This is a genomic window from Pokkaliibacter sp. CJK22405 (assembly GCF_046614695.1).
In the GTDB taxonomy this organism is placed as follows: domain Bacteria; phylum Pseudomonadota; class Gammaproteobacteria; order Pseudomonadales; family Balneatricaceae; genus Pokkaliibacter.
Genome location: NZ_JBKKHQ010000029.1, coordinates 1 through 56721, shown reverse-complemented (window position 1 = coordinate 56721; position 56721 = coordinate 1). Strand labels below are relative to the sequence as shown.

Annotated in this window: 51 protein-coding genes and 1 tRNA gene (1 of these 52 only partly in view); 23 read left to right on the top strand and 29 right to left on the bottom strand. The window is 51.8% G+C overall.

The window, feature by feature from the left end; genetic code table 11:
- From udk to ACKC9G_RS18315, 4 genes are all read right to left on the bottom strand, one after another.
- Window positions 1-600, bottom strand: partial view of a uridine kinase gene (gene udk, locus ACKC9G_RS18330; RefSeq protein ID WP_411408123.1) — the 5' portion only. It extends 21 nt beyond the left edge of the window; 600 of the gene's 621 nt are visible here — the first part of the coding sequence; it begins with the start codon at window positions 598-600; its stop codon lies beyond the left edge, outside the window.
- A 115-nt stretch (window positions 601-715) separates the two neighbouring features.
- Window positions 716-3571 (bottom strand): DUF2339 domain-containing protein, encoded by a 2856-nt coding sequence (locus tag ACKC9G_RS18325; protein WP_411408121.1) that lies wholly within the window; start codon window positions 3569-3571, stop codon window positions 716-718.
- A gap of 136 nt (window positions 3572-3707) precedes the next feature.
- The gene (locus ACKC9G_RS18320; RefSeq protein ID WP_411408119.1) at window positions 3708-4499 is read right to left on the bottom strand and encodes an SDR family NAD(P)-dependent oxidoreductase; all 792 of its coding nucleotides are present in this window, start codon (window positions 4497-4499) and stop codon (window positions 3708-3710) included.
- Entirely contained in the window at window positions 4489-4662 is a 174-nt protein-coding gene (locus ACKC9G_RS18315; protein WP_411408117.1) for a hypothetical protein, read from the bottom strand. The genes ACKC9G_RS18320 and ACKC9G_RS18315 overlap by 11 nt, the downstream gene beginning before the upstream one ends.
- Window positions 4663-4773: 111 nt before the next feature.
- On the opposite strand from ACKC9G_RS18315, the gene ACKC9G_RS18310 reads away from it, so the two are divergent.
- The 3 genes from ACKC9G_RS18310 (at window position 4774) to ACKC9G_RS18300 (ending at window position 9752) form a co-directional block, all read left to right on the top strand.
- Window positions 4774-7182 carry a UvrD-helicase domain-containing protein gene (locus ACKC9G_RS18310; protein WP_411408115.1) on the top strand — a complete coding sequence of 803 codons (2409 nt, stop codon included), beginning with the start codon at window positions 4774-4776 and terminating at the stop codon, window positions 7180-7182.
- Window positions 7183-7539: 357 nt separating this feature from the next.
- Window positions 7540-8586: an acyltransferase family protein gene (locus ACKC9G_RS18305; protein ID WP_411408113.1), complete on the top strand. Its 1047-nt coding sequence runs from the start codon at window positions 7540-7542 to the stop codon at window positions 8584-8586.
- Window positions 8587-8615: 29 nt separating this feature from the next.
- Window positions 8616-9752, top strand: coding sequence for an acyltransferase family protein (locus ACKC9G_RS18300; RefSeq protein ID WP_411408111.1), 1137 nt, complete (start codon window positions 8616-8618; stop codon window positions 9750-9752).
- Window positions 9753-9885: 133 nt separating this feature from the next.
- Here the strand turns inward: ACKC9G_RS18300 and ACKC9G_RS18295 are convergent, their stop codons facing one another.
- The 3 genes from ACKC9G_RS18295 to ACKC9G_RS18285 all read right to left on the bottom strand — a co-directional run bounded on the left by ACKC9G_RS18295 (window position 9886) and on the right by ACKC9G_RS18285 (window position 12849).
- The gene (locus tag ACKC9G_RS18295) at window positions 9886-10335 is read right to left on the bottom strand and encodes a S24 family peptidase (RefSeq protein ID WP_411408109.1); all 450 of its coding nucleotides are present in this window, start codon (window positions 10333-10335) and stop codon (window positions 9886-9888) included.
- A gap of 251 nt (window positions 10336-10586) precedes the next feature.
- The gene (locus ACKC9G_RS18290; protein ID WP_411408107.1) at window positions 10587-11840 is read right to left on the bottom strand and encodes a YbiU family protein; all 1254 of its coding nucleotides are present in this window, start codon (window positions 11838-11840) and stop codon (window positions 10587-10589) included.
- Window positions 11827-12849 (bottom strand): substrate-binding domain-containing protein, encoded by a 1023-nt coding sequence (locus ACKC9G_RS18285; RefSeq protein WP_411408105.1) that lies wholly within the window; start codon window positions 12847-12849, stop codon window positions 11827-11829. The genes ACKC9G_RS18290 and ACKC9G_RS18285 overlap by 14 nt, the downstream gene beginning before the upstream one ends.
- Before the next feature lie 315 nt (window positions 12850-13164).
- Here ACKC9G_RS18285 and ACKC9G_RS18280 point away from each other — a divergent pair, with 315 nt between their 5' ends.
- Together ACKC9G_RS18280 and ACKC9G_RS18275 are read left to right on the top strand one after the other, a co-directional pair.
- Complete coding sequence (locus tag ACKC9G_RS18280) at window positions 13165-14127, top strand: Gfo/Idh/MocA family protein (protein ID WP_411408103.1); 963 nt, start codon at window positions 13165-13167, stop codon at window positions 14125-14127.
- A gap of 57 nt (window positions 14128-14184) precedes the next feature.
- Window positions 14185-15321 carry a glycerate kinase gene (locus tag ACKC9G_RS18275; protein WP_411408101.1) on the top strand — a complete coding sequence of 379 codons (1137 nt, stop codon included), beginning with the start codon at window positions 14185-14187 and terminating at the stop codon, window positions 15319-15321.
- A 19-nt stretch (window positions 15322-15340) separates the two neighbouring features.
- On the opposite strand, the gene ACKC9G_RS18270 is transcribed toward ACKC9G_RS18275, so the two are convergent.
- The 3 genes from ACKC9G_RS18270 to ACKC9G_RS18260 all read right to left on the bottom strand — a co-directional run bounded on the left by ACKC9G_RS18270 (window position 15341) and on the right by ACKC9G_RS18260 (window position 17474).
- A complete protein-coding gene (locus ACKC9G_RS18270) occupies window positions 15341-15868 on the bottom strand; it encodes a hypothetical protein (protein WP_411408099.1) in 528 nt (175 codons plus the stop codon).
- Window positions 15869-15983: 115 nt separating this feature from the next.
- On the bottom strand, window positions 15984-16991 hold the full coding sequence (locus tag ACKC9G_RS18265; protein WP_411408097.1) for a patatin-like phospholipase family protein: 1008 nt from the start codon (window positions 16989-16991) through the stop codon (window positions 15984-15986).
- Between the two features lie 18 nt (window positions 16992-17009).
- Window positions 17010-17474 carry a GNAT family N-acetyltransferase gene (locus ACKC9G_RS18260; RefSeq protein WP_411408095.1) on the bottom strand — a complete coding sequence of 155 codons (465 nt, stop codon included), beginning with the start codon at window positions 17472-17474 and terminating at the stop codon, window positions 17010-17012.
- A 110-nt stretch (window positions 17475-17584) separates the two neighbouring features.
- Between ACKC9G_RS18260 and ACKC9G_RS18255 the strand changes: the two genes are divergently transcribed.
- On the top strand, window positions 17585-18268 hold the full coding sequence (locus tag ACKC9G_RS18255) for a type 1 glutamine amidotransferase domain-containing protein (protein ID WP_411408093.1): 684 nt from the start codon (window positions 17585-17587) through the stop codon (window positions 18266-18268).
- 77 nt (window positions 18269-18345) lie between these two features.
- Here the strand turns inward: ACKC9G_RS18255 and ACKC9G_RS18250 are convergent, their stop codons facing one another.
- Both ACKC9G_RS18250 and ACKC9G_RS18245 read right to left on the bottom strand, forming a co-directional pair.
- Complete coding sequence (locus ACKC9G_RS18250) at window positions 18346-19686, bottom strand: sigma-54 interaction domain-containing protein (RefSeq protein WP_411408091.1); 1341 nt, start codon at window positions 19684-19686, stop codon at window positions 18346-18348.
- A 453-nt stretch (window positions 19687-20139) separates the two neighbouring features.
- Complete coding sequence (locus ACKC9G_RS18245; protein WP_411408089.1) at window positions 20140-20706, bottom strand: TetR/AcrR family transcriptional regulator; 567 nt, start codon at window positions 20704-20706, stop codon at window positions 20140-20142.
- Between the two features lie 195 nt (window positions 20707-20901).
- Here ACKC9G_RS18245 and ACKC9G_RS18240 point away from each other — a divergent pair, with 195 nt between their 5' ends.
- The gene (locus ACKC9G_RS18240) at window positions 20902-22086 is read left to right on the top strand and encodes a GTP-binding protein (protein ID WP_411408087.1); all 1185 of its coding nucleotides are present in this window, start codon (window positions 20902-20904) and stop codon (window positions 22084-22086) included.
- 74 nt (window positions 22087-22160) lie between these two features.
- Here ACKC9G_RS18240 and ACKC9G_RS18235 read toward each other — a convergent pair whose 3' ends face one another.
- From ACKC9G_RS18235 to ACKC9G_RS18225, 3 genes are read right to left on the bottom strand one after another with little or no spacing between them, the layout of a single operon-like run.
- Window positions 22161-23087: an ABC transporter permease gene (locus tag ACKC9G_RS18235; protein WP_411408085.1), complete on the bottom strand. Its 927-nt coding sequence runs from the start codon at window positions 23085-23087 to the stop codon at window positions 22161-22163.
- A gap of 9 nt (window positions 23088-23096) precedes the next feature.
- Window positions 23097-24167 carry an ABC transporter permease gene (locus ACKC9G_RS18230; RefSeq protein ID WP_411408083.1) on the bottom strand — a complete coding sequence of 357 codons (1071 nt, stop codon included), beginning with the start codon at window positions 24165-24167 and terminating at the stop codon, window positions 23097-23099.
- Entirely contained in the window at window positions 24154-25692 is a 1539-nt protein-coding gene (locus ACKC9G_RS18225) for an ABC transporter ATP-binding protein (protein ID WP_411408081.1), read from the bottom strand. Before ACKC9G_RS18225 ends, ACKC9G_RS18230 begins: the two co-directional genes overlap by 14 nt.
- A gap of 247 nt (window positions 25693-25939) precedes the next feature.
- Between ACKC9G_RS18225 and ACKC9G_RS18220 the strand changes: the two genes are divergently transcribed.
- Genes ACKC9G_RS18220 through uraH form a run of 5 tightly spaced genes read left to right on the top strand, consistent with a single transcriptional unit; the run spans window position 25940 to window position 31409 of the window.
- On the top strand, window positions 25940-27334 hold the full coding sequence (locus ACKC9G_RS18220) for a xanthine dehydrogenase small subunit (RefSeq protein WP_411408079.1): 1395 nt from the start codon (window positions 25940-25942) through the stop codon (window positions 27332-27334).
- The gene (xdhB, locus tag ACKC9G_RS18215) at window positions 27327-29675 is read left to right on the top strand and encodes a xanthine dehydrogenase molybdopterin binding subunit (RefSeq protein WP_411408077.1); all 2349 of its coding nucleotides are present in this window, start codon (window positions 27327-27329) and stop codon (window positions 29673-29675) included. Before ACKC9G_RS18220 ends, xdhB begins: the two co-directional genes overlap by 8 nt.
- Window positions 29659-30501: a xanthine dehydrogenase accessory protein XdhC gene (gene xdhC, locus ACKC9G_RS18210; RefSeq protein WP_411408075.1), complete on the top strand. Its 843-nt coding sequence runs from the start codon at window positions 29659-29661 to the stop codon at window positions 30499-30501. Before xdhB ends, xdhC begins: the two co-directional genes overlap by 17 nt.
- Window positions 30502-30543: 42 nt before the next feature.
- A complete protein-coding gene (gene uraD, locus ACKC9G_RS18205) occupies window positions 30544-31074 on the top strand; it encodes a 2-oxo-4-hydroxy-4-carboxy-5-ureidoimidazoline decarboxylase (protein WP_411408073.1) in 531 nt (176 codons plus the stop codon).
- The gene (gene uraH / locus ACKC9G_RS18200; RefSeq protein WP_411408071.1) at window positions 31071-31409 is read left to right on the top strand and encodes a hydroxyisourate hydrolase; all 339 of its coding nucleotides are present in this window, start codon (window positions 31071-31073) and stop codon (window positions 31407-31409) included. Before uraD ends, uraH begins: the two co-directional genes overlap by 4 nt.
- Here the strand turns inward: uraH and ACKC9G_RS18195 are convergent, their stop codons facing one another.
- A complete protein-coding gene (locus tag ACKC9G_RS18195) occupies window positions 31410-31649 on the bottom strand; it encodes a bacterioferritin-associated ferredoxin (protein ID WP_411408069.1) in 240 nt (79 codons plus the stop codon).
- Window positions 31650-31801: 152 nt separating this feature from the next.
- On the opposite strand from ACKC9G_RS18195, the gene bfr reads away from it, so the two are divergent.
- Entirely contained in the window at window positions 31802-32266 is a 465-nt protein-coding gene (bfr, locus tag ACKC9G_RS18190) for a bacterioferritin (protein WP_411408067.1), read from the top strand.
- Between the two features lie 76 nt (window positions 32267-32342).
- Here bfr and ACKC9G_RS18185 read toward each other — a convergent pair whose 3' ends face one another.
- Window positions 32343-33611: an HD domain-containing phosphohydrolase gene (locus ACKC9G_RS18185; protein ID WP_411408065.1), complete on the bottom strand. Its 1269-nt coding sequence runs from the start codon at window positions 33609-33611 to the stop codon at window positions 32343-32345.
- Window positions 33612-33800: 189 nt separating this feature from the next.
- On the opposite strand from ACKC9G_RS18185, the gene ACKC9G_RS18180 reads away from it, so the two are divergent.
- From ACKC9G_RS18180 to ACKC9G_RS18170, 3 genes are all read left to right on the top strand, one after another.
- The gene (locus ACKC9G_RS18180) at window positions 33801-34238 is read left to right on the top strand and encodes a carboxypeptidase-like regulatory domain-containing protein (RefSeq protein ID WP_411408063.1); all 438 of its coding nucleotides are present in this window, start codon (window positions 33801-33803) and stop codon (window positions 34236-34238) included.
- 164 nt (window positions 34239-34402) lie between these two features.
- A complete protein-coding gene (locus ACKC9G_RS18175) occupies window positions 34403-38437 on the top strand; it encodes a PAS domain-containing protein (protein WP_411408061.1) in 4035 nt (1344 codons plus the stop codon).
- 296 nt (window positions 38438-38733) lie between these two features.
- The gene (locus ACKC9G_RS18170) at window positions 38734-39327 is read left to right on the top strand and encodes a YitT family protein (RefSeq protein ID WP_411408059.1); all 594 of its coding nucleotides are present in this window, start codon (window positions 38734-38736) and stop codon (window positions 39325-39327) included.
- Between the two features lie 34 nt (window positions 39328-39361).
- Here ACKC9G_RS18170 and ACKC9G_RS18165 read toward each other — a convergent pair whose 3' ends face one another.
- A complete protein-coding gene (locus tag ACKC9G_RS18165; RefSeq protein WP_411408129.1) occupies window positions 39362-40120 on the bottom strand; it encodes a substrate-binding periplasmic protein in 759 nt (252 codons plus the stop codon).
- 214 nt (window positions 40121-40334) lie between these two features.
- A complete protein-coding gene (locus tag ACKC9G_RS18160; protein WP_411408057.1) occupies window positions 40335-40598 on the bottom strand; it encodes a DUF1289 domain-containing protein in 264 nt (87 codons plus the stop codon).
- A gap of 168 nt (window positions 40599-40766) precedes the next feature.
- Between ACKC9G_RS18160 and ACKC9G_RS18155 the strand changes: the two genes are divergently transcribed.
- On the top strand, window positions 40767-41309 hold the full coding sequence (locus tag ACKC9G_RS18155; protein ID WP_411408127.1) for a cupin domain-containing protein: 543 nt from the start codon (window positions 40767-40769) through the stop codon (window positions 41307-41309).
- Window positions 41310-41370: 61 nt separating this feature from the next.
- On the opposite strand, the gene ACKC9G_RS18150 is transcribed toward ACKC9G_RS18155, so the two are convergent.
- The 5 genes from ACKC9G_RS18150 to purM all read right to left on the bottom strand — a co-directional run bounded on the left by ACKC9G_RS18150 (window position 41371) and on the right by purM (window position 45856).
- The gene (locus ACKC9G_RS18150) at window positions 41371-42894 is read right to left on the bottom strand and encodes a diguanylate cyclase (RefSeq protein WP_411408055.1); all 1524 of its coding nucleotides are present in this window, start codon (window positions 42892-42894) and stop codon (window positions 41371-41373) included.
- A gap of 103 nt (window positions 42895-42997) precedes the next feature.
- Window positions 42998-43261, bottom strand: a complete 264-nt coding sequence (locus ACKC9G_RS18145) for a YfcL family protein (protein ID WP_411408053.1) — start codon at window positions 43259-43261, stop codon at window positions 42998-43000.
- Between the two features lie 19 nt (window positions 43262-43280).
- Complete coding sequence (locus tag ACKC9G_RS18140) at window positions 43281-43967, bottom strand: DUF3108 domain-containing protein (protein WP_411408051.1); 687 nt, start codon at window positions 43965-43967, stop codon at window positions 43281-43283.
- Between the two features lie 192 nt (window positions 43968-44159).
- Complete coding sequence (gene purN, locus ACKC9G_RS18135; protein WP_411408049.1) at window positions 44160-44807, bottom strand: phosphoribosylglycinamide formyltransferase; 648 nt, start codon at window positions 44805-44807, stop codon at window positions 44160-44162.
- Window positions 44807-45856, bottom strand: a complete 1050-nt coding sequence (purM, locus tag ACKC9G_RS18130) for a phosphoribosylformylglycinamidine cyclo-ligase (RefSeq protein ID WP_411408047.1) — start codon at window positions 45854-45856, stop codon at window positions 44807-44809. Before purM ends, purN begins: the two co-directional genes overlap by 1 nt.
- Before the next feature lie 211 nt (window positions 45857-46067).
- Here purM and ACKC9G_RS18125 point away from each other — a divergent pair, with 211 nt between their 5' ends.
- From ACKC9G_RS18125 to ACKC9G_RS18110, 4 genes are read left to right on the top strand one after another with little or no spacing between them, the layout of a single operon-like run.
- Window positions 46068-47168 carry a DUF2066 domain-containing protein gene (locus ACKC9G_RS18125; RefSeq protein ID WP_411408045.1) on the top strand — a complete coding sequence of 367 codons (1101 nt, stop codon included), beginning with the start codon at window positions 46068-46070 and terminating at the stop codon, window positions 47166-47168.
- Window positions 47161-48291: an AI-2E family transporter gene (locus ACKC9G_RS18120; RefSeq protein ID WP_411408043.1), complete on the top strand. Its 1131-nt coding sequence runs from the start codon at window positions 47161-47163 to the stop codon at window positions 48289-48291. The genes ACKC9G_RS18125 and ACKC9G_RS18120 overlap by 8 nt, the downstream gene beginning before the upstream one ends.
- 9 nt (window positions 48292-48300) lie before the next feature.
- Window positions 48301-49014, top strand: a complete 714-nt coding sequence (hda, locus tag ACKC9G_RS18115) for a DnaA regulatory inactivator Hda (protein WP_411408041.1) — start codon at window positions 48301-48303, stop codon at window positions 49012-49014.
- Window positions 49015-49030: 16 nt separating this feature from the next.
- Window positions 49031-49234 (top strand): hypothetical protein, encoded by a 204-nt coding sequence (locus tag ACKC9G_RS18110; protein WP_411408039.1) that lies wholly within the window; start codon window positions 49031-49033, stop codon window positions 49232-49234.
- A gap of 86 nt (window positions 49235-49320) precedes the next feature.
- Here ACKC9G_RS18110 and rluB read toward each other — a convergent pair whose 3' ends face one another.
- The 3 genes from rluB to ACKC9G_RS18095 all read right to left on the bottom strand — a co-directional run bounded on the left by rluB (window position 49321) and on the right by ACKC9G_RS18095 (window position 52872).
- Window positions 49321-50178, bottom strand: coding sequence for a 23S rRNA pseudouridine(2605) synthase RluB (rluB, locus tag ACKC9G_RS18105; protein ID WP_411408038.1), 858 nt, complete (start codon window positions 50176-50178; stop codon window positions 49321-49323).
- Between the two features lie 122 nt (window positions 50179-50300).
- Window positions 50301-51401: an extracellular solute-binding protein gene (locus tag ACKC9G_RS18100; RefSeq protein ID WP_411408037.1), complete on the bottom strand. Its 1101-nt coding sequence runs from the start codon at window positions 51399-51401 to the stop codon at window positions 50301-50303.
- Between the two features lie 241 nt (window positions 51402-51642).
- Window positions 51643-52872, bottom strand: coding sequence for a polyhydroxyalkanoate depolymerase (locus ACKC9G_RS18095; RefSeq protein ID WP_411408035.1), 1230 nt, complete (start codon window positions 52870-52872; stop codon window positions 51643-51645).
- Window positions 52873-53131: 259 nt separating this feature from the next.
- Here ACKC9G_RS18095 and ACKC9G_RS18090 point away from each other — a divergent pair, with 259 nt between their 5' ends.
- Window positions 53132-54895 (top strand): GNAT family N-acyltransferase, encoded by a 1764-nt coding sequence (locus ACKC9G_RS18090; RefSeq protein ID WP_411408033.1) that lies wholly within the window; start codon window positions 53132-53134, stop codon window positions 54893-54895.
- Here ACKC9G_RS18090 and ACKC9G_RS18085 read toward each other — a convergent pair.
- Both ACKC9G_RS18085 and ACKC9G_RS18080 read right to left on the bottom strand, forming a co-directional pair.
- Entirely contained in the window at window positions 54843-55376 is a 534-nt protein-coding gene (locus ACKC9G_RS18085) for a tRNA-uridine aminocarboxypropyltransferase (RefSeq protein WP_411408125.1), read from the bottom strand. The two genes, ACKC9G_RS18090 and ACKC9G_RS18085, sit on opposite strands and share 53 nt — an antisense overlap.
- A 77-nt stretch (window positions 55377-55453) precedes the next feature.
- Entirely contained in the window at window positions 55454-56221 is a 768-nt protein-coding gene (locus ACKC9G_RS18080) for a hypothetical protein (protein ID WP_411408031.1), read from the bottom strand.
- A gap of 423 nt (window positions 56222-56644) precedes the next feature.
- Here ACKC9G_RS18080 and ACKC9G_RS18075 point away from each other — a divergent pair.
- Window positions 56645-56720 (top strand) — tRNA-Glu (locus ACKC9G_RS18075).
- Window position 56721 lies beyond the last annotated feature (1 nt).

The following is a 56721-nucleotide window of genomic DNA, read 5'->3' as shown; positions in this document are numbered from 1 at the left end:
CGCTTTCATCAGATCAATCGCCACACGGTTACGGGCTCCACCGGGAACGATCAGATGAGCGTGATCTTTTGAGGGGTTAATGTACTTCATGAACATCGGGCGAACCGTCGCCTGATATTGTTCAAGAACAGAATCCAGAGTGCGGCCGCGTTCGTTAACATCGCGCTGCAGTCGGCGTAAAAGACAGATATCGAGTGGAGTATCCATATAGATGCGGGTATGCATTAGTTGACGCAGACGCGGGTCAGTAAAGATCAGGATGCCTTCGAGCAAAATGATCTTGCAGGCAGGCATGCGCTGGGTCTCATTGGCACGGGTGTGATTTTTATAGTCATACACCGGCACATCAACAGGCTCGCCAGCAAGCAAGGCTTCAAGATGAGCGAGTAGCAAATCCCGATCAAAAGCATCGGGGTGGTCATAATTGGTTTTGACGCGTTCTTCCATAACCAGATGGCTCTGGTTCTTGTAGTAGCTGTCTTCTCGCAGAATGCTGATCCGGTCAGCGCCAAACTCATGCACCAGGGCATCCGCAAAAGAGGTCTTGCCTGAGCCGGATGCGCCCGCTATTCCGATTAAAACATTGGTGGTTTCAGGCATGAGTTATCGCCGTATGTCCTGCTGGTAATGAAGATAAAAGTCAGCGCTGAACGTCAGCGCGGAGCCAGTATAACGAGGGGCTCCGCGAATGACGATACGTTGATTGAACGAGTGTTCAGTTAAGAGTGCCAGTGGTCTTTGCCTTAGGAACCGGCACCCAGTAGCCAAGAATAACCAGCAGCAGGCCAACACCTGTGAAGGAAATGATTCGGGCAAGTGTTCCTGTGCCTTCAAGGTCAACGACACCAAGCTTGATCAAAACGACCAGAATAAGCGCGGCGCCACCATACCAGAGAGTGCGGGAATGAAGCTTGCGGTTGGCCAGAATACAGAGGGCCATACCGGTAATACACCAGAGAATGGACAGCCAGGCCTGGGCACTGCCGCTATCCGCAATACCTTCAAAGGTATACGGCATTGCCTGCCAGTGATGCAGGGTTCGAAGTCCTTCCGCAGATAGCTGGGCCAGCAGCCACAACCCCCAGGGGAAAATCCATTGCATTGCCGTCAGGCCATGACTTAAACAGGCGCGATAGCGATATCCCAACACAACAAGCGCCAGTGTCACCAGCGTGAACGGGTTAAGTACCGGCAGATAGATCAGGCCGGTGAAGTTGCCGGGATAGATCAGGAAACTCAGGCAAAGTCCGGCAATAACCAGTTGTAAGGCACGAAGAAAACCTGTGCCCAGCTCTCCCAGTGATTGCAGCGGCCAGCGGGGGCATTCACAGAGCAGGGCCGTTAACACTAGCCATGGCAGTACGCCGAGAATCAGACGCCAGTTGGTGGCAGGCATAATCGCATCGAAAAGATCACGACTGTCATCCAGTGGGGCGTTGAGCAGTGCAGCCAAACTGAGAGTCAGAGCGAGGCTGCTCAGCAGTAGCAGCATAACAACCGGATAGCCTGCAATACGGCTGGCTGATACCTGATGGTCGTGAGCATCTTCATGAACATTGGCTGTCCGTGGCTGGTTCATCCAGCAGATCATTAGTGCGACAGGCCACCATAACCAAGCGGTGATTTCCTCACCGCTAAATAGTAGGGGGCCCTGATTGGCAATGTGCGTAAGTAGGGCTATAAGACTAAAACCGGTCCAGACTGGCAAGCTGTACTGATAAATGGGCAGCGGAAACCAGCGTGAAATACTCCACACCAATGCTGCACTGAAGGCAAAAAACAGCAGGCATTGACTGGCGAGAGTGCTGGAGTCCGTCAGCTCAACCAGCACGCTCAAGCCCCAGTGGCACCACCATAGTAGTGTCCATACAGCCATGAGTGGACGTGACACTGACTCAAGCGTTGCTCCAACCCAGCGAACGTTTTGCCAGTTAGGTAGCCAGTACAGGGACAACATACCCGCGATGACAAGACAGCCGTGGCCCATCATAGAGACTGCAGAAAGCCCGGAGACAGAGCTTTGCAGCACATCGGCGAAGAATGCACCGGCAACCAGCTGAATAATGATGCCCCATGCCGCGACTAAACGGCGTCCGGCGCGCTGGGCAATCCAGAGGCAACCGGCGCCTTCAAGAGCATACACCGCTACCGTCCAGGCGTGAGTAAAGAGGTAGCTGACTGCCAGACTTCCGAGCATCATCGCCAGAGCAAGATAGACCTGACTCAGGAGGTGAAGCTGCAAGCGCTGATTGGCGATGCCGAAAAGCCCGGCGTATATCAGTGCCATCGCGCCGGAGAAGGCTGCCATCCACTCAGGATCGATGCCTGCACTCAGTAAGGTAGGGTAGAAAATACCCAAGGTCGCAACGGGAGTACCCAGGAGCAGGCAGGAGTCCAGGTAGTAACGGCAATTGGCTGGTCGCTTCCAGCCCCAGAGCAGACTCAATCCAACAAAGTGGATAAAGAACAGGCTGTTAAAGCCCAGTATCAGCGATTCATTAACCTCGGGATGATCAGGAGCAATAAGAGTTGCGAGCACCGAGTAGCTGAAAAAGAAGCTCAGCAGATTGACCAGACGCCAGGTCATTCGGGTCGCCAGAGCCATGACTCCGGCATTGAGCAGTGTATAGAGTAGCAACAGTGCCAGTAATGAACCTTGCTCATTACCCGTCAGCATCGGCGCGAGATAGCCACCCAGAATACCCAGCGCTGCCAGAGGTTGTGATTGTTGGCGCATCGCCAGTGCTACGCTGAGCAGCATCAGGGCGAGCAATAACATCATGGTCAGTAGCGCTGGTATCAGGTCGTAGAATCGGTAGGCGGCAAAGGTGGTGATAAAGATAATGCCAATACCACCGCCCTGAAGAAGCTGGCCATAAATGGCAGAACGGCCACGCAGCAGCCAGCCGATGCCTGCCATCACGCCACCACCTGTTGCAATAAGCGCAAGGCGAGCCCAAAGCGGTACCAGATCTTGTTCCGCTACATAAGCAATCAGGTAGCTCACACCGAAAAACAGCACGACCAGACCTAAAAGCACCGGCCAGTTATCAAGGTCAACAAAGCCTAAAATGCGCTTCAGTAACGAAGGTGAGCTTGGCTCTTGGTCATCGGATGACGCTGTGGAGTTCTTTGCAGCGTGCGAGGAGGGCGCTTTTGTATTGCCTGACTGGCTCAGACTTACCGTACCCCAGGCATCGCGGAAAGTTGTTGGACTCTCCTGAGGCGAATTTGCCAGTGTTGCCCCGGTGGCGTTGGTTTCCTGCTCAGACAGAGAGGTGACAGTTGTCGTTTCCGAGGCCGCCACTGACTCTGGCTGAACGGTTGTTGAGGTTGTCGCTGGGGCTTCGGGCGTTGAGCTTTGGGAAGATGTCTCTGCAGCTCGGTTGTCCAGGAGGGGCTTTTGCAGAAGGCGATTAAGATCATGACGTTGTTGGGCCAGCTCTCCCTTGAGCTGAAACACTTCGCGTTGCAAACGACTAATTCGGGAAAGGGCAAGCGGGATGCCGATTACCACCAGCGCGCCTGAAATCAGAATTCCAATAACCAGAAAGAAGAGTGCCGCAGTCATGCCATGTCCTTATGAGGCGAACTCCGCCTAGTGTAACCAAGAGCCGCAAGGGTGGCGAGAATCCTGCAGTAGCCTTCGAAAAATAACAACAGAAGGCAGGGTTGTCCTGCCTTCAGAACGCCTGAAGTATCAGGAGTTAAGGAATGGCTTTGACCACACCACCATCCACACGCATTGCTGCGCCAGTGGTGGCGGATGCCTGTTCCGATGCAAGGTAGACCGACAGATTCGCCACTTCTTCGACACTGGCGAAGCGTTCAATCAGTGACGTTGGACGATGCTCCTTAACAAAGTTGGCGCCGGCTTCTTCCACGGAAGTACCCTGATCCTTGGCCATTTTCTCAAGAAAACTGGTGACGCCTTCGGATTGAGTTGGCCCCGGCAGAACCGCGTTCACGGTAACACCAGTACCGCTTAGGGTTTCAGCAAGCCCGCGGGAAACTGCAAGCAGGGCAGTTTTCGTTACGCCGTAATGCACCATTTCTACCGGGATATGTAGCGCAGACTCGCTGCTCAGAAACTGGATGCGGCCCCAGCCTTGCTCTTTCATGATGGGAGCATAGTAGCGTGAGAGGCGAATAGCGCTCATGACGTTAACATCAAAAAAACGCTGCCAGTCGTTGTCATCAATGTCGAAGAAAGGCTTCGGCTCAAAAATACCCATATTGTTGATGAGAATATCGGCATGGGGCGCACCGTGAATCAGGGCTTTACAGCCTTCGGCGGTAGAAAGATCAGCGACTACGCCTGAAACCCGGCCATAACCCAGATCCTTCAGTTTGGCGACGGCTTCATCTACCCGAGCCTGACTGCGACCATTAACAATCACCTCAGCGCCTGTCGCCGCAAGCCCTTGGGCAATGGCAAAACCAATTCCGCCTGTCGATCCGGTGACCAGAGCGGTTTTCTCATAGAGTTCAATCTTCATCACTTATCTCCTTGGTGTGCCAGTGATTCCTTTGCAAAGACAATTGCGCCTGAAAACGTTCGATGCGCATCTCGTCAGTCTGTTGTAATTGCGTGGTGGTCAGCCAAGTCTCAAGGGAAGCTTTGTTGCAAAGCACAAAAATAGATTGTTGCGTGGTGTTCATGACGAAGACAGAAGCAGCCTAGCGAGAATAGAAACACTCTGCTGACTGGCACTGAGAAGTGAATTCGGTAAGATAGCCCTGTTGGCATATACAGTATTTTGAGGTTCCTGCTTGTCCCGGCTCCCCCTGAATTGGATCAATCGTCGTTATTTGCGTGCCACGTCGCTGGAGGTGACCGAGGAAGGTCTGCAGGCAGGTGAGCGGCTGTTGCCGATCCCCGAATTCAGCGCGCCAATGCAGCTCAAGCGCGGCTGGTTGTTTGATACCCTCAACTGGGGCGACTACCGCCTGCGTTTATTTCGTCAACGAGATACCAAGGATTGGGGGCTTTGGCTCAAGGAAGCGCAAAGTGTCCATGTTCGCTCGCAGCTGCGTGAGCCTTATGACGCACTGGTCGTGGCCACAGACCAGTTTGAGTCGCAGATGGCCGGTCGTCAGCGGTATTGGCGTGCCAGTCAGATGGAAACCTTTCTTGAAAAGCAGCAGCATCTCACCCCCTGGCTTGCTTATCTTCCACGATTAAGTGAGCACGGCTATACCATTACGGAATCCATGGTCGCGCTGACCCGAGTGCTCGCCGCGCCTGAAGACTGCCGTCACACCTTCAATCAGGCGCTGGTGAAGCAACAGCGCCAACAGTTTAAGGGATTGTTTGATCAGCTCGGGCTGGTCGATGAGCAGCAATTTGCCTGTCTGTGTGATGAAGACAATGTGCTGGTGCTTGCCAGTGCCGGTACCGGGAAAACCACCACACTCTGCGCCAAGGCTGCATGGGTTGTTGCTGCCGGACTTGCGGACCCGGCGGAAATTCTGATTCTGGCTTTTGGCAAAGCAGCGGCTGAAGAGGTGAGAGAGCGGCTGGCCAGCATGCCGGTACCGGGGTTGAACAAGGTTCAGGTGCATACCTTTCATGGATTTGGCCGAAGCCTGATGGCCGATCTGCCGGGGCAAAGCCGCGAGCTGGCAACACTGGCTTCCGAAGATGAAGCCCTGGCTCGCTTTGTCGAGGACTGGCTTAAAGAGGCCAAAGACGACAGCCGCTTACAGAAAAAATTATGGCAATGGTGCCAGCAGTTTGCGCCGGCGAGCCAGCAGCGTATTGCCGCACTGGAAGTGAAGCAGGTCAGTACACCTGAGCATGCAGTATTGCTGAATCAGCTGGCCGCACTGGGTATTGAGGCTCACCATCAGCCTGACTGGGCGACAACGGTAAGCAGCAGAAAGCGCAAAGGCTATTCGCCCTTGCTCTACCTTCCAGGCTTGTCGCTGTTTGTTGCAGACCTGAGCGCGACTTCTCTGGATGAGGAGGCAGTTCAGGCACTTCACGCGGAGGATGAGACCGACGTTTGCTGCATTGATCCTGATTCAACCACTGAGATTAGCGCGCAGCTACTAGAGGCGCTGAAAGCCCGGGCTAAAGCGCTCAAACAGCCCTGGAAAAGCCTCACGGACCCTCAGGATCTGGATACCTTGCTTTTGAAAGCTGAGCAGGCCGGTTACTTTCGTCCACTTCGTCGGTTACTGATAACAGCGCTTAACCGACAGCGTGATGAGCGCCTGGATCTTAAAGCATTGGCCCGGGAAACGGACGATGCTCGGCTGGCTGCCTTTATTCCCTTGCTGGAAGCCTTATTCAAGGCCTATCAACAGCATCTGAAAAGTCAGGATGAAATCGACTTCAATGACATGATTCAGGTAGCGACCCGGCAAATGGCGCGAGAGCGTTTCCATAAGGATACGCACTTCAAATATCGCTATCGCTACGTGCTGGTGGATGAATTTCAGGATATTTCACGTCCTCGCGCCGAGCTGTTGCGGGCCATGAAGCAGGCCATGCCGGAGATGTCACTCTTTGCGGTGGGGGATGACTGGCAGTCGATCTATCGCTTTAACGGTGGCGATGTGCACCTGACCTATGAATTTGCCGAGTTTTTTGGGCCGACGGTGCAATGTCAGCTGGGTCAGACCTTCCGTTTTAGTGATGCTATTGGCGAGGTCGCGGAAGCGTTTATTCGCCAGAATCCGGCGCAAATTCCCAAAAGCCTGAGCTACCAGGGAGAGAGCCTCAAGGCGCAGGTTTATATTGTTGAGGGCGAAAAGTCCGAGGTGATAGAGCGAGTACTGGCGCAGCTGGAGTCAGCTTGTCATGTGCTAATGCTGGCGCGACAACGCCGTAGCATGCCTGTGATGGAGCAGTGGCAGGAGCGCTATCCTCAACTCAAACTAGAGTTCATGACCCTGCATAAGTCTAAGGGCAGTCAGGCTGATGTTGTCATTTTGCTGGATGTCACCAACACCGAGCTGGGGATTCCCAGTCGCCAGCGTGATGATGCATTGATGGATGCGTTCTTACCGGATAAAGAAGACTTTGATGACGCTGAGGAGCGGCGTTTATTTTATGTCGGCCTGACTCGGGCACGTTCGCAGGTTGTCATCCAAACAGAGGCTGGGCAGCACTCTCCTTTTATCAAAGAGTTGAAAAAGATTGTCCCGCGGCGTCGGATAGGTAAGTGGCTATAAGGCCATACGTCTGATAAAGCGGCTATCCTTGTCAACGCTGGCAGGGCATGGATACAACTCTCGGCCCTGTTCTCGCTTCTCTTTTCGGCAGTGTCCTGGCTCTCTGGAAACAGCGAGGGGATTTGGAAACATCCGAGTGATTTGCTGTGTTAACTTGACACAAAATGCCCGTCTCTGGCGCTGTACAGGCCAAATCATTCTGCGATACTGCAGCCATATTACTGACCCCAAACCGGGGTTCCTGCCTGATCAGCGGTCATCATCTTACCGCGCCCGATAAACCCTCGTTTCCAGCCAGTAAGGGACTTTCCCTTACCAGAGCCGGTCGCTGTGTCATCGGTTAATTGAGTGCCTGCCATGGGTCAACGCATTATTGAATTTGATTACCTTCGCGGTCTGGCAATTGTCTACATCGTGCTGGGTCATTCGATTGCCAATTCCGGTAATGGCTTTCCTGAATTGCTGGAAAACCTGATTCGCGGCGGGACGGGTGTCTTTGTCTTTGTGTCGGGCTTTTTCTTTCACCGAGTCTTTTATCCGCGTTTTCAGTACCAGAACTTCATGAGCAAAAAGTTCGTGAATGTCGCTATTCCGTTCTTCGTCGTGTCATTAATTGGACTTGTGATTCAGTCCGTTGACCTGGCGTGGCTGCATGACAAAACAGCATCAGAAATTATGCAGGCCAACTGGGCAACGGTGCAGAACGGCTTTGTGCTGTTTCCGCACTGGTACATTCCTTTCATCATGCTGACCTTTGCGCTTTCTCCGCTGCACATGGCTTACATCCGCCTGAGTGCAGGTTGGCAGCTCGGGCTTTTCCTGCTGAGTTGTGCCATTTCCATCGTGCTTCAGCGCCCTGAAGAAAATATTAACGTGCTGCATTCCGTCATTTATTTCAGCCCGTTTTATCTGTTGGGGATCCTGTATTCCGCGCAACAACAAAGCTTCGAGCAGCATGCTGGCACCATTCGTCTGTTGTGCTGGCTGGCGGTCATTATTGGCGCGCTGATGCAAACCTACGTTGATCATCATCTGGGCAATTACCACAAAGATTTCTTTGTCTGGAAAGGCCTGGATTGGCAGTTCGTACAGAAAATTGGCATTAGTCTGCTTCTGCTGGATTTCTGTCGCTGGATGATTGGCAAGCCCGGAGCAGGGCACCTGCAGCACCTGGCCAACATCAGCTTTCCGATCTTCTTTTTGCATCCGATTATCGCGGTCATTACCGGCAGCGCGATCTGGTACTGCAGCACGTATCTGGGGTTAACGATTCCCAGAACCATGGGCTGGGGGCTGTTCTTTACTCTGGCGTTCTATCTGCTTTTTATGTACGGCACCGTACTTATGGTGCATGGCGTGAAAGCCATGCTGGGTGAGCGAAGCCGTTGGGTTATGGGGTGGTGATCAGCCAGGCTGATCCGGAGTAAACCAAGATGGAAAATCCTGTTGTATCTGCATCATCTGAAGCGGCTGTTGTCCCGGTCGTGGCAAATGACACTGCGGCTGTAAAAACGACCAAAGCACCCAAAGAGCGGCTGGTGGAGTTCGATCTGCTGCGTGGGCTGGCGATTATTTATATTGTGCTTGGGCACTCGGTGTATGGCTCAGGTAAAGGTTTTCCCTTGTTGCTGGAGAACATTCTGCGCGGTGGCACAGGCGTCTTTGTTTTCGTCTCCGGCTTCTTCTTTCATCGGGTGTTTTATTCGCGCTTTGAATATAAAAGCTTCATGGTCAAGAAGTGGCAAAACGTCGCCGTGCCTTTTCTGGTGATCTCATTGGTGGCTGCACTTCTCCAGATTGCTGAGCACCGCTGGTTACTTGATGAAAGCTGGGCTCAGGCGCTCAGTAATGAGTGGAGCATTATTCAGGAGGGCTATGTGCTATTCCCGCACTGGTACATCCCCTTCATCATGCTGACTTTTCTGTGCTCGCCACTGCATTGCCGTTATATCAGGTTACCAGTGAACTGGCAGCTGATCATTTTGGGGCTTTTTACCGTGGCTGCGCTTTGGGGCCATCGTGGTGCCCACAACGGGCCAGTCCAGTCCCTGGTCTATTTCACCCCTTACTATTTGGTGGGAATACTTTTCTCTCAGCATCATGCCTGGTTTGAAGCCCATCGCCGTGGGTTGATTTGGGCAAGTGCGATTGCAGCTGTTGCATCGCTGGTGATTTGTACCTATGTACTGCCTCATGTGGGCAACTATCAAAAGCCGTTCTTTGTCTATAAAGGCGTCGATTGGCAATTCATTCAGAAAATGGCGATCTGTCTATTACTGGTATTTGCCTGTAAGGCCTGGGTGGGTAAACCCGGAACGAAGCATGTGATGTATCTTGCTGCCATCAGTTTCCCCATCTTCTTTATTCATCCGTTCCTGGCAATGGGCTTTAGTGACATTCAGCTGATGTTCCATCGTCATGCGCACTTTGATATACCGGCCAGTGAGCCCGTTTGGGCGCTAGGAACATCGCTTTTTCTGGTGTTCTATCTCACTTACGGCACGGTAGCGGTCGTTGAGCTCTTGAAGTGGCTGCTGAAAGATAAAAGCCGTTGGTTTATCGGAGGTTAGTTCACCTCACGTAAGTATTTTGAAAAGCGAAAAAGGAGGCCGATGCCTCCTTTTTTATTGTCTTTTTTGAGATTTAGCCGGTGATGAGAAGGGGAATGACTCTTCTCCGGCAACCTCAAGGCTTAATCCTGGTTCAGGCCGCTCGCATGGAGCGAATGACATGGGCGATGACACCGAAAAGCTCGATATCCATGGATTCCGTTACCTGGATAGGAAGGCTGCGAGAGTTTAGAGGTAGTAGACGCAGGGCTGTCTGGCAGGCAAGCTTGCGGACCATAAATTCGCCATCCAGCTTCACGACGACCATATCACCGTGCTGAGGATTCAGCGCGCGATCCACCACCATGATGTCGCCCGAACTAATGCCAGAGCCTTGAAAGGCTTCGCCGCTGGCACGTAGGAAGAAAGTTGCAGTGGGGTGGCGAACGCACAATTCATTCAGATCCAGTGGCTGGTCCTGGGAGCTGCCGTCACCTTTGGGCAGTTGTTCTCTGGTTTCACCGTAATGGAGTGCCAGACCCATGTTACGGAAAAAACCACTGCGGCCTACCAGCGTGATGTCCTGAGGTTGTTGAGCGTTCATAAGATCCTCGCACTACCGGGCTGACCGGCAATCATGTGTTCACATCAGAAAACTCTGGCTGATCAAGCGCCTCTTGAACCTGCACTGGCGCGCCAGATTTATACTGTTTATTTGTACAGTATATTTTGCTGTATGGGAAGCAGATTTATTTCACAAAGAAATAATTAAGGCCCGGCGAGCACGGCCCTTATCAGGGTATTTCAGAGAAATAATTGGTAGATCAATGGCTTGGGCAACATGCAGCGCGCTATCTAGCGGGCGTCATAACCCATCTGAATTCTGCCAAGCGTGCTGAGTTCTGAGGTCGTTGCCCGGTCCTTAAACTCAACCTCATAGTCTTCCGGGGCAAAGTCGGGACAGGATTTTCCCTGTTCAAAGGCCTGACGCTGGCGAAGCTGAAAAGCACGGTTCTTGTCACAGTCCGGCGCTGCGCCGATATACATCACGTTGCTGTACTGCTTGCCGCCATGCACATCTTCTACGCCATGAATCAGGTCCGGATGCCACCATACGGTATCGCCAGGCTGCACCTCTGGAATCGGCAGGAAGGCACGTAACAGCAGATCATGAAACTCCGGTTTGATGGAAAGAGCGCGGCCAGCTTTGGCACCACAAAGATCATCCTCGGCAATATCGTCCTGTAGAGCACGAAGCAACACCCATGGCATGGCATTGGCGATCGGGACAAGGTTTAGCGTGCCGTCGCCGGGACCCTGCCGTGTCAGTGCTGTCCAGCCTTGATAGGTACGAAACATCTGGCAAACGGCCGGAGAAGGTATCTCTTTTGCCTCGGTACGGTAGTGCGCATCAAAGGGGCGATAATCACTGATATCCCCGCGCAGAATATGGCGATAGATCTGACGATAGCTTGGCTCAATCCAGCGTTCTATCGTACCGCCATCAATATGCGGTGAAAGTCCCAGTGTACGGTCACCCGGCTCACGCTGACGGATGCGGTCGGCATAGGTACATTCACGATCCGGATCAAAGATGGGCTTGCTCTCGGCTCCCTCACTACTTTCAAAATTCCAAAGTCGGTTCAGCCAGCGGCGGACGCCAGCCAGCTCCTGTGACTGACGCGCCTCAATCTGCGGTTTTGACCAATACACACTGTAAATCTGTGGTTTGCCATTGGCCAGCTCACTGAAGTATTGGTCAAGCCCCGCGCGGCTTTGACGCTTGCCGAGATAGTCATTCTCGTGCAGATACTCATCAATCTCCCGGTTCCAGCGAGCCACGCGCTCCGGATGAAAGACGTCGCGAACAATGACACAGCCGCGCTGACGAATCAGGGTTTTAAAGTCATCCGTCGCTCCTTCCAGCTGATCCGCCCGTATCTGGGGGATGGGCGATTCACCGCGAGCCTGAATCTCCAGAATCTCGCCCACTTCCTGTTCCAGCGCATGCGTTAGTTTGGCAAAGCGTTGCTTGAGATCCGGAATGTCGCTCCGGAGTTGACGCTTGGTTTCAACAATGCGGTCCAGATAGTTCTCATGCAGGCTCATAGGGAAACACCTCCAATGTGGCGGGTTGTAGCACATGCTGACCTGAAGACAGGGCAGGGAATCGGTTGGGATTCATCTGTGTCAGTAGCTGGCGGGCCATGGTTTGAGCTGCCGCCTGAAGGTTTTCACGACAGCGAAGAAGCGGCAGATTGAGATAGTCGGTCATTGAGGTGACTTGTTTGACGGCAACGTCGATATCAGAGCCAATGCGGTAGCCCTGTCGTTGCAGGGTGGAAATCACCGGCAAAGCCGCATTTTCCTGTGGGACTACGTAGGCATCGGTCTGCCCAATCTGGCTGAGCACCAACTTCTCCAGTGCTTCTGGTGCGGCGTTAAGGTCAAGCTCATGCACTATGTGGCTAGGCAGATTCGCCTCTGTGATGGCTCTTTGATAACCCGTAATGATGTGCTCGCGATAACTCTGATGACAGGGTGCAGGGATCAGGCAAATCTGCTCACGTCCTTTCTGAATCAACGCGCGGGTTGCCTGATAAGCGAAGGATTCATTATCAAAGTCGACGTAGGCATGGCGAGAGTTCATGAGCGTTCTGCCATGAGTGACAAACGGGATGTCTTGCTCTGTCAGGTAAGCCACCCGCGGATCCTCAGGCAGCGTGTGGGTAAGAATCAGCCCGTCAGCAGCGCGTTGCTCGACGACAAAGCGCACAGTATCCAAAGGGCTTTCCTGAGCCTGCTCCGGAATAATAATGACGTGGTAGCCACTTTCTTTAAGCGCATCAGTCATCCCCAGCAGCATCAAACGGGCAAAAGCGTGGCTTTGATCCTCACGGTTAAGAATAAAAGCGACGACCTGAGTTCTGCCGGTTTTAAGCCGAACGGCAGTTCGATCCTGCTGGTAGCCCAGACGCTCGGCGGCCTCCTTGATGGCTTCGCGCGTAGTGCTTTTCAATGCATCGCTACCCGATAAAGCGCGGGAAACTGTGGCGATGGAATAGCCCGTATCAGCAGCGATGGTTTTGATCGTTGCCGGGCGTGAAGGAGTGCTCATTCGAGGGAGTTCTCTTTGAAAACGTTTTCATTGTTATGTTCTGGTCAATTTAGTATGGGTTTTGGGTGGCTGCAAGGCGCCCAGGTCTAGACTTTGGTGGAGGCTTTCGTGGGCTGAGGCTTTATAAGGCCCTTAAAACACTGGCTTTAAAGCCAGTAAGCGCCGGCCTGTTCGCGGTCAGATTGAGAGAAAATCAGAGAGATATTGCTTGCGCCGCTTCTGCCCCCTATAGATCTTTGCAGCAGCCAACAGCTAGACATTAGCCACCGAACTGCCTATTCAAACCATTGATGACACGTCAGCAGGGAGAAAACGATGCGATTCGGAGTACTTGGAAATGCCAAAATAGCGCGGGAAAAAGTGGCTCCGGCGATGATCAAGGCCGGGCATACAATCACTGCTGTGGCGTCCCGTTCGCAAGAGTCTGCCCGTACTTTCGCTGATGCCTTTGATGTTACTCATACCTTTGCTGATTATGATGAGCTGCTGGCCTGTGATGAGGTCGATGCGGTTTACATCCCCCTGCCCAATCACTTGCATGTGCCCTATGCCCTTAAGGCGCTCGAGGCTGGCAAGCATGTTCTCTGTGAAAAACCCATTGCCCGTGATGCTGAAGAGTTAGAGCCGCTTTATGCAGCGGCGATGAAGCACGACAAGGTCGTCATGGAAGCCTTTATGGTGTGCCAGCATCAGCAGTGGCAGGCAATTCACGAAACTATTTTGCCGGCGATAGGTCCGGTACGCGCGATTCAGGGCGCTTTTAGCTACTACAATCGCAGCCCGGATAATGTGCGCAACGTCGCTGAATGGGGCGGTGGCGGTCTTTTGGATATTGGCTGCTACACCGTTCTGGCCGGTATTTGGACTTTTGGCATCGCGCCTCTGAATGTTCAGAGCATGGTCGATATTGACCCGGACTTTGACACTGATCGTCTGGCAGCGGCGCTGTTGGATTTTGGGGAAGGGCGGGTGCTCAGCATGACCGTATCGACACAGTTGGCGGACTATCAGCGACTGACCTTGCTGGGTGAGCGTGGTTGGGCCGAGCTGGATATTCCCTTCAACCCTGATCCCGCCGGAGCGGTGATTACTCTGGCTGAAGCGGGTGGGCGGGGCCGAGGAGAGCCTTTTACCCTGGCGCCTCAGGATCAATACGTTGCCATGATCGACTTTTTCGCCAGCAAGGTCGCCAGTGAAGAGCGCTGGCATAATCTGGATACATCCCGCATGGTAATAGAAACGCTGGATCGTATTCGTCGCTCGGCGCGCCTGCTCTGAGTGCTGTTCGATTCAGGCCCATTCTGATTTACCCCTGTTCAAGGAGAACTTCTGCTGATGCGTGTTGTTATTGCTCCGGATTCGTTCAAGGAATGCCTGACTGCCATGGAAGCGGCGACGGCGATTGCCGAAGGTATTCGTGAAATCTTCCCTGAAGCTGAATGCCGCTGCCTGCCTATGGCTGATGGCGGCGAGGGGACGACAGAAACCCTGGTGAGCACGCGTCAGGGCGAGCGTATCTATGAAATGGTAAAAGGGCCGATGGGCGAGCCAGTGAAGGCCATGTTTGGCTTGATTGATCATGGCCAGACGGCGGTGATCGAAATGGCCGAGGCCAGTGGTTTGCATCTGGTCCCAGCCAATCTGCGCGACCCGCAAATCAGCTCGACCTACGGTACCGGGCAGCTCATCAAGGCCGCACTTGAGCGCGGGGCGCGTCATATCATTATGGGTTTGGGTGGAAGCGCAACCAACGATGGTGGTTCAGGTATGTTGCTGGCACTTGGTGCCACAATGAAAGATGCCAAAGGCAATGATCTTTCAGCAGGTGGTTTGGCGTTGTCTTCCCTGGCAGAGCTGGATTTATCCGGTCTGGATATCCGGCTCAACGACACCACCATTGAGGTCGCCTGTGATGTGAATAATCCGCTTTGCGGTGAGCAGGGCGCCTCCGCCATCTTTGGACCACAGAAGGGCGCAACCCCTGAGATGGTGCAAACGCTGGATAAGGCCTTACAGAACTTCGGCAAAATGCTGGCTGAACAGACTGGCAGAGATGCGCTAATGACACCTGGTGTTGGTGCTGCGGGTGGGCTTGGAGCGGCACTCTTTGCCGCGTTGGGAGCGTCACTCACGCCAGGCGTTGATCTGGTGATGAAAACAATTAATCTGCGCGATGCGATGGTGGATGCCGATCTGGTCGTGACCGGTGAAGGCCGTGTGGATAGTCAGACCATTTTTGGCAAGACTCCCTATGGCGTGGCTCAGGCGGCCAAGGAGCGCAACTTACCCGTTGTGGCGGTTGCCGGCAGTGTTGGTCAGGGGTTCGAGAGTGTGTATGAGCACGGTATTGATATCGTGCTGCCCATTGGCCGAGGTCCGCAAACGCTCAATGAAGCGCTGGTGGAGGCCAAGGCCAATCTGACCCGAACGGGTCGCAGCATTGCCAGTTTCTGGCAGCTAAGTCGTCAGTAACTGACGGCGCATTTCTTACTTAGCGGTGCAGTAGGTAGCGCTTTGTCACGGTGATTGCGGGCTGACGCTGGAGCAGCCCCTGCTCAAGCTCTTCCAGTCTGTCAAAACCACGCAAACGCTGTTGCTGACCGGATGAATCCTTGAGAAGTAAAGAGTCGAGCCGTCCCCACTTTCGCTGTTCAGTGATCTTCACCAATCCTTCAATCTGCAGACTCTTGCGAACCTCACCCTGGCGACAAATTTCCAGATGATCCTCTGTCAGGTTCAGGGAAAGCTCGCGGGCATCTTTCTGCCAGTAACGACGGTGCTGAAATTTATGCCATGCCAGCCAGAAGGTCATGGCGGCAAAGATCCACATCTGCGTTTGGGCTTTTAGTGCCAGATAGACGGCGCCAAACCCTAATAAGCCCAGTACAAAAGTGAAAATCAGGATGTTGCGCAACTGATGGCGGATAAAGCCTTCGCTGATGGTGTAGCTGGCGACCGTCGGACCAGGAGTTAAGGATGGCTCTGCATCAGAGACTTTATCGAAGTGTTCGTGAGACATGGTAACTAAAGCACTGGGAAAAGACGCTTAAGGGTAGCCTGAAACCGCATCCGTACCAAGTCAGTCTTGAGATACCGTTCAGCGGAGTCTTTAATCCGTCAGTTTAAGTGAGCTTTCAGCCGAAAAGCTTATGTTCATCCAGCGAACAGCATTGGCCGACCTGCTCCTTGTGGTGCTGCCAGAAGTCCTCCCCGCGAGCACGGCCTGCGGCAAATAGATCTTCAAAAAGCTGGGTGTTAGCCATGATGCGGCTTCCCTCAGGCAGCTCATCGAACGCATTCCCCGGGCCAATCAGATGAAAACGAACTCCGGCAAGGCGGCGTTCCAGTTTGCCGACGTTGAGCCAGGAGTCTTTCGCTCTGGAGCGAGCCTCAATCAACATGCGCATTTCTGCAAGAAACGCGCTATTAAAGCTGATGTCCATGACGCGTCGCTGAATTTCATCAGCGCTGCGCGGGCTCTCTCCCAGAGGCAAGGTGGAAAGCAGTATCAGCAGGATGTCTTTGGCGTGGGCTTCATAGATCAGAGGCGCAATTGCCGGGTTAGCAGCGAAGCCGCCATCCCAATAGGGCTCTCCATCAATTTCCACGGCCTGATTCAGGGTGGGCAGACAAGCGGAAGCCATTAGTGCATCAGCGGTCAGCTCCTGTTGGCGAAAGAGTCTCAGCTTGCCCGAGTTGGCCTGAGTCGTGGCCACAAAGAGCTGAATATCCCGAAACTGCTGAATGCCTGAGAAGTCGACAAGGGATTCGACAATGTCACGAAGGGGGTTAAGGGCAAAAGGGTTGAACTGATAAGGTGATAAAAAGCGCGTCACGCCCCGGATCATGGATAGGGTTGAGCCTGGCAAGAGATAGCTTTCCCAGCCACCTTCACCCGCATTGAAAGGAGAGGCCCTGGCGACGTCATTCCAGAACTGCGTGAGCAATTCCCGTGCACCTTTGCTGCCATTGGTTCGCCAGCCTTCAGCAAGCATCACCGCATTCATGGCTCCGGCGCTGGTGCCGCTCAGGGCGTGTAGTGGCGTTTCTTTCTCCAGCAGATAATCAAGAACCCCCCAGGTAAAAGCGCCGTGAGCGCCACCACCTTGTAAACCCAGACTCAGTGGCGGAATCGAACTCATCAGAACCTCCTGTAGGGATTAGTTATCCTTCGGCACCTCTGAGCTATTGCGGTAGTCCTTATGGAAAAACAAGCGCGTATGGCCGGGAGGGAAATTTTCTACAGTTCCTACACAAACAAAGCCAAAGCGTGGATAAAAATCCTGTCCCTGAAAGCTGACAGTATCCACCTGAGCCCCATAGCATCCGCGTTCGATGGCAATACGTTCAGCTTCTGCCATCAAAAGGCTGCCTAAACCCTGGCCGCGTAATGACTCATCGACCCAAAGCGCCTCAATAAGCAGGTGACCATAAATGGTTCGGCCGGATAGTCCTGCCTGTAAGCGGTCTTTTCCATCGGTGATGCTGAGAAACAGGGGCCAGGCATCGTTATAGCCCATGGTGTTGGCATTGAAGTGACGAAGCGATTGCAACAGCGCTTTTTGCCTCGCGCTGGAAGGGTTGTCGGTGATTTCTATGGTCGGCAGCGGTTGAGACTGAGACATCGAGATCTCCTGAAACAGGCTGGAATCATTCTTATAACAGAGTATGGATGGCTTTTAATGGGTTTGTCCCCAGAAAGAGAAAGAATGTCACAAAGACAGGGAGTCCCTAAATGAAAAAGCTACTTATGGTGCTGACATCCCATGATCAGTTAGGTGATACCGGTGAGAAAACCGGTTTCTGGCTGGAAGAATTTGCCGGCCCCTATTATGTGTTCAAGGATGCCGGTTATGACATCACTCTGGCATCGCCCAAAGGCGGACAGCCACCACTTGATCCTAAAAGTGATGACGCCTCGACAGATACGGAGGCCACCAAACGCTTTCGTCAGGATAGCGAGGCTCAGCAGGCTCTGAGCACCACTGATCTGCTTTCAGACGTCAGCGAGAAAGACTTTGATGCCGTGTTTTATCCTGGTGGGCATGGCCCCTTATGGGATTTGGCAGAAGATGCCCACTCCATTGCCCTGATCGAAAGCTTTGAACGAGCAGGCAAGCCAGTGAGTGCCGTATGCCATGCTCCGGGAGTGCTGCGACATGTGAAGGACATGACTGGAAAACCGCTGGTTTCCGCGCGCCGGGTGACCGGGTTCAGTAATGAAGAGGAAGAAGCCGTAGGGCTGACTTATGTGGTGCCCTTTCTGGTTGAGAGTGAGCTTAAAGCCAAAGGTGCTGACTATTACCGAGGAGATGCCTGGCAGTCCTACGTCGAAGTGGATGGCATGCTGGTAACCGGGCAAAACCCGGCCTCCTCTGAGGCTACTGCTAAAGCGGTCCTTAAATTACTGGCGGATTAAACCGGGGCACGGTGGTAAATAACCATAAAAAAAGCGCCCTAGGGCGCTTTTTTGTATACCTGATCAGACAAAACTCATCAGGAACGGTACTTTTCCAGCTTGTTGTAGAGCGTTTTGATGCTAATTCCCAGCTGTTCTGCCGCACGGGTTTTATTACCCTCAAAGCGCTCCAGCGTCTGTAAAATGACCTGACGTTCCATCTCCTCAAGACCTGCATCCGCAGGAATCACAAGAGCGTTGTCGGGGCGTTCAGCCGCAGGCGTGTAGTCCGGTTCGATACCCAGGTGCTCTAGGGTAATCTCATCATGAGCCAGAATGTGCGCACGTTCGATCAGATGCTTAAGTTCACGGACGTTGCCTGGCCATGAGTAGTTCTCGATTGAGTAAATGGCCTCGTTGGAGAAAAACTTCTGGGTCTTGTCTGAGGCATTGCGATAAGCAAGGAAATGCTTGGCCAGACCGAGAATATCCTCGCCACGAGTTCGAAGTGGTGGTAGCTCAATGGGGAACTGTGCCAGACGGAAGTACAGGTCCTCACGCAGACGGCCATTCGCAATAGCTTCTTCCGGCGAGCGATTGGTTGCTGCAATAACGCGGACATCCGTTTGCAGAACTTCTTCACTTCCAAGACGCGAGAAAGAACCGGTTTCCAGCACGCGGAGCAGCTTTGCCTGTAGCTCGATTGGCATCTCTGTCACTTCATCAAGGAACAGCGTTCCTTCATGAGCTTGCTCGAAAATCCCGCGGTAGGATTTATGCGCACCGGTGAAGGCGCCTTTTTCATGTCCAAAAAGCTCACTTTCAATCAGCTCAGAACTGAAAGCAGAGCTGTTAATGGCAATGAACGGGTTGTTTATGCGTGAGCTCATCAAATGCAGAGTGTTCGCGACCAGTTCCTTACCGCAGCCGCTTTCACCAATGATCATCACGCTAGCGTCGGTATCGGCAACTTTACGAATCATGCGATAGACACGACGCATAGTATCCGATGAGCCAAGCAATAAGCCGAACTGGTCAAGATCACTGCGAATGGAAGCCACCGCAGGGTCTGAGGCCTGAACCTCATTCACGATATCCGTCAGGATATCGGTCAGCAGGTTCTCTTCAAGAGGAAGGCGGAAGTGGAAGCTGGCCCCTTGGCGCATCGCTGAGTCAATCAGCGGGTTGGGCGTTCCGTCACTCATCATCATGATTTCGATTTGAGCACGGTATTCAAGAATCTGTTCGAGGTACTGATCCTGTACGCGATCAGCCTGGATCAGAATCGTAGAGGGCGTTTGGCTCTCAATACGGCTGACCCAGTCAGAACTGTCGAGGCGAATGCTTTCCACTACGAAAGAGGAGAGTACTGGCAGGTTGCGTACTGTTGTCTCTAGGGCGGGATCAGGGATAACCAACCATATTACGGGCTTGTTCATGCATTCTCTCCAAGTATGCACAGGTTAAGCGCGACTGTTGGCCAGTAGGCTTCACCGACAGAATACTACCTGTCAAAAAAGAACCAGCATCGCCGGGAAACCGGGCGTGTCGACAGCAATGAGATTCATTGCGAGGCAACAAGATACCCGAAAAACGGGATTAATCAATATTAAGAACTGCACATGATACGGCTTTTGTACAAGTATTTACAAATCTTTGTACAAGAATTTCAGTGCAGGCTTCAGCGAGGCAGTATAGACCTATCCTGGAGCTTATGTTGTTACGGTATCAATATGGGAAAATTGGGCTGAACGTCAGGTTTTATCAAGCCTCAAGGGGTATAAATCTGAGTGATGGGGGCTGGGGGTAAAGGTTATAACGCTGTGAATTCAGCAACTAAGGCCCAAATGAAGAGGGAGGCTTGTATAGGTTTTTCCCTATAAAAGGGTTAATCACTCCGGGTGCGTATAAATTGCATCCCAACAGGCCAGCTTGAGACACTGCATTTCTGTTTCGCTAAAGGAATAGATCGAGTTGATATTAAGGCGGCAATTAAATTCGATGGGGCCGAGCGCAAGACCAATCAATATATCGTTGGGTAGCTGCTTGAAGATACCTTCCTCACGACCTTTTTCGATTAAATCGAGTATCTCTGCGAAATAGCCACGAAGCTCTTCATGCAGATCTGCCACATCGCGGGAGGCCAGATCCAGTGCGGCCTTGGTGACATAGCGCTCAGGATATTTACGGTTGTAGTTAATCAGGTTCTCAACCAAGGTAAATATTTTCTCCTGATAGCTGCCTTTATCTATGCCGACCTTGAGTGCCTCACCCAGTTCCTCGGCCGATTCATGATGCATCGCGCGGATCAGATCGTCCTTATCGCGGAAATAGCGATAAATCGTCCCGGTCGAAACCCCGGCAGCCTGAACAATTTTACTCATGCTCAGCCCATGCAAACCGTGGGTACGCAGCAGTTGCTCCGTGGTCCGAAGGATGTGATATCGCTTGTCCTGCATAAGGAATATTCGCGGCAGTCTGAGTGAGGAAATAAGTACCAATTCGAATTGTTATGAGGCAGCTGGATCTTGGCAAGTGCTGTCAGTTAAAGAATTCAGCGTTGCAGCAGAGGGAAAAGAAAGGTTGTTGTCATGAGAGGGTAAAACAGGTTTATAATGTAATAACATAACATTTAATGCCTGCGAGTAAAAATCATGTCCTCCATTCCCGTCACAGTGTTATCCGGCTTTCTTGGTGCGGGAAAAACAACACTGCTTAATCAACTCTTGCGTAACACTCAGGGCCTCAAAATTGCTGTCATTGTGAATGACATGAGTGAGGTAAATGTCGATGGAATGCAGGTTGAGAAAGAAATTTCCGTTCGCTTCAGTGAGGAAAAGCTGGTGCAGCTCAGCAATGGTTGTATCTGCTGCACACTGCGTGAGGATCTGCTAGAGCAAATTACACAGCTGGCCAATGAAGGCATCTACGATTATCTGCTGATTGAATCCACCGGGATTGCCGAGCCTTTGCCGATTGCGGAAACCTTTACCTTTGAGGATGAGAACGGCCAAAGCCTGAGTCAGCTGGCAAGACTGGACACCATGGTGACTCTGGTGGATGCCAAGCATTTCCTGCGGGACTTTGAAGAAGCCCAGTCATTGCAGGATGCAGGCGAATCTCTGGGGGAGGACGACGAGCGCACAGTCAGTCAGCTGCTGACGGAACAGGTCGAGTTTGCCAATGTAATTGTGATCACCAAGGCCGATCTGGTGAGCGAAAAAGAGTGGGCGGAAGTGATGGCAGCGGTGCGAGGGCTTAACCCCTCAGCGCGGATTCTCACCGCCGACAAAGGATTGATCGAGCCTGAACAGATTCTGAATACCGGGCTGTTCTCCTTTGAAGAAGCTGAGAAGGCGCCAGGCTGGCTGCAGACATTACGCGGCGAGCTTCATTCTGAAACCGAAGAGTACGGGATCAGCAGCTTTGTATATCGCGCACGTCGCCCCTTTGATCCGCAAAAGCTCCATGCACTCTTGGATGCAGGTTTGTATACCGAGCAAGGTCGTCTGCTGCGCTCCAAAGGTTACTTCTGGCTGGCAGATTGTGATGATGATGTTTTTCATTGGTCTCAGGCCGGTGGTCAACTGTCTTTCGAGTATGCGGGTAAATGGTGGGCAAGTGTCGGTGAAGAAGAGTGGACGACTGAGCCGGGGATGCTGCTGAATATTCGCGAGCATTGGGATACTGCTGTGGGTGATCGCCGGCAGGAACTGGTGTTTATTGGGCAGCAAATCCAGCAGGAGAAGTTGGTAGCCGCACTGGATGCCTGCCTGATTGAGCGGGGGGCTTTCCATGGTCATAACCCATTTCGCCAGGCAATGCCCATTGCGGTATAACCACTTCTGAGTGGCCTTCTCGTTATAAAAAAATCCCGGGCAGTTTATGCACCGGGATTTTTTGTCTCTGCGAATCAAGCCGTTGGTCGCCAGGGTCTTCCGAGGGCTGCGGGTGCCTGAAGTGCTCCACGACCCTGACGAGAGGATAGAATCACCAGCACCACTATCGTCGCGACGTAAGGCATCATCGCCAGCAGCTCGGGAGAAATCTCAAAGCCGAGGCCCTGAAACACAAGGTGAAGAATGCTGGCGAGACCAAACAGATAGGCGCCAAGCATTAAGCGGCCAAGACGCCAGCTGGCAAACACGACCAGCGCCAATGCAATCCAGCCGCGGCCAGCGGTGATATTTTCATTCCACATGGCCGGATAGCCCAGAGACAGATAACTGCCCGCAATGCCTGTCATGGCTCCGCCAAACATTACCGCAAGATAGCGCACTCGAACCACCGGATAACCCAAGGCATGCAGCGAATCGGGTGACTCTCCTGCAGCCCGGACAATCAAGCCCGCTCGACTGGAGCGTAGTGCCCAGGCCAGTAACGGTACTGCGATAAAGCTCAGGTAGATGACGGGATCCTGATTGAAAAGAGCATTGCCAATCACGGGGATATCACTCAGGCCGGGAATCGCCCAACGCTCCATACCTGAAATCGGGTTACCGACATAGGGCTGGCCAATAAACGCAGCTAGCCCACCGCCAAAGATCGCCAGCGCCAAGCCGGTGGCGTATTGGTTGGCATTCAGCGTCAGGGCAAGAAAACCAAACAGTAACGACATCGCAATGCCTGCCACAGCTCCTGCCATAAAACCAATGAAGACATTACCGGTAGCCAGTGCGGCAATAAAGCCGATGACGGCCCCCATCAGCATCATGCCTTCCTGACCCAGATTGAGCACGCCGGAGCGCTCAGTGATCAGCTCGCCCATGGCAACCAGTAACAGTGGCGTGCCAGTCCTAACCGCAGAGAACAGCACGTTGGAAATCAGATCATAATCCATAGGGAATCCTCAGGCTGTTGCCGGGCGGCGCACGAAACGAATTCGATAGCCAATGAACAGGTCACAAGCCAACAAGAAGAACAGCAACATGCCCTGGAAGAGTTCAGTCAGAGAAACCGGTAAACTCAGTTTTATCTGCGCCACTTCACCACCTAGGTAGGTGAGGCCCAGCAGAATACTTGCGAGCACAATTCCAAAGGGGCTCTGCCGGCCCAGAAACACCACGATGATAGCGGCATAACCATAACCGGAGGCGATGTAAGGGGTGATCTGGCCAACCGGGCCGTCGACTTCGGCGGCACCTGCCAGTCCAGCCAACGCTCCGCACACCAGTAACACCAGCCAAGTCAGGCCTTTACTGCTGAAACCCGCGAAACGCGCGGCACTGTCATCTTTGCCCTGAACCGTGATCTTGAAGCCCAGATGGCTGTACCGAAGAACGATGATAAGGCCAATGACAGCAACCGCGGCAAGCACAATGCCCAGATGTAGGCGAGTGCCTTCGATGAGAATCGGCATCAAATGATTGTCATTAAAGAGTGCGGATTCGGGGAAATTAAAGCCATCAGGGTCACGAAGCGGACCATGCACGCCATACTGAAGTAAATGAAAGGCGATGTAGTTGAGCATAATGGTGGTCAGAATTTCATTGCACTGAAAGGCCGTTTTCAGCCAGGCAGCAATACCTGCCCAGAACATTCCGCCCGCCATGCCGGCCAGCAGAATAAGTATGGTGTAGTAGCTGGAGTCATTATCGAGTCCGGCCAGCGCTACCATCCCACCACAAAGGCCACCAGCGACGAACTGGCCTTCGGCGCCGATATTCCAGACGTTCGCCCGGTAACAAAGCAGGAGACCCGTTGCGCAAAGTAGAATCGGTGTGACTTTGACACCAAGCTCGCCAAGGCTGTAAAGATCAGTCACGCCTCCAAGAAAGAAACTGTAGAGGCTGGTAAAGGGGTTATGTCCCAGTGCAGCAAAGAGAATCCCGCCAGTGATCAGTGTGCAAAGCACCGCTAATAGTGGCGAGCACCAGGCCATCACTCGGGAGTCTTGAGGAAGGCGTTCAAGCCTGAGCATGAGAAGGCTCCTGAACGGTAGCTTGTGAAAAATCGCCGCCCATCCAGCGGCCCACTTCTTCCAGACTGGTATCAGTCACGGCTTTGATTGGTGAGAGTTCACCGTGGCAGAGAGCTGCCATGCGGTCGCTAATCTCGAAAAGCTCTTCCAGGTCTTCCGAGAGAATGATGACGGCACAACCCTGATCGCGCAGATTAAGTAGCGCCTCACGGATACTGACCGCAGAGCCTATATCCACGCCCCAGGTGGGATGGCTGGCCACCAGAACGGTCGGCTGCTGTTTCACTTCTCGTCCAATAATGAACTTTTGCAGATTGCCGCCGGAGAGGCTTCGGGCTTGTGCGTCTATCCCCGCGGTTTTTACCCGAAAGCTCTCGCACACCTCTTTAGTCCACTGGCGTAATGCGCCCCGGCGAATCATTCCCTGTTTCACCAGACCTTTATGCGATGCTGTTAGCAGTGCGTTATCGACCAACGACATCTCAGGCACTGCGCCGCGGCCGAGTCGATCTTCCGGTACCACGGCCAGACCACGCAGGCGGCGCTTACTCGGGGACAGTTTGCCGACAGGCTGATCATCCAGCTGAATACTTTGTGAAGTTGCCAACTGCTCACCGCTTAGCGCGCGCAGCAAGCAGGCCTGACCATTACCGGCGACTCCGGCAATACCCAGAATCTCGCCCCTAAAGGCTTCAAAGCTGACGTTACGTACTCCCACCTCATGGCTGGAAAGTCCAGAGAGAGTCAGCTCGTTAATGTTGATAGCGCGCTGGCCCCGACTACCAGGACGAGAAGAGGCATGTGTCGCAGTTCCTGCCCCGACCATACGGGCAGCGAGTGTTTCGATATCTGTCTCACGCGGGTCCAGCTCATCCACGACTTCGCCAGCACGCAGAATGGTGGCGCGCTCGCACAGGTCTTTCACTTCCTGCAGCTTGTGACTGATAAACAGGATCGCGCAGCCGGAGGCGGCGAGCTTACGAAGACTCTGGAATAGTCCCTCACATTCCTGCGGTGTCAGCACGGAGGTGGGCTCATCCAGAATTAGCAAGCGAGGGCGGTTTAGCAGCGCTCGAATCAGTTCAACACGCTGACGCTCGCCGGTGGAGAGGCTACTGACCGGACGGTGTGGGTCCAGGTGCATCCCGTATTGCTCTCCCATCTGAGCGATGCGCTGAATCACTTGCTGGCGTTGTTTCGCTTCTTTGGCGGGCAAACTTAAAAGCACATTTTCCAGCACGCTCAGGGTGTCAAACAATGAGAAGTGCTGGAATACCATGCCAATACCAAGCTCTCTGGCGTGGGCAGGACCTTTAAGGATGATCGGATCACCTTGCCAGAGCAGCTCGCCTTCGTCGGGCTGAACAACGCCGTAGATAATTTTCATCAAGGTGCTTTTGCCGGCACCGTTTTCACCCAGCAGGGCATGAATTTCGCCTGCCCGGATGTCGAGGTGAATACGATCATTCGCCTTGCAGCCCGGGTACACCTTGGTGATGCGGCGAACCTCAAGAAGTGGGGTCATCGTTTAAAGCCTGTGGAAGTTTCAACCGCTAAAGGTCGAAGAAGTGATATGAACCGACAACGAGAAAGCAGCAATCATGCCACTTGCCTTGAATATTTGTCCAACTGGATCGTTTTGGTGGCATAGGCTTTGCTGAGAATAAATAATAATTAAACCGATTGGATGATTTTTAAAGGGTTTGGCGTACAGTCATATTATCCCTAAAAAATCACCACGGGCTCAAACGAACCGGTAAGGAGTACGTCTGATGCTGAGGGTCAAGGTGAATGGTAAGGCATTACAGATGCCAGATCCCGATCCAAATCAGAGCATTCTACAGTGGGTTCGCACTGAGTTGGGGCTGCCGGGGACTAAAGAGGGTTGCGCTACCGGTGATTGTGGTGCCTGTACGGTGGTGATTGCTGAGCCTGATGAAGACGGCATTCATTATAAGAGTGTGAATGGCTGTATCACTCTGGCAGGAACGTTGAAAGACCGTTCTTTAATCACGGTTGAAGGTATCAGCCAGGGCAGCGAGCTTCATCCCTGCCAACAGGCAATGATTGAGAATCATGGGACGCAGTGTGGTTTTTGCACGCCGGGCTTTGTGATGAGTCTCTTCGCGGCGAGTCATAACCAGTTGGATGCCTGCGAGATGGAACAGGCACTGGGTGGTAATCTATGCCGTTGCACCGGTTACACCTCGATTCGCGATGCCGTTCAGGTGCTGGCGGAAAACTCTCTGCCGAACAGGGTGGATATCTGGATGCCAGAGCCCGCCCAACAGGTTTCTGCCATAGCAGAAGCCTCAGCGCCTTCTGCTTTTATCTCTCCGCTCACGCTAACAGAAGCCTTACAGGCCAAGGTGAAGCATCCCGACTTCCCCTGGTTAGCGGGTGGAACGGATTTGGTCGTCGAGATGAACTTACAGCACAAGCGCTACCCGGGGTTCATCTGGCTTGGCCTGTGTGCAGAACTCTCGACGATTTCTCAGGATGAAGACTATGTCAGCTTCGGCGCTGGCGTCAGCTTTGCGGAACTGCTGCTCTGGAGTGAAACTCATCAGCCTGTGCTTGCCCAATTACTCGAGCGCGTGGCTGCTACTCAGGTACGAAATCAGGGAACGCTGGGCGGCAATATCGCCAATGCTTCTCCCGTTGGTGACTTGCCGCCTGCTCTTCTGGCACTGGATGCGCAGGTACAGCTTCGCTCTGCAACGTCAGAGCGTTGGGTGCCTTTGGATACCTTTTTTACCGGCTATCGCAAAACGGTCATGCAGCCTGATGAGCTTCTATGCCTGGTTCGGGTGCCTCATGATCGGCTGTTTAACGGCCTCTCGATTGATAAGGTCAGTAAACGCCGAGAGGACGATATCGCCTCCATGCTGGTGGCTGTCAGTGTGTCGGCCATGGGGCAGGTGCGTATCGGTTTAGGCGGCATGGCGGCAACTCCATGTCGGGCGCCTGCGACTGAAACTCTGGTAGCTAGAAAGATGATGGAGGGTGAGTCGATCAGTGTTCAGGATATTCTTCGGCAGCTCTCGGAGGATGTCACTCCCATGTCAGATGCACGAGCCAGTGCGGATTATCGTCTGCAGGTTAGTGCTGCATTGATTCACCGGGCGTTATCGAAAGGCTCCATCAGGGAGGTGTCTCATGCGTAAGTTAATTGCTCCTGCGGTGAGCTCTGTCGTCGGGCCGGGTCAGGTGGGTAAGGCGCATCCTCATGAGAGTGCCCGGTTGCAGGTTAAGGGTGAAGCGCGCTACGTGACGGATATCCCGCTACCGCAGGGCAGTCTTTATGGCGTTGTGGTGCTGGCTTCTCAGGCAAATGCCGCAGTCAGTCTGCATATTGAGGAGGTAAGAGCGTCTGAAGGCGTTGCCGCTGTCATGACGGCCGCGGACATTCCCGGGCATCAGGATATTGGTCCGGTTTTCCCGGGTGATCCGTTACTGGTGATGGATAAAACCCTGTATGTCGGGCAGGCACTCTTTCTGGTGGCTGCCACTTCCGAGACGCTGGCCAGAGCGGCTGCGGCCAAAGCACGTATTGAATACGCAGAAGCTGAGCCTTTGGCGCTGGACCCCAAAGCCAGTGTCGCGGCGAACCTGCTGGTGCGCCCCACTCATGTGATGGAGCGGCATCCCGCTGCCGCGATCACCTCCGGCGAGATCAGCCTCAGCTCTACACTGGAGATCGGTGGTCAGGAGCATTTCTATCTCGAAACTCAGGCCACGCTGGCGATACCGGGTGAAGAAGGGGCTTTGCATTTGCATTGCTCGACTCAGCACCCGTCAGAAGTGCAAAAGCTGGTGGCGGAGGTGCTGAACCTTCCCCTGCATTTGATTAGTGTCGAAGTGCGTCGTCTGGGAGGCGGTTTCGGCGGCAAAGAAACTCAGGCTGCAGGTGTGGCTTGCATGGCAGCCTTGTTAGCCAGTAAGACTCAGCGACCTGTGGTACTGAGGCTCAATCGACAGGAAGACATGCGCCTGACCGGCAAGCGCCATCCCTTTGTGGCGGATACTGAGTTAACTGCAGATGCCGCCGGCATGATTCAGTCGCTGACGATGACCCTGACGGGTAACTGTGGCTGCTCACCGGATCTCTCAGAAGCGATCGTCGATCGGGCCATGTTTCATGCGGATAATGCGTACTATCTGCCGGATGCGACTGTAACGGGGTTTCGCGCCTTTACTCACACCGCGTCCAACACCGCATTTCGTGGCTTTGGCGGGCCTCAGGGCATGCTGGCTATTGAAGCTGCAATGGATGATTTAGCGCGTACTCTGCAGGAAGACCCTTTTGAGGTTCGCCTGAGAAATCTTTATGACACCGAGACTCGTAACCAGACTCATTATGGCCAGACCATAGAGCACTTTCCGGTCGCAGATATGATGCTTGCCTTGGCTGATCGCTGTGATTATCGCCGTCGTTATGAATCGATTCGCGAAGCGAACCAACAGGACGCATCTTCCACTGTGCGCCGTGGTATTGCGCTGACACCTGTTAAGTTTGGGATCTCCTTTACTGCGCAGCATCTCAACCAGGCGGGAGCGCTGGTACACATTTATACCGACGGCAGCGTTCAGGTGAATCATGGTGGTATCGAGATGGGGCAGGGGCTGCATATCAAGATGCAGCAGATTGCTGCCGATGCGTTTGCTCTGCCACTGGAACAAATCCGCATCACCGCCACGCGAACCGACAAAGTGCCTAACACGTCACCAACGGCGGCTTCATCTGGCGCAGACTTAAACGGCCAGGCGGTTCAGGATGCCTGCATGACACTACGAAGCAGGCTGACGGAACTGGTGGCGCAAAACGTGGGAGTCACCGCCGCGCAGGTGTCTTTCAACGAGGGGGATATTGAAGCGGCTGATCAACGCTGGAGCTTTGCCGAGTTAGTTCAGCAAGCGTATTTTGCGCGGGTCTCGCTCTCTGCAACCGGTTACTACCGCACGCCCCGTATCTATTACGATCGTGAAAAGGCGGAGGGCCATCCCTTTTACTATTTCGCTCATGGCGTGGCCTGTAGTGAGGTCGAGGTTGACACCCTGACAGGGGAATATCGTCTGCTGCAGGTTGATATCCTTCACGATGTGGGACACTCCCTGAACCCGGCGATGGACAAAGGTCAGATTGAGGGAGGTTTTGTTCAGGGCTTGGGTTGGCTGACCACAGAAGAGCTGGTGTGGGATGAGCAGGGCAGACTTCGTACTGACACGCCTGCGACCTACAAAATTCCAACATTAGGCGATGTTCCCGCGCGCTTTAATACTGAGTTGTTGACTCAGGCTGATCATCCGGCGGCAACCATTCATCGCTCCAAGGCAGTGGGAGAGCCGCCTTTTATGCTGGCTATTTCTGCCTGGTGCGCGCTTCGTGATGCGCTAAGTGATATTGCTCCTGGCAGGCCTGTTCCGCTGAATGCGCCTGCGACACCAGAGGCTGTGTGGCGGGCCGCACGTTCATTAGAGGAGATGCATTATGCAGCCGTCTCTTGATTGGATCAGTGCTCTAAGCCGTTGCAAGGATGAAAATATTCCGGGTGTTTTGGTAACAGTGTTGGGCGTTCAGGGATCGTCTCCACGTGATGCCGGCACCAAGATGCTGATTACAGAGCATGAGCAACACGACACTATCGGCGGTGGTAATCTGGAGTACCAGTGTCTGTTAAAGGCACGTGAGTTTCTGCAGTCTGGGCAGCATTCGCCCGTGATTGAGCGCTTCAATCTGGCTGCGAGTCTTGGGATGTGCTGTGGAGGCGTGGTGATGGTGTTGTTTGAGCCGTTGCAGTTAGCCCAACCCATCGTCATCTTCGGTGCTGGTCATGTCGCATCCGCGCTGGTCAGCATCTTGAAAGCGCTGCCTTATGATATTAGGTGGGTAGATGAGCGGGATGGGATCTTTGCAGAGGAATCGACGGCGGCTTCGGTGGGTCGGGTACGTTATATGCAAGAAGATCCCCTACAGGTGGCGGTAAGTGCGCCAGCCCAAGCACGTTTCCTGATTCTCACCCATGATCATCAGTTGGATTTTGATATTTGTCTGCAGCTACTTAAGCGCGAGTCGATGCCAGCCTTTGTTGGCTTGATTGGCTCTTCAGAAAAGTGGCGGCGGTTTCAGCAGCGATTTGAAGCCCGGGGTATAACCGAAGAGCGTGTGTCGCAGATTCACTGCCCATTAGGAATGCCCATTGGCGGTAAGCGTCCCATGGAAGTGGCGGTATCGATTGCCGCTCAGCAGATTCAGCTGGATCAAACGGCATCGGCTTACACTGCCGATGTCACTCCTCTTAACTGGCAGGCGGCTCGTGCGCTTCAGGCATGAGCTTGCGCCGCAACGGTCATGAGCACTGATCAAGGAGTCAGCATGTTTACTTCGATGCTAAATACGTATTCACCCCAGGATCTTCGTCGACACCTTTATAACACCTGTAGTAGCGAGCAATGGGTTGAGCAGGTGGTGATGGAGTCACCCTTTGGCAGTGAGTCGACCTTTGTTCAGGCCGTTGATAAAGCATTCAAGAGCATGACTCCTGCGCAGTGGCTGGAAGCCTTCGCAGGCCATCCGATGATTGGCGATGTGGATAGCCTGCGCAAGAAATACGCGGACACGCGTAAGCAGGCCAGTAATGAGCAGTCCAGCGTTGCTGAAGCCAGCGAGGAGACCTTGCAACGCCTTGCTGAATTAAACCAGGCTTACTTTCAACGTCATGGCTTTATTTTTATCGTTTTCGCCTCGGGTAAAAGTGCGGATGAAATGCTGGCACTACTCGAAGAGCGTTTACCAAGAACCACAGAAGAAGAGACGGCGGCTGCGGCTCAGGAACAACGCAAGATCACTGCACTCCGCCTCAGTCAGTGGCTGAAAACCCCTTGGCTGGCAAAGGAGCTGGCATGATCACACTCAGTACTCATGCGTTAGATACCCTGACGGGCAAACCTATGGAAGGGTTGGAAGTGATCATGGAATACTGCCATGAAGGGAGTTGGCGGGTTTTGTCCAGAGGGGTGACTAATACCGATGGCCGCATCAAAGAATGGCCATCAGTTGATGCTCTTATACCGGGGCGATACCGACTGATCTTTGCTCTTGAGCCCTGGTGTCAGGAGCACAACAGAGAAGTGTTTTTTCCTGAGGCGATTTTGACGGCTGATCTTGATGGCAGCCTTAGTCATTACCATTTGCCACTTTTATTCAGTGGCTATGGCTACACCACCTACCGGGGCAGCTGATCAGGCTGCCGGATTCCATACATTCAGTGTACTGGCACCCGCCGGAGACCACATTTGAACTCCAGAGGCTGAGGTGTTCTTGCTGGCAGTGTCGAGTACCTGCTGGGCGTAAGGTTTGCACTTTCCGCAGCACTGGCCAAGGCCAAGGTGCTGCCCCAGTGATTCCACCGACTGAATACCTTCTTCATAAGCGTCATGGATCATTGAGTCAGAAACGCGTTTGCAGACACATACGAGCATGGAGTTCTCCCTGATAAGCAGAGTAAGAATGATTCGCATTTAATCACTGTTGTCAACAAAGATCAAATGAGGATTATTTGATCTGGTGCTTATATACTCCCTGAACAATTCAAATATCAGCAGGAATTAGGCTGAGCGAAAAGGAGACCGTGATGAAGGGCGATCCCAAGATGATTGAGTGCCTGAACAAGGTGCTTGGCAATGAGTTGGTAGCGATTAACCAGTACTTTCTGCATGCGAAAATGTACAAAAACTGGGGCCTGACCAAGCTGGCAGATCACGAATATCATGAGTCTATCGATGAGATGAAGCATGCGGATCTGCTCACTGACCGCATTCTGTTTCTGGAAGGTATCCCGAACCTACAGGATCTGGGCAAGCTGCTTATTGGTGAAAATATTAAAGAAATGCTGGAGTGCGATCTCAAGGTAGAGATGGTGGCCCAGCAGGATCTGCGCGAGGGTATTGCCTACGCGGACAGCATTCGCGATTACATCAGCCGTGACTTGCTGAAAAACATTCTGGATTCTGAAGAAGAGCACATCGATTGGCTGGAAACTGAGCTGGGTCTGATTGATCAGCTGGGTATGCAGAATTACCTGCAAGCCAAAGTGTGAAAAAGACGATGTGGTAAAAAAGGGCATTAGCCCTTTTTTTATGTCTGTTCAGTAAGGCGGGTTCTGTTGAACTGGATTAGGTCACTTTGACTCCTGAATGCTGAACGACGGCGACGCGGAGGTCCGGTTGAACACGCTCCTGATAGCCCTGAACTTTGGCAATCAAACGCTCTGTCAGCTCCGTTCCTTTGGTCAGTAACCGAATGCCATTGCGTGCGTAAAGGTTTTTTCCTATGCGCATTCCCGGCTGCAGCTCCTGCACTTCCAGCAACGCAATAAACTGCTGCTGACCCAGATGATAATATTCCTTGAGTACCTGCCCCAGAGCATCGATCAGTTCGTAGGGATAAAACACGTTTTTAACAGACTCAAGTTTTTCCAGTGTCAGTTTGATAGCGCGTTCGCTTTCATCTTCCCCAAGTAACTCATCAAAGTACGTCACCAGACCAACAATCAGAGCGCCTTCACTGATAGCACCACCGGCTAAGCGGTAGGGATATCCAGAGCCATCAATATGTTCTCGGTGCGCAAGGATAAAGTCACTGGCTACACTCAGCTCTTCGACTTCCATGAGAGCAGCACTGCTCAGAATCGGATACTGCTCCAGCAGGGCCTTGTCATGAGGATTGAGCGAGCGATAACGAAGATGGGTGATATTGCGCGGCATGCCCAGGCGGCCAATATCATGTAGCAAAGTGGCGTAATACACCTGTCGTGCCAGCTCAGTTTCCAGTTGCAGATGTTTGGCGAGAAGTCGGCAATAAATTCCTGCGCGAAAAGGTCGGTCTTGTAACTGGGACTTCACCCCTTCAAGTAACCGGGCGAAGGCTTCAATAGTGCTGGTATAGGTATCTTTTAATGCTTCGTTGGATTCATCAACAAAGCTTAATGCCTGCTCTAATTCTGATTTGAGTGCTTTGTTGGCTTTTGCCAGGGTATAGAGAATTTGTGCTTGCCGGTGCTTTGCCTGAGAAACCTTAATGCCGGATTCGAGCATTTGACGTAGCGCCTGTATTTCTACCGGCTTTTGCAGAAAACCATGGATTTTTCCCCGATTGACCGCATCAATGGTGCTATCCATATCGGCATAGCCCGTCAGAATAATACGCACACTGTCGGGGCGTAATGTGGCCGCCTGCTCCAGAAACTCAACGCCATTCATTTCAGGCATTCGCATATCGCTGACAATGAGGTCGATATTCTGCTGCTCCAGTAAATTGACCGCTTGCGTTGGGGATGACTCGAAATGCATCTCCCATCCTGACTGTCTCAGGTTGCGCCGCAATGCTTCCAGCAGACTGACTTCATCATCCAGAAACAGGACATGGGGCACTCTTGATTTCATAGTCCTCCCGGCATGATTGGGATACCCTGTAAGAATATAACCAAGGCTTTACTGCTATCTTTATAGTTGAGCCAATGGGGATTTGACAGAGTTATAGGCTGATAATGGAATATCCTTTGGCGATTTCATCATGAATGTTGATTCAGAGTCGTATTGCATCACCTACAGCCACTATTTCAGGGAAGTGAGATGAAACGGAGATTTATTACAAAACCAGCGGCAAATCTGATCAAGGCTTTGCGGTGCCTGCCGTTATTAATGCTAATGGCCGTGATGGCTGGTTGTTCTTCTATGAACTCAGAAAAAGTTGCTCAGGAGCCAATAGGCGACGGAAACATGATGTGTACTCAGGTCATGGTGCCTGCCATGCAGGTAAGTGTGACTGACATGACAGGACAGCCAGTGTGTGGTGCCAAAGTTATGGCTATTCATAATGCGAATGCAGAGCCTCTCTCTGCTAATGGCATGGATTGTCATGTGTATGAAGGGCGCTATGAGCAAGCGGGTCAGTATGATGTAAGTATTTCCGCTGCAGGCTTCAAGTCTCAGTTACTCCCGGGTGTTCATGTGGCTAAGGGGGCATGTCATGTCGAAACACAGCGAATTAACGTCACATTGAAACCCTGACCCTGCTGCGGCGACTCAGTACAGAAGATAACTTTTTGAGATGCGCTGAGAACGATGGGAGTTATCGTGCAGGGTGAGGGCAGTAAGCTCAGGTTGATCAAATTGCAGTGGCTTAACGCCAGGGAATAGTCCAGAGGTTTCAGTGGTGAACGAAGTGGGCCGGGATGTCTGACATCGCTATTAATGCGCTGATTTTTTTCTTACTGGCAGTCTTCAGCCAGATTATTGCCGGAGAGCCGGGGCAGTCTGTTTGTCTCTGGCTGCCTGTCGCCTGGGGGATTTGCTCCTGTCTCCGTCAGGATTCCCGCTTCTGGGGGCGCTATGTTCTCATCTACTCTCTCATTTCTGCGGTTGTATTGTTTGCCCTCAACGGGATGCAGGGGGCTGTACTTTTACAAGTGCTACTCGGCAGGGCAGTAGAGATTCTCCTACCGCTGCTACTGCTTAAACGCCTGGGGATGTATCCGTTAAACGAGCGCTTGGGGGCAGAGAGAATTCTCACGATTCTCCTGATATGCATCTTCACTGGCTCATTCTTAACAGCGTTATTCCTTGCCAAAATCCGCGTTGATAATGGCATTAGCAATTATCTTCAGGCTTTTGGTGACATGTGGCTTGGTGGTGCCTGCGGCCTGGCGCTTCTGCTTCCTGTTGGAGTTATGGGATCCCGACAGGTTCTTAAAGAACTCCTGCAACCCAGATCGTTGATTCACTTTGCGATTATCTCTTTCCTATTGCTGATCATCAGTTTGGGTATTTTCAGCTGGTTGCCAACACCTTTTACCTATCTGATGATTCCTTTGATTGTTTTGGCAATGTCTCTGGGAGGGTTTAAAGCTTCGCTGGCGGCTCTCTGTGTCGGTTTTATCATTAGCGTGCTTTTACATCTTGATGCGCTAAACCTTTCTTACATTTCTGATACTGACTCGCCCCGCAGCCTCTGGGCAGCATTGGCGGTTTCGGGATTGATCACCGCATTGCTGGGTGTCATGCGCGATACCTTGAAGGATCGTGGGCGCCGTCTTCGCGAGAGTGAAAGCCGCTACCGTGGGGCTCTTACCTATTCCTCTACCGGCTTTCTGATTTGTTCCCCGGAAGGCAAGATTCTGGATGTGAACCCCTATCTCTGTTCGGTGTTGGGGCTTCGCAGTGATTCCCTGCACCATAAGCCCCTAACGGATATTGTTCATACCTCTGACCGGCGGATCATGAAGGATGCACTTCAGGCGCTGCGTTATGGCACGGGTATCTACCGCAATGTTGAGCTGCGGTTAATTGATGGTGAGGGGAATATTTGTTGGTGTCGCGGTCGCCTATCAAAACCTGCTCGCAGTCAGGAGTTTATTCTCCAGCTGGAGGACATCAGTGAGTCCGTGGTCAATCAGGCTAATCTGCGCCGCCTGACGGAGCGCTTCTCGTTAGCTCAGCGGGCCATGAAGCTCGGGGTCTGGGATATCAATCTCGAAACACAGGAAGTGTTCTGGGATGAGTACATGTATGAGCTCTATGGCATTGAGGACGAGGAGTGGGTGCCCACGCTGGATAGCTGGCGGTTAATGATCAACCCGCAAAGTCAGCCTTCTGAGATATGGGTTGCCGAAGTAACCCGAGATGCGTCGTTGAATGAAATTAATCGCCGCTATCGCCTTGTGGCACCTGACGGACGAGTCCGCGTTCTGCAAAGCGCCAGCCTGATTCTGCGGGATGATCTTGGACAAGCAGTTCGAATCGTTGGAGTGAACTGGGATATCACCGATCAGAGCGCAACCCAGGAGCGCCTCGAGGCGCAGGATCGCTCCTTGCAGCTTGCGCTGGTAAGCGCCAATGCGGGTGCCTGGGAATGGGCGATCGACTCGGATGATGGCTGGTGGGCCGATAGTGTTTATCAGATGTTTGGCCTGGAGAATCACGGAATCCCTCCGGACCATTCAATGTGGATCAACTGCGTCCACCCTGATGACAGGGAGCGAGCAGAAGCGACGCTGTTCCGGTCACTGGATACAGGCGTGGCCTACAGTATCGAGTATCGCGTGGTCTGGCCTGATGGCAGTGTTCACTGGATTAAAGACAGTGCCAATGTTGAGCTGGATACTGAAGGCAAAGTGACGCGCTTTTATGGCGTCAATATCGATATCACTGCCAGTAAGGAGATCGAGCAGGCGCTGAGTAAGGCGAGGGCGCAATTACAGGGCATTATCAATGCTGCGACTGAAGTGTCGATTATTGCTACGGATCTCAATGGTGTTATCACGGTCTTTAATACTGGCTCTGAGCGGATGCTTGGATATTCGGCGCAGAGTGTCGTTGGCCGAATGAGTATTGCGTCTTTCCTGTTGGAAGATGAGGCCAAGGCACGCCGGCAGGTGTTAAGCCATGAGCTAGGCTATGAAGTTGAGTTGCGCTCGGTGATGACAGAAAAAGCCTGTATCCGGGGAGGGCGTGACGTTAACGAATGGCACTATCAGCGACGCGATGGCTCAGCGGTTTCTGTCGTCGTTGCCACCACGGGATTATTTGATACCCAGGGACAACTAACCGGTTTCCTCTCTATTGCCAATGACATCAGTTCCCTGAAGCAAGTACAGGATGATCTTTCCAGTGCCAAGAATCAGGCCGAGTCGGCTAACCGAGCCAAAGGTCAGTTTCTGGCGAATATGAGCCATGAAATTCGAACGCCGCTAAATGCTGTCCTGGGGATGGCCCAGCTCCTTCAGAATACGCCGGTCACCGAAGAACAAATGGATTATCTGCGGATGATCTCAAGCTCAGGTCAGGCACTGCTGGCTATTCTCAACGACGTACTGGACTTCTCTAAGATTGAGGCTGACCGGTTAGAGCTATCGCCCTCTCAGGTAGAGCTTGATGAGGTCATTGATACCGTCGCTTCGGTGATGGCAGTTAACAGTGCTGATAAGGACGTTGAGCTGATCGTTGATATTCAGTCATCGGTTCCAGGCAAAATTTTCTGTGACGGGCTTCGGCTTAAGCAGATTCTGATGAACCTTTGCAGTAATGCCATCAAGTTTACTCATCAGGGGGAGGTTCGCCTGACGCTGGACTTTGAGATGGGGCATGATGGTAAGAACTGGCTGCTGTGTGAGGTTCGAGATACGGGTATTGGTATGACACCGGCTCAGCAAAGCAGGCTTTTCGTCCCCTTCAATCAGGCGGATAACTCCATGACTCGACGCTTTGGCGGTACTGGGCTGGGTTTAGTTATCAGTAAGCGCCTATTGGAGTTGATGGGTGGCGAGCTGGAAATGCAGAGTGAGCTTAACCGTGGCACCTGCTTTAACGTACGCCTGCCGGTGGTGATGACAGAAATGCGCCGCCCCGCGAGTGCTTCCTGCCACGTTATTTTGCTCAGTGCTGATGGCAAGGTGCGTAATACACTGCGCACTTTTGTTCAGCGACTGGGATGGCGGGTATCCTGCTGCAGTATTGATGATCTGGCTGATCAGGATGAGATGGCGAATGCCATCATTGTTGACTCCAAACAGCCACTGGAGCAGTTAGCAAGCATTCTTGACGAGTTGCCGGAGTTTCAGCGTATGCCGGTGCTGCTGATGCTGCGTAAAAGCAGTGATCGTCCCCGCATTCCGTCCACTCTTTCAATTGGTTATACCTTCACTGCACCCTTAACCCCTTCAAAAATGCGTGCGGCGATGAAGTTGGTTCTGGAGCAGTCCTCTGAAATTACGCCAGCAGAAGCGCCATCGCCTGTTGCGTCAACAAGTTCGATAAAAACGCAGCCTGACTACGTTGCTCATTGCCTGTTGGTAGAGGACAACATCGTGAACCAGAAAGTGGCGATCAAGCTACTGGAAAGGCTTAGCGTGTCTGTGGATGTGGCTGAAAATGGTGCTGTTGCTCTGGATAAACTGCGTGAAAATGCCGGGCGATATGACTTGGTGCTAATGGATGTGCAAATGCCTGTCATGGATGGCTTTGCCGCAACACGTGCTATTCGCCATGAACTCAAACTGGCCATTCCTGTCATTGCGTTAACGGCGGGGGTTCAGGAGTCAGAGCGCCAGCAGTGTTATAGCTGCGGTATGAATGACTTCATTCCCAAGCCCGTGAATCTTGCCGTGATGTATGAGGTGTTGCATCGTACCTTGCCAGATCGCGCCTTTCCTTCGAGTATCAAAGCGATGTTCACAGCAAACCAACGCGATAAAGCTCCCCAGAGCTTCTAACAACGATCGTCTTCGAAGACTTTTTCTTCCTGTATTCTGTTTTGGTGCTCATGCAGCTTGTGCGATGAAAATATGCGTCATTATGGGGTTTAATGTTCAATATTTTTAGACATAATAGACGCATCTGTGACCCAGAAAGTCGGCAACTGTAGTAGTCGGGTAATATTGATCTGACTGGCACAAAAGCTGCTTTGCATATTCAGGACAATTGCGTTGTCCCATGCACGTTCGTTCGGAAGCCTCTTCAAAAGAGAGGGAACCAAAGACTATGCCGCCAAAAGCGGAGGAGATTGGGAATGATTTTTACACACCGCTGGCTTTCCATTCTGGAGGGCTGTCTGCTCGTTGCCTTAGGCATTCACCTTCTGAATTCATCTCACTTGTTGATTAGCGGTACTGCCGGTCTGGGCCTGATTGCTCAGCACCTGAGTTCTCTGACGTTTGGTGAGCTTTTCTTTATCCTGAACCTGCCTTTCTCCATTCTGGCGATCCGCTATATGGGCAAGGATTTCACCATTCGCACTTTTATTAGCATCTCACTGCTATCGGGTTTGTCTGAGCTGATGAGACGCTATCTGGATTTCACTATTAGTGAGCCCATCATGTCGGCAGTGTTGGGAGGGATGCTAATCGGCTTCGGTCTGATTATTCTATTTCGCCATCAGTCATCACTGGGCGGTTTGAATATTCTGGCGATGTACCTTGAACGTCGTTTTGGCATTCACGCCGGTAAGACGACGCTGGCTGGGGATGTTGTCATTGTCACATTAGCACTGTTTGTCTTTGAGCCAGTGCAGGTGATGTACTCGCTGGTTGCTTTTGTATTTATGAGTTCTGTGGTGGGCCGCTACCATCGACCACCTGCCTGGGCCAAAGTTCAGCAAGCCTGAGGTATGTTTCCCCGCTCTTCTCCGATGAGCCTGCTTACTCAGGCAGGTTCATCTGCTCGTTATAGTTCTTCTGAGCCGTCTCCAGCATCTTTTCGAGTGTGCCATCATCCGTCATCTTCTGAAGCTCGGCGTTAATTTCAGGAAGGAGTTTGACGTAGGGGCTTTTTTTGGAAATCTGCGCGTAGAGATAAAGTGTCATGACGGGTTGATCGAGGGCTATAAACTTGTCAGCGAAACCTAGCTTTTTAATCGCGTTAGAAGTGCTGTAGTAGCTACTGACCAGAGCATCAACGCGCCCGCTTTCAAGCAGCTTATAGCTCTCTATTCGACGTGTGACATAGTGAATATAGGCATTTGCCAAGCGCCAATGATCGAAATCCTGACCCTGTGATTCACCATAAATTTCGACAAAGTTTTTGCCTTTCAGATCATCCCACTCTTTGAAGGGAAACGTTTTGTCTGCTCTGACAAATACTTTTGTGGGATCCGCGTGGATTGGAACGCTGGTGAAGTCTGAGTAGGCTTTTCGCTCATCAGTGATATAAGCGGCACAGATTACGTCTATTTCACCTTCTGCGAGCGCTTTCTGCGCCCGTTTCCACGGTCCAACGTAACGTGAATGGCTATCTACACCCAGACGGCTAAGCACCTCACGCATCACATTAACAGCCATTCCTTCAATGTGATCACCATTACGCCACATAAAGGGAGCGTATTCCTGGTGACCGCTGAGAATGGCTGGGCGAGTACTGCTCTCTGTTGCCAGTGCGGCAGTGCTGCAAAGGCTGAACAAGATCGGGGCCAGTAAAGGGAAGAGTTTTCTGGTCAAGAGTCTCGTGTCCTATCCGTCAAGATGGGCTATAGCTCAACGTTAAGCGGAGGGTCGGAAGGGTGCAAGCCTCTGGCGGCAGAATTAAGGGGAATATCTTGATAATGTGAAAAGTTGGTACATTAAAGTGTTTTTGCGTAAACCCTAAACACTTCGATGATGGGATGTAGCGACATAATTATTCTGTAAAGAGATCCGGCTCCGGAGCTTGTGAAGCAGCCTGTTGCTGAGCTTTAGCCTCACGCAGGAGGCGTATTTTCCTTCTATACCTTTGCTTACACAGCTGAATAACATGCAGTTTTTCTGTATTAGAAAACTCATTCCATTGAAAGCGCTCTTCGCGCTTACGCATGCATCCCTTGCACAATCCTCTTTCGTCCACGGTGCAGACGCCTGCGCAAGGGTTCGGAATAGGGGCATCAAAGAGGTCTAGCTGATTCATAAGTATACAAACGACCTTTAACTTTGATTACATAATGACCAGTCAACACGATTTGTCCAGTGCTCAGGGGAATGTGCCTTGCGCCTTTACGTTTGTGCAGCTTAAATAGTCATCATTGTTTAATATTCTTAACACTCTTAGCGTCATCAATAAGGTAAGACTATGTCGATTGATGTAGGGGAGCGGCTCAAAGAGGTTCGCAAACAGCAGGGCTTGTCTCAGCGTGAATTGGCGAAACGTGCAGGCGTTACTAACAGTACGATTTCTCTGATTGAGCAAAACCGTGTCAGCCCTTCAGTCTCTTCATTAAAGAAGGTGCTGGATGGCTTACCGATGACGTTACAGGAGTTCTTTACTCTTGATGTGCCACAGAAGAAACAGTACTTCTATTCGGCTCAAGAGCACCCCAATCTCGGCCACAGCAATATTGCGCTGAAAGTTGTAGGGTATCACTATCCCAACCGCACTCTTTCTGTCCTGCACGAGTTTTATCCGCCAGGTTCAGATACCGGCGAAGATATGTTGACCCATGAAGGTCAGGAGGGAGGTGTCGTCATTCAAGGGTTGCTGGAACTGACTGTGGATGGTGAAACCCGGGTGCTGGGTAAAGGTGACGGATATTTTTTTGATAGTCAGCTACCTCACCGTTTTCGAAACCCCGGCACTGAAGAGTGCATTGTTGTGAGTGCGAATAATCCTCCATCGCTTTAACCGGTGCTAATGCAAATCGAATAAAAAAAAGCCCCTGAATGTTCGGGGGCTTTTTTATTGATCAGGCCGGCGTTGTTGCCTCTGATGGGCGTCCAGGCTGTCGGTAAACCTCAATCCGATTTCGTCCAGCGTGTTTAGCCTTATAAAGCATTTTATCTGCCGCGGTTGTTAGTGCCTGTGCATCTTCAAAGACATGGTTCTTGTCATGACAGGCAACACCAATTGAGGTGGAAATCCTAATTTGGTTTCCATCCACCGAAGAGCAGGGCAGAAGGCCGATGCCTTCATGCAAACGTTCTGCTAGACGCTGAGCGTTATCAAGGCTGGTATCTGGCAAGAGAATCAGGAATTCTTCACCGCCATAGCGGCAAACGATATCACTACGTCGTAGCTGCTTCTCAAGATAACGGGCAACGCACTTGAGTACATCATCTCCAGAGGTATGACCGTAGTTATCATTAATCTCTTTGAAATTATCAAGGTCGATAAAGAATGCTGTTAAAGACCAGTTGCGAAGGACTGCTTCGTTAAACTCAAGTGCGATGATCTGATCTAAATAGCGGCGGTTATAAAGGCCAGTTAATGGATCGCGCTTAACTTGTTCTTCCAGCTCACGCTTTTCTTCTTCCAGTACTTCTATCTTCTCTTTCTCGCGCCGGATTTCGCGCAGAAGAGTCAGGTTCCGAATAGCCAGAACTTCTGAGGCGGTTTCCTGAATTTGTTCTGCTTGCTGGGAATTGAATAGCTTCAGATCGAAGAGGGTGCCGAAGCCTTCCATTTGAGTAGTGATAAAGTCGATGATGCTCTGAAATTGCTCATCGCTCAGCTGAACCAGCTTCTGATTAGCGATCATGGCGGTGAACGATGCCTGACGAACGCTAGGGTGCAGCCAGATATCTGCAATGCGCCCGGATAATGCGATGACAGACATAAACTTGCACTTATCTTCATCATCATCAGTGATGGTGAGGTCATCGCTGAACTGGACTGAATCGCAGAGTAGCTCCGGGAAATTCCAGCGTTTCAGCAACCAATGGCCAACTTCAGTATGGTCGGTATTAAATATTTGTCTTTCCAGACGCAGGATGTCCTGATGGGTTTTGGTTTCCTGCAACATGCCAAGATATTCACTATCGACAGCGTCAAATGCCAGAATCCCAATATCCTGTAGCAGAGCAGCCAGAAAAAGATCTTCTACATTAGGCAGATGGTGTAACTGGCCAATCAGACGAGCAACAATCGAGGCAATAAAGCTGCGTTTCCAGAGCTCAAGGAGTCGGGAGCCATCAGAGGGGCGAAGATTCTGGATGATGCTAAAGGACAGTGAAAGGGTAATAACACTATGCAGGCCCAGTTTGATGATGGCCTGGCTCAGGTTCTGGGTTTTATGTAGCTGACCATACAGTGGCGAGTTGGCCACCCTGATCACTTTTGCTGCCAGCGCGGGATCTTTACTGATGATGGTTTCAATATCATCAGGATCCAGATCAGGTTGCCCGGCGGCATCCACTAGTTGGATGGCCACTGTTGGAAGGCTGGGAAGTTTAGTGCATTGCTTGAGCCGTTGCTCGAACCGCTGGTCCATTGACTGTCTCTTTCTGGGCCAATTACCTACAGCTTAAGAAAAGCCAAGCCAACATAAAACAAAAATCATCAAACTGGCGTTATATGTCAGCGTGTATGCGCTTTCAGGCTGCTTTTTGTACTTGCTGCCAGAGACCCAGAATCTGGGTTTTATCATCCTCACTCAAGCGATCAACTGCCAGACTGGCATCCAGCGCTTCATCCATGCGCGCCTTGAATTCTTCTTTGGAATCTCCTTCATCTGCAAGGATCAGGCTAACGTGACCCAGCAGATAGGAGTAAGCATAGAGTGCGTCATCCGGTGCATTGTGTTCCATACTCCGAAGCTGCTCTTCTGCCGCTTCACCAAACACGTAATATTCAGACATCGTAGACTTCCAGGTTGGATCATTTAAGCGACTCAAGCAGTAATCGATAGGTTTTATCATCCTTTTCAATCTGCTCAAGTTTAACAATTTGATAGTTGAGGCTTGGTGCCAGCCAAATCGTTGTCTCGCGATTGGCATCTTCTTCCCTGACACGTTTTAAAACAACGGTGTCAAAGGTACCCGCTGGCGTTTTTACCTGCTCTTGGCCAGTGATCCTGAAGCGATAATCTTCAAGTTTACCGCCTCCTGCGACCGGGTAGGTGAAGGTTTTTGCCCCTTTATTGATATCAAATAATAATTGGGCCTGATAGCTCAGCTTATCCTGAGCATCTGCGGGAATATCCATGCTCCAGGGTTTGGATTGCACCAGGTTGTGCACACGGTTTTTGTTCCAGTCAAAATCCAAAATAGCCTGACGTTTGCTACCAAGTACCTTACGGAGAAACTCATAATGCGTGGGTACTACCTGGGAGTTGTCTTTGACTTCAAATGTTGTTGTCTCTCGCAGGCTGGCAAGTGCGTGGGTAATAAAGATATCAAGCTTCCAATGAGTCGCATCAATTTGGGTTAGCGTGCGTGTGGCCTTCGCATTCAGCTCAATACCAGCATCAATTTCAGCGCTATATTCTGCTTTGAATGCTTCAAGCGGAGCGGCATAGGATGATGGCGCTACGATGAGCAGCAGAGCAATCCAAAATGTTTTCATGTCGGGACCTTTGTACTTAAAACTGACTTCTCGACCAGTACTCATCGAGTGGTTAGGCAGGTTGTATGCTGCACTTGTGATACTGGTGGTAACTAGATATTGAGGAAAAGTTCAGTCTTATCAAGTTGATACCATATAAATGATAAAAACGGCCTGAAGCCGTTTTTATTGGAGATGACTGTAATGAGCCTTTTAGCAGCTTTCAAGCTCGTATCGATAACCGCTTCGTTCCAGAGGATGGTCATCCAGTATTACCCGGCCGTTCTCAAGAGCAACCCGGCCCCGGCAAAACCATTCAACGGCCATGGGATAGATCTTGTGCTCGACTTGATGAACGCGCGAAGCAAGCTCATCCTCAGAGTCGCTTTCCAGAATCGGCACCACGCCCTGAATCAGTAGCGGGCCGCCATCAAGCTCCTCTGTTACAAAGTGCACCGTCGCGCCGTGGCGTTTGTCTCCGGCTTCGAGAGCCTGGCGGTGAGTGTGTAACCCTTTATACAAAGGCAAAAGTGAGGGGTGGATATTGAACATGCGGCCTGCATAGTGGCGCGTGAACTCAGGCGTAAGAATACGCATAAATCCAGCCAGAACGACCAAGTCAGGTTCATAAATGTCGATCTGTTCCTGCAACGCTGCGTCGAAGGCTTCGCGGCTATCAAAGGCCTTGTGCGAAAGTGTTAAGGCATCAATGCCTGCTTTTTTCGCACGTTCTAAGCCCATGACTTCTGCGCGGTTAGAAATAACCGCACAGATAGTGCCGTAGTCCTGATCTTGCAGATGATCAATAATCGCCTGCAGGTTACTTCCGCTACCAGAGATCAGTACAACAATACGCTTCATTAGATCTCGACCTGCTCGTCGCCTTCGGTGGCATCAGCAATCTGGCCAATAACCCAGGCGTTTTCGCCAGCAGCGGTCAGTTCCGCCAATGCTTTATCGGCGGCTTCAGCAGGTACGCAAATAACCATGCCCACGCCGCAGTTAAAGGTGCGATACATTTCGCGCTGTTCGATATTACCCTCTGCCTGTAGCCATTTGAAAACAGCAGGCAGTTCCCATGAGGCAGCATCTAGTACCGCCTTGGCATTTTTAGGCAGAACGCGCGGAATGTTCTCAAGCAGACCGCCGCCGGTGATATGTGCCAGTGCATTAACCTGCACACTTTTCATCAGGCTTAGCAGATTTTTAACGTAGATGCGGGTAGGTTCCATCAGCGCATCTGCCAGTGACTTATCGGTGCCTTCCAGTGTTTTGGAAAGGTCCGCGCCACTCACTTCAATAACTTTGCGTACAAGAGAATAGCCGTTGGAATGAGGACCGCTGGAAGCCAGAGCGATCAGAGTGTCACCACTCTTCACTTTGCTGCCATCAATAATTTCAGACTTCTCAACAACGCCGGTACAGAAGCCTGCCAGGTCGTAATCTTCACCCTCATACATGCCTGGCATTTCGGCAGTTTCTCCGCCAACCAGCGCGCAGCCAGCCAGCTCACAACCTTTGCCGATGCCACCCACTACGTCAGCGGCAATATCAACGCTCAGCTTGCCAGTTGCGTAGTAGTCCAGGAAGAAGAGCGGTTCTGCACCAGCAACCACCAGATCATTCACGCACATGGCCACCAGATCGATACCGATGGTGTCATGCTTTTTAAGATCCATGGCCAGACGTAATTTGGTACCTACACCGTCGGTGCCGGAAACCAGAACCGGCTGGCGGTAGCCTGCGGGAATTTCACAAAGCGCGCCGAAACCACCAAGACCACCGAGAACTTCTGGGCGCTTGGTGCGTGCCGCAACCCCTTTGATGCGATCGACCAGTGCGTTACCGGCATCGATGTCTACGCCAGCATCTTTATAACTCAGAGATTTTTTTTGCTCAGTGGAGGTCATTGTCCTCGATCCAACGCTATCAAAGTGAAGAGGGTTCGGGTTCTGTCATCAAGCAACGACGGCCCGTATCGGGGTGTCATAAGACGGTGCGCTAGTTTATCAGCAAAGCGCATGGTGAGCGATAGATTATCCTCATCCTTTGCGCACTGTGGAACTGTCTTTACCGTCAGATGTCCTTAGAATAGAGCATTCTAACAGGGGAAGGGGTCGGATGTTGAATAAGCTAGAGAGAACGCATAACCCAGTTCGATCATCATTCTCGATGCCCGGAGCCGGCTTTCTAAAGCTCGTCGCTGTTCTGCTGGGGCTAAGCTCACAGGTACATGCGCAGGTGATAGAAGACTATGCCAGTGCTCAGGTTAGCATGACTGCCAATGATGCTACTCAGCAAGCTGCTGCACAAAAAGCAGGGGTTCAGCGTGTTTTGCTGCGTCAGCTAGGCGATGCGGATCTCATGAAGAACCCCTATGTGCTGCATGCGCTGGATAAGCCTGATGACTACATTCGCGACTATCAGGTGTTAAGTGTCGATAATAGTAAAGCGCCTTATGCACTGGCATTGAATGTTGATCAGGGAGCGCTGGATAAGCTCTACCAGCAAGCCAGTCTGACTGCCTGGCCCGTAAATCGTAGCAAAGTTGTTCTCTGGCTCGCTGTTCAGCAAGATGATGGCGATAGAGTCCTGGAAACGAACTCTCCGCTGGCGGTCGCACTGCAACAGCAGGCGCAGTTGAGAGGGGTGCCTTTTGTTCGACCGTTGCTGGATCTTCAGGATGAGCTAGCCATTGATGCGAGTCGTGTCTGGGGAGGTTTCAAGCAGCCTGTTCAGGACGCCTCTCGGCGTTATGAAGCTGATGCTGAGCTGATTGGGCGCCTGACTCGTAATGGCGATAATTGGGAAGGCCGCTGGCGGCTCATGTTGCCAAGTGGTGAGGATAAGGACTTTGGCCTTACTGCCGCTGATCGTGAAGAGATGGCGGAGAAAGTCATGGATAAGGCGGCCACGTTGCTGTCAGCAGAAAGTCGTCTGGCGCAGGCCAGTCAGGGAGGAGCTTATTTTCTGACGGTGAGCAATATTACGGATTTTAATCGTCTCCAACGCTTGGAAAACCGTTTGGCGTCCCTACCTTTGTTATCATCGTATGAATTGAATGCTGTCAGTAAGGATCAGGTAGAAGTCAAAGTGCTGACCGGCGCTGAGCGACAGACATTAATCAATGCCCTGACCAGGGATGCTGCTCTCAGTCTAGTGATTGGGGGAGATGAGCAACACATCAATCTTCGCTGGCAAGGAGCCTCGACTGATGAATGAACTGCAAAAGCGCTGGACACTTGCGCTTATCGCCATCGCGGCGGTGATGATCTATCTGCTCTTACCTATCCTGTCTCCCTTTATTGCAGGCATGCTGATTGCCTATATGGCTGACCCTATCGCTGATCGTCTGGAAGCCAAGGGGCTAGGAAGAACAGCGGCTGTGGTGGTCGTATTTGTGGTGATGACACTGCTTATGCTGGCCGTGATGCTGTTGGTCATTCCCAGTTTGGGGAGACAGTTAGAGACGCTGGTTGAGTTGATTCCTCAAGGCTGGGCCATGGCTCAGCAGAAGTTTATCCCCATGATTGAGCATTGGACTGGCGTTGATATTAACGGCTCTACCGCCGATAAGGCGAAGAAAGCCATTGCAAGCAACCTGTCTCAGACCACTGATGTGGTGGCGATGCTCATCGCCAAAGCGACCAAGTCCAGCCTTAGTATGATTACCTGGTTTGCCAATCTGGCGTTGGTGCCTGTCGTCACCTTTTATCTTCTGCGTGACTGGGATGTCATGGTTGAACGCTTGAGGGAAAGTCTACCGCGCAATATTGAGCCTATGATCAGTACCTGGGCCAAAGAGTGTGATGAGGTGCTTGGTGCCTTTGTTCGTGGTCAGTTGACGGTTATGGGATGCCTTGCCGTGATCTATGCTATCGGCCTGGCTCTTGTTGGTCTTAAGTTGGCATTACTGATCGGTGTTCTGGCTGGCCTTGCGAGTATTGTTCCTTATCTTGGGGTCATTGTAGGCCTGGGAGCTGCACTTCTGGCGGCGCTGATGCAGTTCGATACCATGCTGCCACTGGTATGGGTGTGTGTGGTTTTCGGGGTTGGCCAGATGCTGGAAGGAATGGTGCTGACGCCTAATCTGGTCGGCGACAAAATCGGACTTCACCCCGTTGTTGTCATTTTTGCGGTTCTGGCTGGCGGGCAGCTGTTTGGCTTTGTCGGCGTTTTGCTGGCGCTTCCCGTTGCTGCTGTGATCCGTGTATTGCTTGCTCATGCCTTCAAGGGCTACAAATTAAGCGCGCTCTATCATAATGACTCGCTTCACTATTCGGAGCTGTCGAGCGACAATCCCCCGGAGGATCCACATCTTTCTGATCGTAAAGCAGATTCCTGAGGAGGTGCTGTGAGATCAAAGCGCCACTCGGCCCCCATCCAGCTACCTTTGTGGCTTCGTCTGCGTGACGATGCCACGCTGGGAAACTTCTACCCTGTTGGTAATGAAATGCTGGTGGATATGCTTCAGCGCCTGTTTGATACCGGCTCTGAGTCATGTCTTTACCTTTGGGGCAAGAAAGGAAGCGGCTGTAGCCATCTTTTGCAGGCCGCTTGTCACATGGCCGACAGTCAGGGAAAGCGCTCTGTCTATTTGCCGCTGGCGGAGCTCGCCGATTACCCGGTATCCGTGCTTGAAAATCTTGAGCAGCTGGATCTGATCTGCATCGATGACATACAGGCAATTTCCGGTACACCGCAGTGGGAGACGGCACTTTTTCATTTGTTTAACCGCGTGCGAGATGCGGGTAAGAAGTTGGTAATGGCGGGTGAGATGCCTCCTCGGCAGTTACAGCTTGATCTTCCTGACCTCCACTCCCGGCTGAGCTGGGGAGTGGTCGTGCAGGTTAAGGAGATGGGGGATGAAGATAAACTTCAGGCTCTTCAACTGCGTGCACGAGTGCGTGGCATGGATCTGCCGGATGATGTCGCCCGTTTTATCCTCTTTCGCTGTCCTAGGGATATGAAAGGGATGTTTACGGTGCTCGACCGTTTGGATGATGCCTCCCTGACCGCGAAGCGTAAGCTGACGATTCCTTTCGTTAAAACCACCATGAACTGGTAGCTGTTGGAGATTGATCTTGGCTGCACGTGAACAACGCGACTTTTTACGACGTCCTGCTGATGAGCAGCAAGACTTCCTTACTCAAACATGGTGCGACCAGTGTATGGAAGCTGATTTGGGGATGACTGATCCGCAGGAATATAAAGAGCAAGGTATCGTCTTTATTGAGGGAAAATGCACGAAATGCGGGCAAGCGGTAATCACTGAAATTGAAGACTGACAATTTTTAAATGTAATGCTCAGTATCTGTGCTGAACAAAAAAGGAGCCAACGGCTCCTTTTTTATTTGAGTGCTTCAATCCTGAATTAGCCGTTATCAATACGGCCCTTCTTGCGCGGATTAAAGCCAGGACGTTTAGGCTGCTTGCGTTGCTGACGCTCAAAGGCTGCCTGCTGCTGTGCAGATTTGGCAGGGATCTTCTTGCGAGGCATGCCAGCCATGTCGAAAAGTACGTTTGCATCCTTTTGCGCCAGCTCTTCCCACTGGCCAGCACGCAGACGGCTGGGAAGGAAAATGTGTCCAAAGCGAACACGTTTTAGGCGGCTGACCTTCACGCCCTGAGACTCCCAAAGGCGACGTACTTCACGGTTACGGCCTTCCATCAATACGCAGTGGTACCAGCGGTTGATACCGTCACCATCAAAGAACTGGATATCTGTAAAACGGGCAGGGCCATCATCCAGCATGATGCCTTTGCGCAGGGTGTCGAGCATCTCGTCAGTGACTTCGCCCATAATGCGGACTGCGTATTCGCGGTCAATCTGGGTGGAAGGGTGCATCAGTTTGTTGGCCAACTCACCATCGGTGGTGAAAATCAGCAGGCCGGAGGTATTAATGTCCAAACGGCCAACGGCAATCCAGCGTTCACCTTTCACCTTCGGTAGGCGCTGAAAAACAGTCTGGCGGCCTTCAGGATCCTGGCGGGTAACCAGCTCACCCTCTGGCTTGTTATAAATCAGGATGCGTGCAGTGTGTTGTTGCAGCTGTTCATCGCGAAGTTCCTGACCGTCAAAGATGATACGTTCCTGGCCGGTGACACGATCACCCAGACGGGCAATCTGTCCATTCACGGTTACTCGACCATCAGTGATTGCGGTTTCCATTTCGCGGCGGGATCCAAAGCCTGCTCGGGCAAGGACTTTCTGCAGTTTTTCGTCATTCATATGCTTGTCTCTTTAACCGCCTCACGGCGGGGAGGGATGTGGCGGCAAGTATAGCAAAGGCTACTTTTCTTGCAGCAATAAAAAAAGGGCGGTCATAGCCGCCCTTTCTCAAGCTGGCCGTTTTAGTGGCCGCTGGTTACGCCAGTCCAGACGCGAGTCATTACACGCTGAAGTTTGGGGCCTTTAGGCTGATAGACGTACAGGTTGTTCTGCACTTCTTCAGAGGGATAAATGCCAGGATTATCCAACACTTCTTTATCAACATACTGCTTGGCTGCCTTGTTGGCGTTAGCGTACATGACGTAGTTGGAGACATCCGCAATGACTTTTGGCTCCATCAGGTAGTTCAGGAACTTCATTGCCAGTTCAGGGTGCTTGGAATCTTTAGGAATGGCGAATGAATCGACCCAAAGCTGAGCACCTTCTTTTGGAATACTGTAGGCAATGTTAACGCCATTCTTGGCTTCTGCTGCACGGTCGGCGGCTTGCAGCACATCGCCAGAGTAGCCAATCGCTACACAGATATCGCCGTTAGCCAGATCGTTGATGTACTGAGATGAGTGGAAGTAGCGAATATAGGGACGCACTTTCTTCAGCATCGGCTCAACAACATCCTGGTAGTCTTTGCTGTCTTCGCTATTAGGATCCTTGCCTGCATATTTCAATGCGGAAGGCAGTATCTCGGTGGGGGCATCCAGGAAGGCTACACCACAGCTGGCCAGCTTTTTCATGTTCTCTTCGTCGAAAACCAGACTCCAGGAGTCAACCGGGGCATCCTCCCCCAGGACTTCTTTTACTTTGTCGACGTTATAGCCAATACCGGTCGTGCCCCACATATAAGGGATAGCGTATTTATTGCCTGGATCGAAGGACTCCATGCTCTTCATCAGGCCCGGGTCCATGTTGCTGATATTCGGTAGTTGGGATTTATCCAGTGGCTGGAATGCACCCACCTGAATTTGACGCTGCAGGAAAGCGCCAGTGGGAACTACCAGGTCATAGCCGGTGTTGCCAGACAGGACTTTGGCTTCCAGCATTTCGTTGCTATCGAAAACGTCGTAAACCACCTTGATGCCAGTTTCTTTTTCGAAGTTGCTCAGGGTGTCTTCGGCAATGTAGTCAGACCAGTTATAGATGTGCAGGGTGTTGTCTTCATCTGCCGCATGAGCTGCTGCAGCGGCCAGGGCAAGAGCACTAAAAGCAAGGTGAGAAAGTCGGATCATGATTAATCGTCCAGCTGTAGAGCAAGATGAATGAGCCAGCAGCAATGCTGCATAACGGGGAAGCAAAATATTCTCAATGACTGCTATTTAAGCAGGAAGCAGGCCAAAGAGGAGGTTGCCACCGGGTGAAGCGACATACATTGCAAAACTTATCAGTGAACGATGGGCTCTGCCAACGAAAATTTCGTTTCGCTGGCAGAGGATATTGAAGGGGTGGAGAGCAGGTCATGCCCTCTAGGGGTTAGTGCTTGCTTGGTGAATGGGTTGCCATAAAAGATTTGATACGGGGGCCAACCTCACCACGAAATTTACGCCCATTAAAAATGCCATAGTGCCCAACACCTTTTTGGACATAGTGCTCACGTTGTTCATCTTTAAGGCCAGTGCACAATTTTTGTGCGGCTGCAGTTTGCCCCTGACCCGTAATGTCATCCAGCTCACCTTCAACGGTCATTAACGCTGTTTGTTGAATTGCGCCAAGATCAATCTTTTCACCGGCAAAGGTCATTTGGCCCTTTGGTAGATCATGATTGATAAAGACCTTCTGAATGGTGTCCAGATAGAAGGCGGCAGGCAGATCCATTACGGCAAGGTACTCGTTATAGAACTTGCGATGCGCTTCGGCGCTATCACCATCACCCTGAATCAGGTCATTAAAGAACTTGAAATGCTTCTGAACGTGCAGGTCAGGGTTCATCATCAGAAAACCACTGAGCTGGATAAATCCCGGGTAGACTTGCTGCCCTGCACCGGGATAGATATCCGGCACGGTGCAGATCACCTTATTTTTAAACCAGTCAATATCGCGTTCAGCGGCATAGTCATTCACTTCAGTTGGACTGATACGGGTATCTACCGGGCCGCCCATCAGAGTAAGTGTCAGTGGCTGAAAGGCTGATTTGTCCTGGGCCATTTTGGCGCAAGCAACAAGGGCCGGCACGCTGGGCTGGCAAACAGCGACCATGTGCACTTCTGGGCCGAGTAGCTCAATAAACTCAATCAAATAGCGCACATAGTCATCAAAGCTGAATTCACCTTCGGTGGCGGGCACATCCCGAGCGTTACGCCAGTCGGTGATATACACCTCATGATCAGGAAGGAAGTGCTCGACTGTGCCACGAAGCAAAGTGGAGTAATGGCCGGAAAGCGGTGCGACCATGAGTACTTTTGGGTGTTTGTACTCGCCAAAACGGCGGAAGTGGATCAGATCGCAGAAAGGTTTGGCGAGAGCAGTCTCTTCATGAATGCGCACTTTCTTGCCATCAATCAGAGTATGGCTAATGTCAAAAGCAGGCTTTTCGTAGTTGTTGGTACAGCGCTCGAACAGCTCCATGCCTGCCAGTAGGGTTCTCCCCGCTGGAGTGTAAGGAAACAGGCTCCAAGGCAACGTTAACTGTTTTTGCAGTGCTTGAGTCCAAAGGTTCAGGGGTTTCAGCAGCTGCTGAGTCTGTGCATGCAGATCATAAAGCATGAGGCACTCCGTTAGTCAGCGTCCATGACTGGGAAGGGCGTCCCAAAAATTGTTGTGCAATGCAGCATAGAATAGACCTGCAGGTAAATGAGCGCAATCCAGCAAGGCGACAGCTTTCCCCTCAAGAGCGTCGCAAAACCGTCATCTGAGCGGGGTATGGTCGAGGTCATCAAGACTGTATCAATGTTGTGCGTTATTGAGTCTCGGCCGGCATGACTTAGGCGCGATGGACGATAGTGCACGACGTGCGGAGGCTCTCATGCTTAGCATTGAAAATGTGATCCAGAATAAGTATCCGTTGTGGCAACAGCGCTCAGCTCTTATTCAGAAGCCCGCGTTAACGCTGTTGAAAGGTTTGATTCACGAGCGGGAAATAAATGCTTTCTTTGAAAAGCATCCGCACAGTGAAGGATTTGATTTCCTTGATCGCGTTCTGGAGTACTTCAATTTCAGCTCACGCACGAGTCATCAGGATCGGGCGAATATTCCTTCCAGCGGTCGTGTGGTGATTGTTTCCAATCATCCGTTAGGATCGTTGGATGGCTTAGCCTTGCTTCAGCTGGTGGGTAATATTCGTCGGGATGTGAAGATTATTGCCAATGATCTTCTCAATAATCTTGAACCTCTTAGAAAGCTGCTGTTGCCCATCGATAACTTGTCACAAAAGGGTTATCGCCAAAGTATGCGTCACATTATGGATGCTCTTCTTGAGGAAGAGGCAGTCATTGTCTTTCCGGCAGGGGAGGTCTCGCGTGCTGGGATCACTGGCGTCAAGGACGGGAAGTGGCAAACGGGCTTTCTTCATTTTGCGCGTAAGACCAACTCCAGAATTTTGCCTATTCATATAGAAGGCAAGAACTCCTGGCTTTTTTACGGCATATCGATGGCGTACAAGCCCGCCTCCATGCTGATGCTTCCCCATGAGATGTTCCGGCAGCGCAATAAAGAGCTTTCAATTCGGATAGGCCAGCCGATCAGTATCATGCAGCTGGATCAGCTCCCCGTTAATAATGCGATGAAAGCGAAACTGCTTCGCAAGCATATTTATCGCCTGGGAAAAGGTAAGAAGCCGCTTTTTGAGACAGAGCACACCATTGCTCATCCCCAGAATCGGCAGGAGCTAAAGCGGGCGCTGCAGGAAGCAACCTGCCTGGGTGAAACCAACGATGGAAAACGAATTCTGCTTTACCTCTATCAACCGGACTCAGTGGTGTTGCGTGAGCTTGGCCGTTTGCGAGAAGAGGCTTTTCGACAAGTCGGTGAGGGCACCGGACTGCGTCAGGATACAGACCGCTATGATCGCTATTATCAGCATCTGATTCTGTGGGATGAGGATGCGCTTGAGATTGCAGGCGCCTATCGGTTAGGGCATGTCCCTGACATCGCTGTGCGTGGCGAGGCGTTATACTCGGCGGAGTTATTTCGTTACCGACCTGATATGCAGAGTTATTTCGATGAAGGTGTCGAGTTGGGGCGAAGCTTTGTGCAACCAAAGTACTGGGGAAGACGCAGCCTTGATTATCTCTGGCAGGGCATTGGTGCTTATCTGCGGGCGCACCCGGAAATTCGCTATCTCTTTGGACCGGTGAGTTTGAGTAGCCGTTATCCGCTGGCGGCCAGACAGTTGATCGTAGGCTATTACCGACGCTATTTCGCAGATACCGAGCACCTTGCAATGGCTAATGCCCCTTTTGTGATTCCTGCCAGAGAACAGCGCCAGATTGATGACCTGTTTGATGGGTTGAGTGCAGATGAGGGACTGATGGTGTTGAAAGAACAGCTGGCACACTACAACGTGACGGTACCTACGCTGTATAAACAGTACGCTGATGTCTGTGACTCAGGAGGCGTTCGTTTCCTCGATTTCGGTATTGATCCTGACTTTGGCTTCTGTGTGGACGGGCTGGTTTTAGTGGATACGCAAAAGCTGAAGCCTAAGAAGCGTCTTCGCTATGTGGGAGGAGAGGTTGCTACGGTTGAATGTCACCTCGAGAAAGGCGAAATGCCTGCTGGTATTGTCTGAAGCCACTCAGTAAGCGTATCGACGTTTGATTGTCTCCCGCAGCCTGGCAAAGCCGGGCTGCTGTCTCGAAGGTCGACAGCCCCTTATCCTCCTGATTTCGCCTCAGGTAAAACTCACTTTTTTCCATGACCTCAGCGCTTTCGAGCGAATAGCGTGGTAGCTCCTTAAGCCATGGTGTCTGCTGAAGCATTTTTCGGGCTTCCTGCCATGTGCCATCAAGAAGCAGTAAGGTCGGACGTGGTTGCGACGTGTTAACGGGCTGTAAAGTTAGCGTTGCTGCATGGCGTGAGTCAGCAGCTGAGGACTGAGGAAACACGAGCCAGATATGATCTTCTGAGGATATTTCAGCTTGGGTTAAATGACGCGACCAGGTAATAGTCGTAACTGCGTTTGTATGGCACCCCAGCCACCGGCCTGTATTATGCCAGCGGCGATATTCATTGGAGTGAGTCAGCAAAATCAGGTCGAAGGGCAGAGGCATTTTTTCTGAAGGGCAGCAACAAAATGGAGTTGCCATAGTGCAGATCGCACAGAAGTGCGGGTAGGGGCCTGAGCGGTTTAGTCTTCGTAATCCTGTTTGATGCGCCATTTGTTCTCTTCATCCGTGATGCGCTTCAGTTCGTCTTCAAGCTCATGCTTCTGTTTCTCCAACTCCATGTCCAGCTTGCGCTGAAGCTCAGATATCCGCTTTCGAATGGTTAAGACTCGGTCGTCAACGTTGCGGTATTTGGCTACTTGCTCATAGCCTTGTAAACATTGTCCGAGCATAGCCTTGGCGCTCTTCCAGTTTCCGCGCTGATCTGCACGTTGGGCAGAAAGCCAGGAAATATCCAAAGACACCAGGCGTGCTGTGAGCTTGAGATGTTGGACAAAATGCTGCGCCTGCTGATGAGAAAACAGGCGCTGTTCATACAGCGCTTTTACCAAGTCAGAGGAGTGTTTTAGCTGGCGCTTAACGACGACTGCCTGCTTCTCGGAGTAAAGAATGGGCTGGAGGGAGTCATCACTCTGGCCTTTTTTTGTTTCCAGCTCGGCGCGGCACTCACCCAGCGCTACGGAAGGTGTCGGGTCTTTAGGATCCAGTGAGCGTAGCTCATTCAAACGCGATATAAGTAGCTGAAGCAGGGCGATGTGAAGGGGGACGGGTAAAAAGCCATCAGGCATCTGCTGAAGATTATCTCGAATATGTCGCACCTGCTCTTTAATCGCCAGCGTGCGCTGGCGTTTCTTATTGCGGGCGTTCTCGAAAGACTGGCCAATGAGAGCCATTGCCACAAGGGCCATCACGCCGAGAATCAGAAAAATGGCAATATGAGTAGCAGTCATGTTGCTCTTAAGCTCTTGTTAGAGTGGGCCAGTAGCAAGGCATCTATATTAGGTGCCGCTGTATCGGCACTATTTCTTCTTAACTTCTATATAGGTATTACTAACGGCGGATTAAGAATGAACTTAACCTAAGGTGGTGCGCAAGCTCGATTATGGCATAGAACAATGTCAGGGTTGTCAGGTTTTTATCCACCTGGCTCCATACCTGAGTGATCGAGGCAGTTATCCAGTTGCATATCTTTCATCTTAATTAAGTCCTGCCAGTTCCTGGTCGTTATTACTGACTCCTTATTAAGAGTGGAAATGCTAAACGACTGAATCGAAAGAAAAGATTAAAGGAAATGCTTGACCGAGGGGAGGGTGCTGGGTAGTATACGCGCCCGCAGCAGTCGTCCGGGAACGGAAAAAACTGATGCGATGTGTGTCCCATTCGTCTAGTGGTCCAGGACACCGCCCTTTCACGGCGGTAACAGGGGTTCGAACCCCCTATGGGACGCCAA

Bases quoted from the DNA above. Each gene is read 5' to 3' on its own strand.
- ACKC9G_RS18325 (WP_411408121.1), bottom strand. From the start codon at position 3,571: ATGACTGCGGCACTCTTCTTTCTGGTTATTGGAATTCTGATTTCAGGC.
- ACKC9G_RS18320 (WP_411408119.1), bottom strand. From the start codon at position 4,499: ATGAAGATTGAACTCTATGAGAAAACCGCTCTGGTCACCGGATCGACA.
- ACKC9G_RS18315 (WP_411408117.1), bottom strand. From the start codon at position 4,662: ATGAACACCACGCAACAATCTATTTTTGTGCTTTGCAACAAAGCTTCC.
- ACKC9G_RS18305 (WP_411408113.1), top strand. From the start codon at position 7,540: ATGGGTCAACGCATTATTGAATTTGATTACCTTCGCGGTCTGGCAATT.
- ACKC9G_RS18300 (WP_411408111.1), top strand. From the start codon at position 8,616: ATGGAAAATCCTGTTGTATCTGCATCATCTGAAGCGGCTGTTGTCCCG.
- ACKC9G_RS18295 (WP_411408109.1), bottom strand. From the start codon at position 10,335: ATGAACGCTCAACAACCTCAGGACATCACGCTGGTAGGCCGCAGTGGT.
- ACKC9G_RS18290 (WP_411408107.1), bottom strand. From the start codon at position 11,840: ATGAGCCTGCATGAGAACTATCTGGACCGCATTGTTGAAACCAAGCGT.
- ACKC9G_RS18285 (WP_411408105.1), bottom strand. From the start codon at position 12,849: ATGAGCACTCCTTCACGCCCGGCAACGATCAAAACCATCGCTGCTGAT.
- ACKC9G_RS18280 (WP_411408103.1), top strand. From the start codon at position 13,165: ATGCGATTCGGAGTACTTGGAAATGCCAAAATAGCGCGGGAAAAAGTG.
- ACKC9G_RS18275 (WP_411408101.1), top strand. From the start codon at position 14,185: ATGCGTGTTGTTATTGCTCCGGATTCGTTCAAGGAATGCCTGACTGCC.
- ACKC9G_RS18270 (WP_411408099.1), bottom strand. From the start codon at position 15,868: ATGTCTCACGAACACTTCGATAAAGTCTCTGATGCAGAGCCATCCTTA.
- ACKC9G_RS18265 (WP_411408097.1), bottom strand. From the start codon at position 16,991: ATGAGTTCGATTCCGCCACTGAGTCTGGGTTTACAAGGTGGTGGCGCT.
- ACKC9G_RS18260 (WP_411408095.1), bottom strand. From the start codon at position 17,474: ATGTCTCAGTCTCAACCGCTGCCGACCATAGAAATCACCGACAACCCT.
- ACKC9G_RS18255 (WP_411408093.1), top strand. From the start codon at position 17,585: ATGAAAAAGCTACTTATGGTGCTGACATCCCATGATCAGTTAGGTGAT.
- ACKC9G_RS18250 (WP_411408091.1), bottom strand. From the start codon at position 19,686: ATGAACAAGCCCGTAATATGGTTGGTTATCCCTGATCCCGCCCTAGAG.
- ACKC9G_RS18245 (WP_411408089.1), bottom strand. From the start codon at position 20,706: ATGCAGGACAAGCGATATCACATCCTTCGGACCACGGAGCAACTGCTG.
- ACKC9G_RS18240 (WP_411408087.1), top strand. From the start codon at position 20,902: ATGTCCTCCATTCCCGTCACAGTGTTATCCGGCTTTCTTGGTGCGGGA.
- ACKC9G_RS18235 (WP_411408085.1), bottom strand. From the start codon at position 23,087: ATGGATTATGATCTGATTTCCAACGTGCTGTTCTCTGCGGTTAGGACT.
- ACKC9G_RS18230 (WP_411408083.1), bottom strand. From the start codon at position 24,167: ATGCTCAGGCTTGAACGCCTTCCTCAAGACTCCCGAGTGATGGCCTGG.
- ACKC9G_RS18225 (WP_411408081.1), bottom strand. From the start codon at position 25,692: ATGACCCCACTTCTTGAGGTTCGCCGCATCACCAAGGTGTACCCGGGC.
- ACKC9G_RS18220 (WP_411408079.1), top strand. From the start codon at position 25,940: ATGCTGAGGGTCAAGGTGAATGGTAAGGCATTACAGATGCCAGATCCC.
- xdhB (WP_411408077.1), top strand. From the start codon at position 27,327: ATGCGTAAGTTAATTGCTCCTGCGGTGAGCTCTGTCGTCGGGCCGGGT.
- xdhC (WP_411408075.1), top strand. From the start codon at position 29,659: ATGCAGCCGTCTCTTGATTGGATCAGTGCTCTAAGCCGTTGCAAGGAT.
- uraD (WP_411408073.1), top strand. From the start codon at position 30,544: ATGTTTACTTCGATGCTAAATACGTATTCACCCCAGGATCTTCGTCGA.
- uraH (WP_411408071.1), top strand. From the start codon at position 31,071: ATGATCACACTCAGTACTCATGCGTTAGATACCCTGACGGGCAAACCT.
- ACKC9G_RS18195 (WP_411408069.1), bottom strand. From the start codon at position 31,649: ATGCTCGTATGTGTCTGCAAACGCGTTTCTGACTCAATGATCCATGAC.
- bfr (WP_411408067.1), top strand. From the start codon at position 31,802: ATGAAGGGCGATCCCAAGATGATTGAGTGCCTGAACAAGGTGCTTGGC.
- ACKC9G_RS18185 (WP_411408065.1), bottom strand. From the start codon at position 33,611: ATGAAATCAAGAGTGCCCCATGTCCTGTTTCTGGATGATGAAGTCAGT.
- ACKC9G_RS18180 (WP_411408063.1), top strand. From the start codon at position 33,801: ATGAAACGGAGATTTATTACAAAACCAGCGGCAAATCTGATCAAGGCT.
- ACKC9G_RS18175 (WP_411408061.1), top strand. From the start codon at position 34,403: ATGTCTGACATCGCTATTAATGCGCTGATTTTTTTCTTACTGGCAGTC.
- ACKC9G_RS18170 (WP_411408059.1), top strand. From the start codon at position 38,734: ATGATTTTTACACACCGCTGGCTTTCCATTCTGGAGGGCTGTCTGCTC.
- ACKC9G_RS18160 (WP_411408057.1), bottom strand. From the start codon at position 40,598: ATGAATCAGCTAGACCTCTTTGATGCCCCTATTCCGAACCCTTGCGCA.
- ACKC9G_RS18150 (WP_411408055.1), bottom strand. From the start codon at position 42,894: ATGGACCAGCGGTTCGAGCAACGGCTCAAGCAATGCACTAAACTTCCC.
- ACKC9G_RS18145 (WP_411408053.1), bottom strand. From the start codon at position 43,261: ATGTCTGAATATTACGTGTTTGGTGAAGCGGCAGAAGAGCAGCTTCGG.
- ACKC9G_RS18140 (WP_411408051.1), bottom strand. From the start codon at position 43,967: ATGAAAACATTTTGGATTGCTCTGCTGCTCATCGTAGCGCCATCATCC.
- purN (WP_411408049.1), bottom strand. From the start codon at position 44,807: ATGAAGCGTATTGTTGTACTGATCTCTGGTAGCGGAAGTAACCTGCAG.
- purM (WP_411408047.1), bottom strand. From the start codon at position 45,856: ATGACCTCCACTGAGCAAAAAAAATCTCTGAGTTATAAAGATGCTGGC.
- ACKC9G_RS18125 (WP_411408045.1), top strand. From the start codon at position 46,068: ATGTTGAATAAGCTAGAGAGAACGCATAACCCAGTTCGATCATCATTC.
- ACKC9G_RS18120 (WP_411408043.1), top strand. From the start codon at position 47,161: ATGAATGAACTGCAAAAGCGCTGGACACTTGCGCTTATCGCCATCGCG.
- rluB (WP_411408038.1), bottom strand. From the start codon at position 50,178: ATGAATGACGAAAAACTGCAGAAAGTCCTTGCCCGAGCAGGCTTTGGA.
- ACKC9G_RS18100 (WP_411408037.1), bottom strand. From the start codon at position 51,401: ATGATCCGACTTTCTCACCTTGCTTTTAGTGCTCTTGCCCTGGCCGCT.
- ACKC9G_RS18095 (WP_411408035.1), bottom strand. From the start codon at position 52,872: ATGCTTTATGATCTGCATGCACAGACTCAGCAGCTGCTGAAACCCCTG.
- ACKC9G_RS18090 (WP_411408033.1), top strand. From the start codon at position 53,132: ATGCTTAGCATTGAAAATGTGATCCAGAATAAGTATCCGTTGTGGCAA.
- ACKC9G_RS18085 (WP_411408125.1), bottom strand. From the start codon at position 55,376: ATGCCTCTGCCCTTCGACCTGATTTTGCTGACTCACTCCAATGAATAT.
- ACKC9G_RS18080 (WP_411408031.1), bottom strand. From the start codon at position 56,221: ATGACTGCTACTCATATTGCCATTTTTCTGATTCTCGGCGTGATGGCC.